At 27.2% G+C, this 46,691-nt stretch carries 46 protein-coding genes, 2 rRNA genes and 1 pseudogene; 42 read left to right on the plus strand and 7 right to left on the minus strand.

Translation table 11 applies throughout. The annotated features are described in order from the left end of the window. Positions 1–109: ribosomal RNA gene (locus CLPUN_RS15980) — 23S ribosomal RNA — on the plus strand; the annotation flags it as partial. Between the two features lie 176 nt (positions 110–285). Beyond that, a 5S ribosomal RNA gene (gene rrf, locus CLPUN_RS15985) occupies positions 286–402 on the plus strand. A gap of 396 nt (positions 403–798) precedes the next feature. Here the strand turns inward: rrf and CLPUN_RS27700 are convergent. After that, complete coding sequence (locus tag CLPUN_RS27700; protein WP_158078784.1) at positions 799–960, minus strand: hypothetical protein; 162 nt, start codon at positions 958–960, stop codon at positions 799–801. Positions 961–1,204: 244 nt separating this feature from the next. Here CLPUN_RS27700 and CLPUN_RS15990 point away from each other — a divergent pair, with 244 nt between their 5' ends. The 6 genes from CLPUN_RS15990 (at position 1,205) to CLPUN_RS16015 (ending at position 5,968) form a co-directional block, all read left to right on the plus strand. After that, positions 1,205–1,903, plus strand: coding sequence for a response regulator transcription factor (locus CLPUN_RS15990; protein ID WP_077848248.1), 699 nt, complete (start codon positions 1,205–1,207; stop codon positions 1,901–1,903). After that, a complete protein-coding gene (locus tag CLPUN_RS15995) occupies positions 1,904–2,842 on the plus strand; it encodes a sensor histidine kinase (RefSeq protein ID WP_077848249.1) in 939 nt (312 codons plus the stop codon). Positions 2,843–2,977: 135 nt separating this feature from the next. Next, positions 2,978–3,682, plus strand: coding sequence for a flavodoxin family protein (locus CLPUN_RS16000; RefSeq protein ID WP_077848250.1), 705 nt, complete (start codon positions 2,978–2,980; stop codon positions 3,680–3,682). Positions 3,683–3,695: 13 nt separating this feature from the next. Beyond that, complete coding sequence (locus CLPUN_RS16005) at positions 3,696–4,307, plus strand: VC0807 family protein (protein ID WP_077848251.1); 612 nt, start codon at positions 3,696–3,698, stop codon at positions 4,305–4,307. A gap of 46 nt (positions 4,308–4,353) precedes the next feature. Continuing rightward, the gene (locus CLPUN_RS16010; RefSeq protein ID WP_077848252.1) at positions 4,354–5,268 is read left to right on the plus strand and encodes an ABC transporter ATP-binding protein; all 915 of its coding nucleotides are present in this window, start codon (positions 4,354–4,356) and stop codon (positions 5,266–5,268) included. A gap of 1 nt (position 5,269) precedes the next feature. Then, positions 5,270–5,968, plus strand: coding sequence for an ABC transporter permease (locus tag CLPUN_RS16015; RefSeq protein WP_077848253.1), 699 nt, complete (start codon positions 5,270–5,272; stop codon positions 5,966–5,968). A 224-nt stretch (positions 5,969–6,192) separates the two neighbouring features. Here CLPUN_RS16015 and CLPUN_RS28145 read toward each other — a convergent pair whose 3' ends face one another. Next, on the minus strand, positions 6,193–6,366 hold the full coding sequence (locus CLPUN_RS28145) for a hypothetical protein (RefSeq protein ID WP_198944353.1): 174 nt from the start codon (positions 6,364–6,366) through the stop codon (positions 6,193–6,195). Positions 6,367–6,849: 483 nt separating this feature from the next. Here CLPUN_RS28145 and CLPUN_RS16020 point away from each other — a divergent pair, with 483 nt between their 5' ends. The 28 genes from CLPUN_RS16020 (at position 6,850) to CLPUN_RS16140 (ending at position 33,407) form a co-directional block, all read left to right on the plus strand. Further along, complete coding sequence (locus CLPUN_RS16020; RefSeq protein WP_077848254.1) at positions 6,850–7,254, plus strand: VOC family protein; 405 nt, start codon at positions 6,850–6,852, stop codon at positions 7,252–7,254. Then, positions 7,241–7,630 (plus strand): SnoaL-like polyketide cyclase, encoded by a 390-nt coding sequence (locus CLPUN_RS16025; RefSeq protein ID WP_077848255.1) that lies wholly within the window; start codon positions 7,241–7,243, stop codon positions 7,628–7,630. Before CLPUN_RS16020 ends, CLPUN_RS16025 begins: the two co-directional genes overlap by 14 nt. A 46-nt stretch (positions 7,631–7,676) precedes the next feature. Next, the gene (locus CLPUN_RS28150; protein WP_198944354.1) at positions 7,677–7,835 is read left to right on the plus strand and encodes a hypothetical protein; all 159 of its coding nucleotides are present in this window, start codon (positions 7,677–7,679) and stop codon (positions 7,833–7,835) included. Between the two features lie 143 nt (positions 7,836–7,978). Continuing rightward, positions 7,979–8,476, plus strand: coding sequence for a prolyl-tRNA synthetase associated domain-containing protein (locus CLPUN_RS16030; protein WP_077848256.1), 498 nt, complete (start codon positions 7,979–7,981; stop codon positions 8,474–8,476). Between the two features lie 69 nt (positions 8,477–8,545). Next, entirely contained in the window at positions 8,546–8,785 is a 240-nt protein-coding gene (locus tag CLPUN_RS27705) for a hypothetical protein (protein ID WP_077848257.1), read from the plus strand. A gap of 194 nt (positions 8,786–8,979) precedes the next feature. Beyond that, positions 8,980–9,207, plus strand: coding sequence for a GNAT family N-acetyltransferase (locus CLPUN_RS16040; RefSeq protein WP_242954159.1), 228 nt, complete (start codon positions 8,980–8,982; stop codon positions 9,205–9,207). 137 nt (positions 9,208–9,344) lie between these two features. Next, a complete protein-coding gene (locus CLPUN_RS16045; protein WP_242954157.1) occupies positions 9,345–10,058 on the plus strand; it encodes an FIST N-terminal domain-containing protein in 714 nt (237 codons plus the stop codon). Continuing rightward, on the plus strand, positions 10,039–10,194 hold the full coding sequence (locus CLPUN_RS27710) for a hypothetical protein (RefSeq protein ID WP_158078785.1): 156 nt from the start codon (positions 10,039–10,041) through the stop codon (positions 10,192–10,194). Before CLPUN_RS16045 ends, CLPUN_RS27710 begins: the two co-directional genes overlap by 20 nt. A gap of 67 nt (positions 10,195–10,261) precedes the next feature. Beyond that, positions 10,262–10,402: a hypothetical protein gene (locus CLPUN_RS28155; protein ID WP_198944355.1), complete on the plus strand. Its 141-nt coding sequence runs from the start codon at positions 10,262–10,264 to the stop codon at positions 10,400–10,402. Positions 10,403–10,723: 321 nt separating this feature from the next. Then, a complete protein-coding gene (locus CLPUN_RS16050) occupies positions 10,724–12,541 on the plus strand; it encodes an urease accessory protein UreH domain-containing protein (RefSeq protein WP_077848258.1) in 1,818 nt (605 codons plus the stop codon). A 180-nt stretch (positions 12,542–12,721) separates the two neighbouring features. Further along, on the plus strand, positions 12,722–13,405 hold the full coding sequence (locus CLPUN_RS16055; RefSeq protein ID WP_077848259.1) for a response regulator transcription factor: 684 nt from the start codon (positions 12,722–12,724) through the stop codon (positions 13,403–13,405). After that, positions 13,402–14,784, plus strand: coding sequence for a HAMP domain-containing sensor histidine kinase (locus CLPUN_RS16060; protein WP_077848260.1), 1,383 nt, complete (start codon positions 13,402–13,404; stop codon positions 14,782–14,784). The genes CLPUN_RS16055 and CLPUN_RS16060 overlap by 4 nt, the downstream gene beginning before the upstream one ends. Positions 14,785–15,002: 218 nt before the next feature. Beyond that, positions 15,003–15,626 carry a DUF2318 domain-containing protein gene (locus CLPUN_RS16065; protein WP_143329072.1) on the plus strand — a complete coding sequence of 208 codons (624 nt, stop codon included), beginning with the start codon at positions 15,003–15,005 and terminating at the stop codon, positions 15,624–15,626. Between the two features lie 154 nt (positions 15,627–15,780). After that, the gene (locus CLPUN_RS16070; protein ID WP_077848261.1) at positions 15,781–16,344 is read left to right on the plus strand and encodes a TetR/AcrR family transcriptional regulator; all 564 of its coding nucleotides are present in this window, start codon (positions 15,781–15,783) and stop codon (positions 16,342–16,344) included. A 111-nt stretch (positions 16,345–16,455) separates the two neighbouring features. Further along, positions 16,456–18,846 (plus strand): endopeptidase La, encoded by a 2,391-nt coding sequence (gene lon, locus CLPUN_RS16075; protein ID WP_077848262.1) that lies wholly within the window; start codon positions 16,456–16,458, stop codon positions 18,844–18,846. A gap of 296 nt (positions 18,847–19,142) precedes the next feature. Then, positions 19,143–20,453 (plus strand): hemolysin family protein, encoded by a 1,311-nt coding sequence (locus CLPUN_RS16080; protein WP_077848263.1) that lies wholly within the window; start codon positions 19,143–19,145, stop codon positions 20,451–20,453. A 267-nt stretch (positions 20,454–20,720) separates the two neighbouring features. Further along, a complete protein-coding gene (locus tag CLPUN_RS16085) occupies positions 20,721–21,635 on the plus strand; it encodes an AEC family transporter (RefSeq protein ID WP_077848264.1) in 915 nt (304 codons plus the stop codon). Positions 21,636–22,001: 366 nt separating this feature from the next. After that, positions 22,002–22,208 carry a hypothetical protein gene (locus CLPUN_RS16090; protein WP_077848265.1) on the plus strand — a complete coding sequence of 69 codons (207 nt, stop codon included), beginning with the start codon at positions 22,002–22,004 and terminating at the stop codon, positions 22,206–22,208. Between the two features lie 115 nt (positions 22,209–22,323). Next, positions 22,324–23,136, plus strand: coding sequence for a hypothetical protein (locus CLPUN_RS16095; protein ID WP_077848266.1), 813 nt, complete (start codon positions 22,324–22,326; stop codon positions 23,134–23,136). Between the two features lie 100 nt (positions 23,137–23,236). Continuing rightward, positions 23,237–24,520 (plus strand): trigger factor, encoded by a 1,284-nt coding sequence (tig, locus tag CLPUN_RS16100; protein ID WP_077848267.1) that lies wholly within the window; start codon positions 23,237–23,239, stop codon positions 24,518–24,520. A 155-nt stretch (positions 24,521–24,675) separates the two neighbouring features. Beyond that, positions 24,676–25,275 (plus strand): ATP-dependent Clp endopeptidase proteolytic subunit ClpP, encoded by a 600-nt coding sequence (gene clpP / locus CLPUN_RS16105; protein WP_077848268.1) that lies wholly within the window; start codon positions 24,676–24,678, stop codon positions 25,273–25,275. 39 nt (positions 25,276–25,314) lie between these two features. After that, a complete protein-coding gene (gene clpX, locus CLPUN_RS16110; RefSeq protein WP_077848269.1) occupies positions 25,315–26,604 on the plus strand; it encodes an ATP-dependent Clp protease ATP-binding subunit ClpX in 1,290 nt (429 codons plus the stop codon). A gap of 246 nt (positions 26,605–26,850) precedes the next feature. Beyond that, entirely contained in the window at positions 26,851–28,530 is a 1,680-nt protein-coding gene (gene lonB / locus CLPUN_RS16115; RefSeq protein ID WP_077848287.1) for an ATP-dependent protease LonB, read from the plus strand. Positions 28,531–28,928: 398 nt separating this feature from the next. Continuing rightward, positions 28,929–31,259, plus strand: a complete 2,331-nt coding sequence (gene lon, locus CLPUN_RS16120) for an endopeptidase La (protein WP_077848270.1) — start codon at positions 28,929–28,931, stop codon at positions 31,257–31,259. Next, positions 31,249–31,845, plus strand: a complete 597-nt coding sequence (gene yihA / locus CLPUN_RS16125; protein WP_077848271.1) for a ribosome biogenesis GTP-binding protein YihA/YsxC — start codon at positions 31,249–31,251, stop codon at positions 31,843–31,845. The genes lon (CLPUN_RS16120) and yihA overlap by 11 nt, the downstream gene beginning before the upstream one ends. Before the next feature lie 211 nt (positions 31,846–32,056). After that, positions 32,057–32,479: a hypothetical protein gene (locus CLPUN_RS16130; RefSeq protein ID WP_077848272.1), complete on the plus strand. Its 423-nt coding sequence runs from the start codon at positions 32,057–32,059 to the stop codon at positions 32,477–32,479. Between the two features lie 31 nt (positions 32,480–32,510). Continuing rightward, on the plus strand, positions 32,511–32,759 hold the full coding sequence (locus CLPUN_RS16135) for a hypothetical protein (protein WP_077848273.1): 249 nt from the start codon (positions 32,511–32,513) through the stop codon (positions 32,757–32,759). A 117-nt stretch (positions 32,760–32,876) separates the two neighbouring features. Then, positions 32,877–33,407, plus strand: coding sequence for a hypothetical protein (locus tag CLPUN_RS16140; protein ID WP_077848274.1), 531 nt, complete (start codon positions 32,877–32,879; stop codon positions 33,405–33,407). Positions 33,408–33,686: 279 nt separating this feature from the next. Here the strand turns inward: CLPUN_RS16140 and CLPUN_RS16145 are convergent, their stop codons facing one another. Then, on the minus strand, positions 33,687–34,613 hold the full coding sequence (locus CLPUN_RS16145) for a hypothetical protein (protein WP_077848275.1): 927 nt from the start codon (positions 34,611–34,613) through the stop codon (positions 33,687–33,689). 122 nt (positions 34,614–34,735) lie between these two features. Beyond that, positions 34,736–35,143 carry a transcriptional regulator PerR gene (gene perR / locus CLPUN_RS16150; protein WP_077848276.1) on the minus strand — a complete coding sequence of 136 codons (408 nt, stop codon included), beginning with the start codon at positions 35,141–35,143 and terminating at the stop codon, positions 34,736–34,738. Positions 35,144–35,555: 412 nt separating this feature from the next. Here perR and CLPUN_RS16155 point away from each other — a divergent pair, with 412 nt between their 5' ends. Then, positions 35,556–35,882 carry a hypothetical protein gene (locus tag CLPUN_RS16155; protein WP_077848277.1) on the plus strand — a complete coding sequence of 109 codons (327 nt, stop codon included), beginning with the start codon at positions 35,556–35,558 and terminating at the stop codon, positions 35,880–35,882. 152 nt (positions 35,883–36,034) lie between these two features. Next, positions 36,035–36,262, plus strand: coding sequence for a hypothetical protein (locus tag CLPUN_RS16160; protein WP_077848278.1), 228 nt, complete (start codon positions 36,035–36,037; stop codon positions 36,260–36,262). A gap of 94 nt (positions 36,263–36,356) precedes the next feature. Here the strand turns inward: CLPUN_RS16160 and CLPUN_RS16165 are convergent, their stop codons facing one another. Next, positions 36,357–37,841 carry a nicotinate phosphoribosyltransferase gene (locus tag CLPUN_RS16165; protein ID WP_077848279.1) on the minus strand — a complete coding sequence of 495 codons (1,485 nt, stop codon included), beginning with the start codon at positions 37,839–37,841 and terminating at the stop codon, positions 36,357–36,359. A 278-nt stretch (positions 37,842–38,119) separates the two neighbouring features. On the opposite strand from CLPUN_RS16165, the gene CLPUN_RS16170 reads away from it, so the two are divergent. The 4 genes from CLPUN_RS16170 to CLPUN_RS16185 all read left to right on the plus strand — a co-directional run bounded on the left by CLPUN_RS16170 (position 38,120) and on the right by CLPUN_RS16185 (position 41,955). Next, the gene (locus CLPUN_RS16170) at positions 38,120–40,126 is read left to right on the plus strand and encodes an ATP-dependent helicase (RefSeq protein WP_077848280.1); all 2,007 of its coding nucleotides are present in this window, start codon (positions 38,120–38,122) and stop codon (positions 40,124–40,126) included. Between the two features lie 195 nt (positions 40,127–40,321). After that, on the plus strand, positions 40,322–40,972 hold the full coding sequence (locus CLPUN_RS16175; RefSeq protein ID WP_278281663.1) for a tyrosine-type recombinase/integrase: 651 nt from the start codon (positions 40,322–40,324) through the stop codon (positions 40,970–40,972). 74 nt (positions 40,973–41,046) lie between these two features. After that, a complete protein-coding gene (locus tag CLPUN_RS16180) occupies positions 41,047–41,319 on the plus strand; it encodes a hypothetical protein (RefSeq protein ID WP_077848282.1) in 273 nt (90 codons plus the stop codon). 93 nt (positions 41,320–41,412) lie between these two features. Beyond that, complete coding sequence (locus tag CLPUN_RS16185; RefSeq protein WP_077848283.1) at positions 41,413–41,955, plus strand: hypothetical protein; 543 nt, start codon at positions 41,413–41,415, stop codon at positions 41,953–41,955. Between the two features lie 224 nt (positions 41,956–42,179). On the opposite strand, the pseudogene CLPUN_RS16190 reads toward CLPUN_RS16185, so the two are convergent. Continuing rightward, positions 42,180–43,383 (minus strand): annotated as a pseudogene (locus tag CLPUN_RS16190) (IS256 family transposase). A gap of 117 nt (positions 43,384–43,500) precedes the next feature. Then, complete coding sequence (locus tag CLPUN_RS16195; protein ID WP_077848284.1) at positions 43,501–46,422, minus strand: ABC transporter substrate binding protein; 2,922 nt, start codon at positions 46,420–46,422, stop codon at positions 43,501–43,503. Between the last annotated feature and the right edge of the window lie 269 nt (positions 46,423–46,691).

The following is a 46,691-nucleotide window of genomic DNA, read 5'->3' on the forward strand; positions in this document are numbered from 1 at the left end:
TAGCGTAAGCTAGTAAGACCCCTTGAAGACTACAAGGTTGATAGGTCAGAGGTGTAAGTATGGTAACATATTTAGCTGACTGATACTAATAGGTCGAGGGCTTGACCAATATATAATCAAGTTGTAAGTATACATTAAAAGTTATGTGCAATTTTCAGAGAACAAAGTTTGTTTGATGAAAAAATAGTATAAGCGATGAACTAGAGTTTTTAAGGAAATTCGACTTATATTCGTTCGCTGAATATAGTTCATTTAGCTAAATCAGAAATTTAGATTGAACTAGCATCTCGTGATGATGGCATAGAGGTAACACTCCTCCCCATTCCGAACAGGACAGTTAAGGTCTATAGCGCCGATGGTACTGCACGGGTGACTGTGTGGCAGAGTAGGACGTTGCGAGGTAAACAAAAAAGATAGTTATAATGACTATCTTTTTTCATGTTTAAGAAAGTATAAAAATTTAAGCAACTTTATATAAATCAGTTATATTAAGATAATAATAAAGATAAGTTGAAAACTAAATTAGTGTTCACAAGAATTAGCTTCTTTGAAATACTAATTATTATATATAAAAGATATATCTTATTTTTATTCTTAAAATGTGAAGATTATTAACAATTTCAATTAATACTTTAGAATCAATTTATTAGACTTTAATTATTAACTAGAAAAGGGTTAAATTTGATTGCACTGTTATATTAATACGGATAAAAATGTTTTAAATGAGAAATACACTGTTGAGGCCTTGTACACTCTTATAAAATCGCCCTTAATATGAATACAGTCATCATGAATGAGTTATTTGTGTTGTATAAATAGTATTTCATCTCTTAAATGCATTAATGCCATAAGCAAATCTGCAAAAATTTGATGTTCTAATATATTTTCATTAACAATAAGATTGGATAAAATATCTCTACCACCAATAACAAGTTCTTTAATTTTACGATAATCAAGCATTTCAAACTGAATTTCATGGTCATGGGCAACAAATTTATCATTACATGATTTTAAATCATTAAAATCTAAATCTAAGCAATGAATTTTATTATTTCCAGCGGCTATTAATTTTACTAAAGTAAAACCAATATCACTTTAGTAAGAAAGGTCACTATGAATTATAATTTGATACTCCATTTCATAACTTTTATATGGTAAAATTGGATGTGATATTATGAATTTATAAATAGGAGTACTTATAATTATGAACAATAAAATTTTAATTATTGAAGATGATATAGCTATTAGTGAAATGGTTAAGAATTACTTAACAAAGGATGGGTTTTTAGTCGTGACGGCATTTGATGGTGAAGAGGGAATTGTTAAATATTTAAATGATAATTTTGACTTAATAGTTCTTGATTTAATGATGCCTAAGCTGGATGGAATGGAAACTATTAAATTAATTAGGGAAAAAAGTTCAATTCCTATTTTAATTATGTCTGCAAAAGACAATGATGTTTATAAGGCTATAGGTCTAGGGCTAGGTGCTGATGATTATATTACTAAGCCTTTTTCTATGATTGAAATTTCTGCTAGGATTAAGGCCGGAATTAGGAGATCAACTAAATATTTAGGAAATCAAAAAACTGAAAAAAATGTACCTATAAAAATTGGCAATCTTACTATTGATTTAGATAATTTCTTGGTTATTAAAAATGGACATCCTGTACGGCTGACATCTAAGGAATTTGAAATATTGAAATTATTTATAAATAATTTCAATAGAGTATTTACTAAAGCACAAATTTATAGTTTTGTTTGGAAAGAAGAGTATTATGGAGATGAAAATGTAATCAATGTTCATATGCGAAGATTAAGAGAAAAGATAGAGGATGATCCATCAAATCCACAATATATAAAGACTCTATGGGGTATTGGCTATAAGTTGGAGGGAAATTAAATGACTATTTTATTATTATTGATGGTTATTATTATTTTAATTATCATAATAATTATACAGTATATGTCTAGAAGAGAAAGAAGTAATAATTTAAAATATATACAAAATAAATTAAAGACAATTATAAGCGAAGCTAATTCCGAAAAACTCTTAGTTGTTACTGATGATAAAGAGCTTAGAGAATTACTTGTGGTTATTAACAATCTTTTAGATTTTAGTCAAAAGGTATTTGCAGATTATAAAAAAAAAGAAATGTCTATGAATAAAATGCTTTCTAATATTTCTCATGATTTAAAAACTCCACTTACAGTGGTACTTGGATATATTGAAACCATGAAATTAGATGAGGATATCTCAAAAGAAGACGGAAAGATGTTGATTTCTAAGGTTCATAAGAAAACACATGAAGTAATTGATCTTATAAATAAGTTTTTTGATTTGGCCAAGCTAGAATCTGGAGATAAAGAAGTTTCTTTAACAAGGGTTAATATGAATGAAGTTTGTAGAAAAAATATATTGGATTTCTATGATAATTTAACAATTAAAGGATTTCAAGTAGATATTCAAATTCCAGATGTGACTATTTATGCCCTTGGTAATTTGGAAGCTTTAGATAGAATAATGAATAATTTAATTTCTAATGCTATTAAGTATGGAAATGATGGTAAGTATATAGGTTTGAATTTAAGTTATGATGATAATTTTACATATGTAGAGATTTGTGATAAAGGCAAAGGAATAGATGAAATTAATATTGAAAAAGTATTTGAACGTATGTATACCCTTGAAGATTCAAGGAACAGGTTATATCAAGGAAGTGGATTAGGACTTACAATAACTAAAAGGCTTGTTAATAAATTAAGCGGAGAAATTTTTCTTGAGAGTAAACCTTATGAAAAAACTAGTTTTACTTATAAATTAAAGCGAATTAAATACTAAATTATATAAGATGCTTAAATTTAAAAAGCATCTTATTTTTTTACTTAAGAAATAAGTAAGATTTGATTAATGAAAAAGAGAGATTGGTATTATAGTATAAAAATATAATTAATAATGAAAAGAGGAGATTATTAGATGAAAGTTTTAGCTATTAATGGCAGTCCAAGAGGAGAAAATGGAAATACGGAGGTTCTTTTAAAACCGTTCCTTAAAGGTTGCGAGGAAGAAGGAGCAGAAATAGAAACAATTTATCTTAAAGACAAAAATATAAAGCATTGTAGTGGATGTTTTACTTGTTGGATAAAAACTCCAGGAAAATGCATTCATAAGGATGATATGGAGGAATTACTTGAAAAAGTAACAGAAGCAGAAATAGTGGTCTATGCTACACCGTTATATATTTATACTGTTACTGGACTTATGAAAGATTTTATGGATCGTAAGCTTCCACTAGCCACAAAAGACATAATTAAAGTTGGTGATCAATATTCTCATACTAAACGTTATGAAAAAAAGTCACCTGCCAAGACTGTATTAATCTCTAATTGTGGTTTTCCTGGAAAGTATAATTTTTCAGGAATTTTAGAGACTTTTAAGGTTATGACAAAAGGAAATTTAGCAGCAGCTATTTTATGTGGACAAGGTGGCGTGCTTGGTGCTATTAAATTTAATGATGATCTAAAGACAATGTATGAACCATTTTTCCATGCATTAAGAAGTGCAGGAAATGAAATTATAAATTTAGGATATATAAAGACTGAAACTCAGGAGATACTTGATAAAGAGGTAATTGATCCTGAGATTTATATGAAGAATGCCAATGAAAATTGGGGAGAATAGGAGAAATTATATTATGGAAAAATTAGTAAATAAAAAATATTCAGTATTAAAAAATATATTTAATAAGGATTTTATTGTAAGTGCCATTATACCTATAATAATATTTTATATATTTAATGACCATGGAATGACTATAGATGGAATAATATTATCTGGGGTATGGAGCATAGGTGTAGTTTTAGTTAATTTTATAAAAGAACGTAAAATTAACGCACTTGCTTTGATCAGTGTTATTTTTTCTGGAATAGGGTTAATTGGGACTGTTATTTCACAAAATGCTACATTTTATTTAATATCTCCTATAATACAAGATATTTTAGTGGCTTTAATTTTTTTTGGATCTTTGTTTTTTAAGAAAAGCTTAATCCAAGTAGTAGTTGAACAAAGTTATTTAAAAAATGCTTCAGAAGAATTAAAAAAACGTCCAAAATATAAATCAGCTTGGAAGATACTAACTGTATTATGGGGATTTGTGAATATAAGTCATGCAGTTTTGAAAATTATATTATTTTATTCAGTTTCTACAAGTGCTTATTATGCTATAAGTACTGCTTATGGAACCATTTCTTGTCCAATTTTTATAGCATTGTCTATTATGTTTCCTAAATGGTATTGGAAGAAATAAATTTATAATATAAAATTACAGTTAATAAAGAAAAGAGGGCTTTCAGATGGAGTATATATTAAGAACGACAAATCTATCAAAAAAATATAAGGATAAAGAAGTTATAGCAAATGTAAATATGAATGTAAAAAAAGGAGAAATATATGGTTTCTTAGGGCCAAATGGGGCAGGTAAAACTACAATTATGAAGATGACAGTAAATCTTATTAAGCCAAGTATAGGAGAAATCGAGATTTTTGGTGAAAAACTTAATAATAAATCGTATGAAACTTTAAAAAGAATTGGAAGTATTATTGAATATCCTGTATTTTATGATAAATTAACTGGCAGAGAAAATTTGGAAATTCATTGTGAATATATGGGGTATTATGATAAAAGTGCTATTGATAACGCATTAGACTTGGTTAATTTAAAGGGGATAGACAATAAACAAGTTAAAGATTTTTCACTAGGAATGAAACAAAGGCTTGGAATTGCAAGGGCAATTATAACTAAACCAGAGTTATTAATACTTGATGAACCAATAAATGGTCTTGATCCACTTGGAATTAAGGAAATGAGGGATATATTAAAAATGTTAAATAAAGAATACAATATAACAATTTTAATATCCAGTCATATTTTAGGCGAAATAGAACAAGTAGTTGATACTATAGGGATAATAAATAATGGAAGTTTAATAAAAGAAGTTTCTATGGAAAGCATTAGGAAAAACAATACAGAGTATATAGAAATAGTTACAAAAGATTGTATAAAAGCAGCCTTTATTTTAGAAAATGATTTGCATATTTCTAATTTTAAAATTATAGATAATGCTTTAATAAGAATATATGATTTAAAGTTCTCTCAAAAGGATATTTCGAAAGTTTTAATTTTGAAGGAGATTGAAATTGAAGCCATAAGTAGGAAAAATAATACACTAGAAGATTATTTCTTGAATCTTTTAAATGGAGGGAAATAAAATGTTTAAATTAATTCAATTAGAAATTAAGAAGTTTAAAATAAAAGGTAATTTAAAAGGTGCTATAATTGCTAATTTGATTATTCTTGCAAGTTTATTATTGTCTATCTTTGTAACAAAAGCTAATAATGAAATAATTTTTAGCAGATGGGATGATATATTTGGGAGTATTGGTACTTTTGTAAGAATTACTTTTTTGATTTTTTCATCAGTTTTAATTTCAAAATTAATAATTAGTGAATATAAAAATAAAACAATAAACATCTTATTTATTTATCCTGTAAATAGAAAGAAACTTATGATAGCAAAGTTATTTCTTGTAGTAATGTTTACTTTTATAGCTATGATAATATCAAACATTTTTATCACTTTTAGTTTGCTCATTTTAAATGTTTTTATAAATTTTATTAGTGAGTCCTTAACTATGGATATTTTATTGCCCAATTTAATTAATATTGCTTTATATTCTTTTATTTATTCATTTATAAGTTTAATTCCTGTATATGTAGGAATCTTAAGAAAATCTAGATCTTCTACAATCTTAACATCCGTTATATTAATAAGTGTATTAAACAATGGTAATAAAGGACATAACTTAAGCAGCATTATTATAATTCCAATTATTTTTGCAATTATAGGAGTAATTAGTTCTTATTTATTTATAAAAGATGTAGAAAAAGTCGATGTTGTGAATTTCTAAATAAGACCTACTGCTGTCATATTTAATTTGATATACTTTAAATAGAACAAGAGATAAGAAGTAATGAAATTTGAATGGAGAAAGAAAGCCTAAGGAATTTATATGTCAAAAGAAAAAGTAGAATTATTAACAATTTCAGAATTTTAATTTTTTATGTAAAATAGCAAAAGTCCCTCAAAAATTTCTTTGAAATTCCGAGGGACTTTCTATTTATATTAAATATATTATAAAAATGTTCTTCTTGATGATATTAATCTTAGTTCAGTAGTGTCTGTTATATCATAATTATCATGAACTGCAGAATTACCACGGTTTGCATCATATACATAGTCTATATTGGAAAATAATGCACTAGAAATAAATCTCAATACGTTAGTAAAATGTGACTTGTTATTCATAATAATCCCTCCAATTTGTTATTGTTAAATATTCTTTAACAACTTCTTCTTAACTTTAATTACTATACTTATAATATAAATGAATATTCTGAAAATTTCATCTCTATAATATTTCTTGTTTAGCAAAAAAATAGCCAAATATCTAAAAAAATATATATAAATAAATTTAGAATTATATATATAATAACAAGGTGTTAAAAATAATTAATAATTCATAAAAATAATAGAAAAATATTATATTTATAGCTGTATAGAAAGTATGTAGATATAAATAAAAAAAGAAAATATGGTATGTATAAAGTGAATTAATAAAAGTATGTGCAATAAACCTAGAAGATATGTTATAATTTTTCATAATTAATTAATATAAAAAATTATATACTGCTAAATTTAATCAAGTGACAGAGGAGCATATTTTTAAAGAAGGTGATGAAAATATGAGAATTGTTTGTGAAGAATTTGAAGTAGTCTGGAGATGAAATTATGGGAATAAAGATGATGCATCATGTATGCATTCAAACTAATAATTATAAGCAATCTTTAGAATTTTATACTAAAATTTTAGGCTTTGAAGTTGTACAAGAAACTAAAAACTTTCATAATAGAGATTTTAATACTTGGTTAAAATTAGATACATTCATGATTGAGTTGCAAACGGCTAAGAAAGAAGAAAAGTTAAATAAGTGGAATAAATCAAATGAAGGAATAGTACATATGTGTTTTTTAGTAGAAAATGTACAAGAAGAATTTAATAGTATAATAGAATTAGGATATAACAAGTTTAAGATAAAAAATGGGAAAACAATTTATAAAGTTGAAAATGGTTATTTATTCAAAATTAAAGCTCCAGAAGGTACAGAAATTGAAATAAGAGATGGAGATATATAATGAAATATCGAGAGATAATTATAAAAGAATACTTGATTCATGGATTAATAAAGATGGTTCTATTTTAGAAAAGGTATTTGCTATAAATGCAAAATACATAGAATGTTATGGTCCTGCTTATGACGGATTAGTTCAAATTCAAAAATGGTTTAAAGAGTGGCAAGACTATGGTAGTGTTTTAATTTGGAATATAAATAAATTTTTACATAACGGAGAAAATTGTGTATGTGACTGGTATTTTGAATGTGAATATGATGGTAAAATTAATGGGTTTAATGGAGTTTCATGGATTAAATTCAATGATGAAAATAAAATTATTGAGCTTAGAGAATATCAATCTAAAGTTCTCAACTATTTTGCATACAATAAAAAATAGAAAAGATGGTATAAGTGATTAATCTCAATTATTGGTCTTATAGAATATGAATTTTGGACGTACTGAATCAATGACACGTTTACCATATGGCGCTTTAGCAGAAATTGACTGTAATAAAAAGAAATTTAGTATTTTAGAATCAGAGTTAAATGATTATATAGTTAAAGTTAATAGATTATTTATATTTATTAAACAAGTTAATTAATATAATAGATCGTTTAACAAATATAAATAATGGATAATTGATAAACATAGAAAAATATAAAGAATTGTAAAGTATAAGAAATCCATATAATATAAAATCAGAATTAATCAGATGTTAGTTTTATAAATGGAGTTGAAATGAAAATGATTCAAAAAGAAGAACAAGAAGTATACGATACTTTAAATTCATTAAAAATTAAATATGTCAGATATGAACATAAACCAATACATACTGTTAATGAAGGAAAGGAATTAGATATATCAATTTTAGGAAAGAAGTGCAAAAATCTTTTCCTTAAAAATGGCAAGGGAGATATTAATTATATTGTAATCTTAGATGAGGATAAAAGTATAAATCTAAAATCTCTAGCTAAAGGAATTGGAAGTACACGTTTATCATTTGCACTAGAGGAAAAGTTATTTGAAAAGCTAAAACTTGCATCTGGTTCAGTTACACCTTTTGGTATAATTAATGATGTTAATAGAGAAGTAGTAGTTTTAATTGATAGTGAATTGGTAAATGAGAAGATATTGAATTTTCATCCTAATATTAATACAGTAACAATTGGAATATCATATATAGATTTGGAAAAATTCATTAGATGGCATGATAATGAATTTTTCCATGTACAAATAAAGTAGTATTTTCTATGTATAATCGTTTAGGGAAAGAAATAGGAGTGTATTAAAACATCAGCGATAATAGATTATTTGAGAGAAAGAGAAAAATATTTAAAATTATTCTTTAAGACATATATTTATAAAAAGGATGGAAATTTAGCAATGATTATTCAAAGAGGAAAAGGTGAAGATGTTCAGGCAATAATAGATATAATTAGAGAATCTATTATTGATATGGAATCACAAGAGATATTTCAAGGAGATAATATTTATCCAAATGAAGATGTAATAAATAAAGATATTTTTGAAGGAAATATATATATGTTCTAAAAAATTTTGTTCATTAAGATTTAATTTCTATATTAGAGTGATTGGACAAGCGACTAAATTATGAACTTTCTTAATTGGAACTTATATACATATTATGAAGAAAATATTATAAAGGCCTTATTGTTTTAAATGACTTTCAAGAGAAGGAATATGAAACAATAAAATGGAAGTATGATACAAATAAAAATTTAATTATAAATAGATTATGCGTTAATCCAAAATATAAAGGTAAAGGAATTGCGACAACACTTATAAAATATGCTGAAGAATTTGGCAAAGTTAACAAATATGAATCTATACGTTTAGATGTATTTACTAATAATTCTAATGCATGTAGATTATATTTGAAAAATAGCTATGAGCAAAGAGGTATTATAACTTTTAGAAAAGGCCAGTTTTGGTGTATGGAAAAGAAATTATAGAAGAGTTTGTAACAATAACATAGTTATGAAATTTCATCAACTTATTTATGTAAGTAAATGTTTATAATAGCATTATATAGTAATATAATTAATGTATGGGTAGTGCAAATTGTATAAATTTATGAGAGGGTCATAATATGTATTTAAGCACATTAAATGATTTAAAGTATTATGTTGATGATCTATCTATAGGTAGTGATGAAAGATTAATGATTTATGTTGGAGATGGCTGTGAAAAAGAAGTACAAGATATGATGAATTTCTTAAATTCAAAAAATATATTATTTTTTGGTGGGATTTATTCCAAACTATTAGTAGGTGATAGAAGCCTATCAAAGGGATATATTGTAAATAAGGTTAAACCAGTTTATTGTTCAATAGTATTGCCAAATTTAATGAGATTTAATAAAGAATTAGATAAGAATGAAAATTATATAGCTTTAGTAATTGCAGATGGCCTTTCAAGTAGATTTAAGGAATTAATAGATACAGTATATGATAAGTTAGGTAATAAAGTTAAATATTTAGGCGGAGGCGCTGGATTTTATAATTTAAATCATAAGCCGTGTATATTTGATAATGATGGAATATATGTTGATAGTTTATATTTATGCATTATTAATTCGGAAAATAAAATAGTAGTTGAGCATGGATGGAATATATTAAAGGGACCTTTTAATGTTACAGAAGCTAACGAAAATATACTTTCAGAATTAGATGGAGAGAATGCATTTGAAAAATATAGTGAAATATTAGAGGATGAAACAGGACTAGCAATATATAAAGAAGATTTCTTTACATATGCAAAGGAATACCCATTTGGAATAATGAATGGTGCTAATAGCTATTAAAAAAGCAGGAGGAAATTCAGTAAAATATACTGAATACGAAGCTGGAACTATAAAACCAATAGGACATTTTGCATGGGTTAATACTTATGAAAATACAAAAGTAATTGATTGGTTATTCAAACAATCAATTAAGTAATTAATTTTTCAGTTATGCATTAATTCGATATATATGGAAATCCTAAAATATAGAAGGAGTGATATTTATGGCGAATAAACGTAAGAATACTAAAAAACAAATGGCTTCACTTGGATTGAAAAAAACTCCAAATGGTGATTATGCTTATATTGATCCCGAAGATAAAACGGGATCATATAAGCCTGTAAGAAATAAGAATGATAAGTAAATTAATGAGCTGCTTTATAATGAATTTAAAATTCTGTTAAGGCAGCTTTAATCATAGATATAAATGATTATCTTATTTTTATGTTGTAAAATACTTCTTTTATTAAATTTGTATAGGTAAGTTTTAATAGTTATATTAATTAAAACACATAGATTAGTTTTTTAAAAGAATAGAATGAAAAGTTTAGTGTTGCTATTTTAATCTTTTATATCCTCATAAAATCTTCATAACTTTTTATTATAATGACTATATGATAGAAGTGAATTATAATATAAAATATATATTACTAGAATAAAATCGAGTAATTAGGTGGAGGGAACTATGAGCATTAAGAGAGAGATTATTAAAGTTTATGACATGACATGTACTTCTTGTGAAGAAAGAGTAGAAAAAGCACTAAAGAAAGTTTCTGGAGTTATAAATGCAATGGCCAGTTATAGTGCTCAAAACGTAATTGTTGAATATGACGATAATATTTGCACTAAGGAACAGTTAACGGAAACTATTAATAAAGCTGGCTATAGCACTAAGAATTCAAACAACATTAAATTTGCTGGATTTTTTCTTTTAGTTTCAGCTATTTTATTAATTGGTAACTCTACGTCTGGATTTGATATGAGTGCTCAGCTAAATAATGCATCTTACTTTGTATTATTTGTTGTAGGCATGCTTACATCTATTCATTGTGTTGGTATGTGTGGGGGAATTATGCTTACACAAAGTGTATCTAAAAACAATATTGTAATAGAAAAGCAAAATGAAGTTAAGAATTTAATGCCTGCAATTTTATATAATGCTGGAAGAGTAACTTCGTACACAATTATTGGTGGTATTGTTGGAGCTTTAGGTTCTGTACTATCACTATCCCTTAATGTAAAAGCAGGACTTCAAATATTCGCAGGATTATTTATGGTAATAATGGGACTAAATATGTCTGGATTTTCTCTGTTTAGAAAATTTAATATTAAATTGCCTTGGTCTTCATGCAAAGTAAAGAATAAACCTAAGGCTCCTTTCTTAGTGGGAATATTAAATGGATTAATGCCATGTGGACCTTTGCAAACAATGCAGCTTTATGCATTAGGTACAGGTAGTGCAATATCGGGAGCAATATCAATGTTTTTATTTTCACTCGGAACAGTTCCTTTAATGCTATTATTTGGGGCTATATCAGGTATTTTAAGCAAGGGTTATACAAAGCAGCTTTTAAAGTTTAGTGGATTTTTAGTAATAATACTTGGAATAATAATGGGAAATAGAGGATTTGCTCTTGCTGGGATTGGAGTTCCGAATTTGAATACATTAGCTCAAAGTATTTCAGGAAGCGAAGCTCAGGCATCTACAGCTAATGTAGGAAAACCAACTATAGAAAATGGAGTACAAGTAATAAGAATGACTGCAGATAACAAGGGTTATACTCCTAATGCATTTTATGTTGAAAAAAATAAGCCTGTTAAATGGATAATTACAGGAAGTCAGCTTAATTCTTGTAACAATGCAGTAGTAGTACCTTCTTTGAATATACAAAAGACTTTAAAAGCTGGAGAAAATATAATAGAATTTACGCCAGAAGACAAAGATATAAATTTTAGCTGTTGGATGGGCATGATAAGAGGTGTAATAAAAGTTACAGATAATATTGATTCTGTTGATACATCTAAAGCAGATTCATCTATTCCAGCACCAAGTAGTGGAATGAGCTGCTGCACAGGTGGAAGTGCAAGTAGTGAGCCTCAAACTCCAAGTATATACGGAGACGATTTAAGTAAAGTCCCTACTGATAGATTAGTGAAGAGAGCTGAAATTTCTGGGAATACTCAAAGTTTAAATATAAAAGGAACAGGTTATGAATTTGAGCCACTTGTAATAGTTTTGCAAAAAGGCATAGATACAAAGCTTTCTATAGATCTTAATGAGTTTGGTAATCTAAGCCAAAGTTTTTCAATAATAAATGCAGACATTGGAGCTCAAGTGACTAGTTTTAAAGGTGAAAAAGGCATTGTAAATGTTGAATTTAATATAGTTAATAGTGGAACATATCTTATAGTTCAAAATAATGTAGCTGTTGCTGGAATAGAAGTTACAGATTCATTAAAAAATGTGAGTTTAGAAGAGGTTCGTAAAAGATTTATAAGTTAATAAAGGTATGCCATAAAAATTAAAAGTCGATATCCATTAAATTGATGGGATATCGACTTTTTGCATTTATTAATGTAAAAGTCTTTCATTAACTTCCTATTTATTTTTTACATATAAAATTCATAAGTTTATGTTAAAATACTAAATATATTAATATAAAAATTATATGGAGTGTATATTATGGGTAATATTTTAATAATTGAAGATGAAAAAAGTGTATCAGAAGTTTTAAAGGCATATCTAGAAAAAGAGGGATATAGGGTTTATTCTACTGAAAATGGATTAAATGGAATTGAAATTTTTAGAAAAGAAAAATTTGATCTTGTAATTTTAGATTTAATGCTTCCAGATATTGATGGTGAGGAAGTATGTAATATACTTAGAAGAATATCAGATGTATATATATTTATGCTAACTGCTAAAAGTACGTTAAATGATAAAATTGAAGGATTAAAGATTGGTGCTGATGAATATCTGACAAAACCATTAAGTCCAAGGGAACTTACTGCTCGAGTTAATGCTCTCTTTAGAAGAGTTGGTGTAAGCAATAATAATGTTCTGTCAATTGATAAGTGTAAATTAACAATTGATAGTGATAAAAGAGCGGTTAAGTTAAATGGAGAGGAAATAAATTTAACTTCCAATGAGTTTGATATATTATATGTTTTAGCCTCAAATAAAGGAAAAGTATTCACAAGAGAGGCCATAATAGAGAGAGTTTTTGGCATTGATTTTGATGGTTCTGATAGAATTATTGATGTTCATATTAAGAATTTACGTAAGAAGATTGAAGAAGACAGCAGGTCTCCAAGATACATAATTACTGTTACCAAAGTTGGTTATAAATTTGGTGATGAAATATGAAGCAAAATATTAGAGAGCGCTTAAGTTTTATTTTAATTTTTTGTTCTGTAGTTTCAGTATTGTTATCAGTCTTGATTATAAATATGACAATAACAAATACTTTTAATAAATATATGGAGAATATACAAACTAAAAGAAACACAAGATTGATAGAGTATTTTCAACAAATTTATAGAAGTGATGGTAGATGGACTTCGACTTCAGGTGAAGAAATGAAGCATGAAGCGTATATGAGCAATTATTGCTTAACACTTTTAGATGAAAACAAAAAAGTTGTTTGGGAAATGAATCATGAGGATATAAAATATAAAAATCATATGATGGTAAATGGTAAAGAAGAAACTGGAGTTTATAATACTAATACTTTTGATATAAATGCAAATGGAAAAACTGTAGGATATATTATAATAGGTCAATATTCACCTGTTTTATTTTCTCAAGAAGATATAAGCTTCAAGTCTCAGATTAATAAGAGTATTATATTTAGTGGTGTATTAACGTTAGCAATAGTAGCAGTAATAAGCTTGTTTTTATCAAAACAATTTTCCGAGCCTATAAAAGCAGTTTCAAAAACTTCTGTAAGTTTATCTAAGGGAAATTATAATTCTAGATCAGATATTAAAAGTAACATTGAAGAAATAAAAAATTTAACAGAGAGCATAAATTCTTTAGGTGATAAATTAAATAGCCAGGATTTACTACGAAAGCGACTTATTTCAGATATATCTCATGAAATAAGAACTCCTCTAAATGTACTTCAGAATAATTTGGAAGCAATGATAGATGGAATAATACCTGTAACAACTGATAAGCTTAATAATTTAAATGATGAAGTAATAAGATTTGGTAAGTTATTAAACAACTTAAATATATTAAAACAAATGGAGTCAGATGAAATAGTACTTAATTTAGGATTAGTTAATATAGGAGAACTTCTTTCAACTGTGCTTAGTGACTTTTATATTGCAGCAGATGAAAAAAATATAAAATTAATTATGAATAAGGAATACGATAGAGATTATATGGTTTTAGGTGATTGTGATAAATTAAAACAAGTATTTATAAATCTTATATCTAATGGAATTAAATTCAACAACATAAATGGAAGTATATGGGTTAATGTTAGGAGTGATGTAAATTCTGTTATCATTGAAATTAAAGACAATGGTATGGGTATAAAAAAAGAAGATTTACCTTATGTTTTTGAAAGAATGTATCGTGGAGATAAAAGCAGGCATAAGATTGAGGGAAGTGGAATTGGTCTTACTCTTGTAAAGAAAATATTAACGCTACACTCAGCAATTATAGATGTAGAAAGCAAAGAAAATAAAGGTACTACATTTACTGTATGCATAAATAAAAATAATGAGATTGTATAGAAAATGGCGAATTTTAGTATTAACGCTTGACCGTAGTGGAAAATAGATAGCTAGCATAATCAAGAAGTAAATTAGTAGTATAAAATCGTATATAAATAAACTTCTTTATTAATTTTACAAAAATTATTTTATAAAGATAGTATATAATAACCCTTCATAAAATCTACACAATTTATATTTATAATGTATTAATAAAGCAAATATTAGGAGGAATTTAGATGGGAAAAAATAAAGCAATAAATGAGCAAAAAATTTTGAGAAAGAAGCAGCTTAATAATTGTAAGAAATTAATTATTATAGGAGTAGCTGTAATTAGTATATTTGCTCTAATAGGATGTTCATCTCTAAGTAAGAGCAGTGAAACCAATACTAATAATTCTGATAGTAATAGCAGCAATTCAAGTGTCGATAATAAAGAAAGTAATAGTAACAAGGAAAGTAAGAGTGAAGATACTAATAAAGCTGCATCAAATGTTGTATCAGGAATAGAAATTAATAAATCAGAAATCTTGAGCAAAGTAAAATTTTATCCATATGAATCAAATGGTATTAAAATGGAGGTTCTAGCACTAAAGTCTAGTGATGGGACAATAAGAACTGCTTTAAATACTTGTCAGGTATGTTATAGTTCGGGAAAAGGCTACTATGTGCAAGATGGTAATGAATTGGTGTGCCAAAACTGTGGAAATAGATTCAGTGCTGATATGATAGGTAAAATCAAGGGTGGATGCAATCCAGTACCTATATTAGATACAAGTAAAATTGATGATGGAGCTAAAATAACAATTGATAAAAATTATTTAGATAAAAATAAAGCTTATTTCAGTAATTGGAAAGCTTAGTGGACACAGTTAATAAAAACAAAATTAAAAATAGAAATTATATTGGAAGTATTTATAATTTAGGTATTTCTCTTTTATTTACTGATTATATTAAAATATATATTGACAATAAGTGAATGATCGTTTATTATAAAACATAATAGAGGTGTTAAAAATGAGAAGAAGAGATGATGAAAAAGAAAAAAGTATAAAGGAAGCTGTTATTAAATTAATACTTCAAGAAGGATTTCATGGTACTTCTATTTCAAAGATAGCAAAAGCAGCAGGAGTTTCTCCGGCTACAGTTTATATTTATTATGAAAATAAAGAGGTAATGCTTCAAGATATATATATTGAATATTCTGAAGAGATTTTTGAATATTTACTTAGTAAGCTTAAGAATGTTAACTGTGGAAAAGAGTTTATTGAAATACTCGTAAAAGAATATTATATATATATTAAAGAAAATGGTGAGATTTTTCATTTTGTAGACCAATTTTCAAGTTGTCCTGCACTAGCAAATCAATGTTCACAGCATACAGGCATAAGCAATTTAAATAAATTGCTAGATGAAATGAAAACAAAGAAAATCTTAAAAGACTTTAGAAATGATAATTTAATAGCAATACTACTGTCACCAGTAAAAAAGATTGCTATAAATCAGTGTATAGAGGATGTTCAACAAGTAGAATTATTAAAAGAGATGACAATGATTATGCAGATAGCTTTACTAGTATAATTTAAGCGAGAGGATTTTGTTAAAGGATAATTACAGAAAAATCTCGTTGTTATTTTAAAAATTAATAAATGAACATTCACTTAAAAGAAAGTTAAAGAGAGGATGATTAAAATGATTAATTTAGATGAAAGAATTAAAAAAGGATTAGTAATGCCAATATCAAATATAGTTTTGTTACCAGGAATGATTCACATATTAAGATTGGATAAAGTTGGGATAGAACAAATTGAAGCTTTAAGTAAAGAAGATCAACATAACATTGCATTACCATTAATAAAAAATTTTGACCAAGGTAATTTAAATAAAGAAGATTTTCATAAAGTTGGAGTTTTATTTCAAGTAGATGCACTTGAAAAAACAGAAAAAGGATATAAAGTAACAATTAAAGTATTAGATAGAGTAGAAATTAAGGACATTACTGTAGTAAGCGGTTCCGTTATAGCTGATTTTGAGCTTGCATCAGATTTTATTGATATTACTGAAAAGAGCCAAGAAGAAATGGTGGAATATATAAAAAAGATTACTAGAGAAATTAGTGAAAATTTCAAAGGTTCAGATGAATTTATGAAAAAAGTAGATGAAAAGAAGGACCTAAATAAACTTATAGGTTATCTTGCTCAATTTACTCCACTTTCAAATCAAGAAAAGTATGAATTGATAGAAACTCAATCTATAAAAGATAGAGGACTTAAGTTTATGGATTATATTCTAAAACAAAAAGAAACTTTAAGGTTACAATTTGAAATGACAGAAAAATTATCTGAAACTGCTAATAAAAATTACAGAGAATCAGTATTAAGAGAACAATTAAAGGCTATACAAAGCGAATTAAATGAAGGGAAAAGTAATGGCAGTAAGACAAAAGACTATTTTAATAAAATTGAAGACGTGCAAATGCCAAAAGAAATAAAGGAAGCGGCATTGGAAGAATTAGGAAAACTAGAAAGTCAAAGTCCAAATAGTTCTGAATATAATGTTATACGTAACTATTTAGAATTATTAATTCAACTTCCTTGGAAGCAGGTGGAAGGTAAAATTCCAAACTTAGAAGAAGCACGACAAATTTTAGATGATGAGCATTATGGACTTGAAAAAGTAAAGGATAGAATAATACAACATCTAGCGGTTATGGAACTTAAAAAGAATAAAAAAGGATCAATTTTATTATTGGTTGGCCCTCCAGGAACTGGTAAAACAAGTTTAGGCAAAAGTATTGCTGAAGTTCTTGGTAGAAAATATACAAGGTTAAGTTTAGGTGGTGTACGTGATGAGGCAGAAATTAGAGGCCATAGAAGAACTTATATAGGAGCAATGCCAGGAAGAATTATTCAAGAAATCAAAAAGGCAGCAGAAAAAAATCCAGTTATGGTTCTAGATGAAATAGACAAACTAATGGTAGGTTATAATGGAGACCCAGCTAGTGCATTATTAGAGGTACTAGATCCAGAACAAAATGATACTTTTACTGATCACTATTTAGATTTACCATATGATTTATCAGAAGTATTCTTTATAGCTACAGCGAATTCATTAGATACTATTCCTAGACCTCTATTAGATAGAATGGAAGTAATTAATATATCAAGTTATACTATGAATGAAAAATTCCATATTGGTAAAAATCATCTAATTCCAGCAGTGCTTGAAGAACATGGATTAAATAAAGAACAATTAGTTATAGAAGACGGAGCATTAGAAAAAATTATTAGCGAGTATACGTTAGAAGCTGGAGTAAGAGGACTTAAAAAGCAATTAGCAACAATTGCAAGAGTTGCTTCAGAAAAAATTGTATCTAACAAAGGGGAACTACCATTTAAAGTTACTGCAGAAGAGTTAAATGATTTACTTGGTAGAAAAGTTTCTAGTCATGACAAAGCTCAAGAAGACAATCCACCAGGTGTTATTACAGGACTAGCTTGGACAGCAGTTGGAGGAGAAATATTATTCATTGAAGCTACTGATATGTTTGGAAGTGGACAAGTCACTCTAACAGGCCAACTAGGTGATGTTATGAAAGAATCAGCAAAGATTTCTTTAAGTTTATTAAAATCAAGATTACCTATGAATGTTGTAAATTTTAGGGAACGAGATCTTCATATTCATGTTCCATCAGGTTCTGTACCTAAAGATGGGCCTTCGGCAGGAATTGCATTATTTACTGCACTTGCATCACTTTTTACAGGTATAAAAGTAAATTCAAAACTTGCTATGACAGGAGAAATCACTCTAAGAGGAGCAGTGCTTCCAATTGGAGGACTTAAGGAAAAACTACTTGGAGCTCAAAGAGCTGGAATAACAAAAGTATTAATTCCAAAAGAAAATTTAATTGATTTAAAAGATGTTCCAGAAGAGGTTAAGAATGAATTAACTATCATACCGGTAGAAACAGTAGAAGATGTGCTTCGTGAAACTTTAGGAATATCATTACCTAGAATAGAACATGTATTTAATCCTAATAGTCTTGTTGAAGGAACTTTTAGTGTAAGTCAAATAGGTAATTAATAGTAAAATCACAAATTAAGGCTTCTATCTATTAATTAATGGATAGAGGTCTCTTTGTTGAGTGTAAATATTTATTGAATTTTATTAAATAAACTATGTATTGTGAATTAATAAATATTATTTTCAGATTAGATAATTGCTGAATTAATTGGATTTATTTATACAAAAAATATATTTAACATATATATTTTAAATATATAGTGATTATTTATGGTACAATATTAATTATTATTAAAAATAGTATATAAATAGGAATGTATATTATAGAACAATTTTAGGAAGGAATTTATCAGTATATGATTAGTATAATAAATATTATCATTGTGATTTTACTTGTATTTATGAATGGTTTTTTTGTAGCTACAGAATTTGCAATGGTAAAGGTGAGAAAATCTAGAATAGAAACATTAGCGATTGATGGAAATAGAAATGCAAAGCATACATTGAAAGTTGTTAGAGATTTAAATTCATATTTATCGGCATGCCAGCTAGGAATTACTTTAGCATCTTTAGGTCTTGGTTGGGTTGGAGAGCCAGCAGTTGCAGATCTGTTAATGCCAGTATTTAATTTATTAAATTTGTCAGAAAATACATCACATTCAATTTCATTTATTTTGGGATTTTCGATTATAACTGGACTTCATATTGTTCTTGGAGAATTAGCTCCTAAATCATTAGCAATTATTAGTTCAGAAAAAATAGCTATGCATACAGCATTTCCACTTATAATGTTTTATAAGGTAACTTATCCAATAATGTGGTCTTTTAATCATAGTACTAATTTGGTTTTGAAAATATTTGGAATTTCACAAGTTGAAGAACATGAAGCAGCCCATACCGATGAAGAAATTAAGCTTTTAGTTGAAGACAGCTATAAGCATGGGTTAATAGATCAAACCGAATTAACTTTTGTAGATAATATTTTTGATTTTTCTGAGAAAACAGTAAAAGAAATAATGATACCTCGTACTGATATGGCATGTATTTTCATTGAGGATTCTTTTGATGAAATAATAAATTATGCATTAGAAGAGCAATTAACTCGATATCCAATATGTAGAGATAGCAAAGATAATGTTATTGGCTTTATACATATTAAGGATTTATATCGATTAAAATTTGAAGGCAATGAGAATATACAGGAAATAATTAGAGAAATTAAATTTGTACCAGAATCATTGTCAATAAGTGAGTTATTTAAGACGTTTAAAAATGAAAAATCACAAATGGCAATAATTATTGATGAATTTGGCGGCACATCAGGATTAGTAACTATAGAAGATATTTTAGAAGAAATTGTTGGTGAAATTCAAGATGAATTTGATGATGATGGAGAAGAGGATATAAGGAAAACTGAAAATGGCAGCTATGTTGTAGATGGAAAAGTTATTATTGAAGATATTAATGAATTGTTAGAGATAGATATTGAAGATGAGAATATAGATACTATTGGAGGATGGATTTATTTTCAGCTAAAATCATACCCTAAGGTTAAGCAAAAGATTACTTATAAGAGTTATGAGTTTATTATATTGAAATGCGATAGGAAGAGAATAAGTAAAATTTTAATAAAGAAAATAAGTGATAATGAAGAAAGCGATATTTAGTTTGTAATACAGTAGTTAAGATTAATTATTTTAATATTATAAGAAGAAAATTTGATTATAGAGAAGAATTCAAGAAATACCTTTAAAACAGGTATTTCTATTTTTTATGCAAGAAAATTATAAAACTTTAATTTATATGATAAGTTGATAAAATTCAATAAATATAAAGTGTCGATAAAAATAATCTCATGCTATAATATAAAAGATTATTTCTTTTAATGTATAAATATAGATAAATGAAAAAAATTATAGTGAAAGGATAAAAGAATGGAGATTATTTTTACGATTGTGGAACAAGTAAGTATTATGTATGTACTTATGGTGATAGGCTTTATTGTATACCGCAAAAAATTAATTAATGAAGAAGGAACAAAGCAGTTATCAAATTTGTTAGTTTGGGTTATTAACCCATTAATTATGCTTACACGTTATCAAATGGACTTTTCAATGATTAAATTAAAGGAACTTGGAATTTCTTTTATTATTTCTTTAGGTGCTATGTTAGTTGGATTTCTTATGGGAGAAATTATATTTAAGAAAAATCAAAATATTGATAAATTTGCAATTGGATTTGCAAATGCAGGATTTATAGGAATACCATTAGTCACTAGTATTATGGGGATTGATAAAGTTTTCTTTTTATCTGCATATTTAGTTTGCTTTGGAATATTAAGCTATACTTATGGAATTTATATGGTATCAGGTAATAAAAAATTGATTACAGCAAAAAAAATGATGTTAAATCCTGGAATTATTGCAGTAGTATTTGGATTATTGATTTTTATTTCACCAATAAAATTACCTATAATTTTCTATAATGCTTTTAATCTAGTAGGGGAAACCAACACTCCTATTGCTATGATTCTTTTAGGCACTTACATAGCAAAGTCTAAGTTTATTACACTATTTTCTGATAGACATGCTTATTTTGTGTGTTTTGTAAAACTTATTATAATTCCAATGGTAATAATAGTATTATTTAAGTTTTTACCAGCAGAGCTAATAGAAATTAAAACAGTGGTTTTAATTGCAATGTCTACACCAGTCGGTCTTACGGTACCAATGTTTTCTCAAATGTATGGAGGGAATTATGAATATGGTGCAAAATTAGTTGGATTAAGTACTTTATTATCATTAGCAACAATACCAATAATTTTATATTTAGCAAATATCATTTGGTAAAAGTTTAATGTATTAAAAGAAAGGCATCTCAAAATGATTTTTATCGTATTTGAAACACCTCTTTGTATGTTCATTTGAGAAAGGGATAAATGAACATAATAATTATAAAGTTATAAAACTTTATAGCAATATACTATAAAGTGCATGGGCATTACTATTTAATAAATTTATTATACAATAAACAAGCAAAAAAACAATAATTTTTAATATTCCGACAATTTTATTATAAAGATAATAATAAATATTTTAAGAAGAAAGAACTGTATGGATAAATAGTTTGATTTTAGAAAAGAAATCCTATAGAATCAAATAAGCAAAAGGGTTAAAATGTATATAGTACATAACTAACTATAAGGAGAAAAATATATGATTAAAATTAGTAAGGAAAATTTATTAAAGGATACTATAGATTATGAAGAATATTCAGAAAATGTGTGTACTCTCACATTAGAGGAATTGAAAGAAGCAGGAATGCTTCAATGTGGAGGATGCTGTTTAAAAGGTGAAAATAAGAATAGTAACTGCAATGGCTGCAAAAGTAAAAAAGTTGTAAAAAATAATATGGATTTATAAGAATTTTGGAGAATTATAAAAATATTAAATATATTGTGGATTTAAAGAAAATAATAATATATAATTGATTTGTTTATGATTTAAATAGATTAAAAAGATTTGGAGGGAGCCATCTTTGGGAAAGCCAAGTATTTTTAGTAAAGAATATGAAAAGAAAATGAGAAAAAGAAGAAGAAATACAATAATCATTTCTTTGGGTATATTAGTAGTAATATTGGGGATAATAATTAAAGTTATATATAATCCTATAGATTACACAAACATTAAAAAAAATATACAAGCATGGATTGATAGTGATACTACTAATGTTGCAGAAAAAACAAAAGCTGAAAATAAAGAAGTTACAAATGAAGAAAAAAAGGAACCAGTAAAAGAAGAACCAGCTAAACCGGTAGAACAATCAATAGATGTAGCTTTAATGAGTGGAAATATTGCAAAAGCAATCTATACAAGTGATATTAATGGCGGAAAAGTATTTAAAACTTTGGAAAGCAGCGAAAAAAATATTAGTTTTAATATTAGTCCATCTGGAAAGCAGATGCTTGTAACAGATAATAATGCTTTAATTAATTTGTATAATGTAGAAGGTATTGCTAAAGTATTATCTAAAGACCAATATATTTCTAGTAGTGGTGGAATTTTTACAAGAGCAGATACCCTAAAGGCAAATCCAAAATATTTGTGGAATGTAAATTCAAAATTTATAAATGAAGAAAAAGTAATATTTGTAACTAACAGGCCATATTTTGGAGGCAGTAATCTTAAGCAATATTTATGGATAACTGATATTCAATCTGGTGAAGATAAAGTGCTTTGGGATTTGGCAGGAGCTAATATAGAGATTGCTGAAAAAGAAGATAAAGGTGTAAAAATTAATGTTGATGGAAAAGTTTATTATATAGATGTAAATGGTAATTATATTCAGTAAACATATATTATAATAAATTATTTGATAAAATTTAGAGATTTATGGTATAATGACTTAGTTAAATTTAAGATGTACACTATTTTTAGGAGGAAAGAATAAAATGAAAGCTAACGTGGAAAAAGTAGAAGCAAATGTTATAAAATTAGAAATAAGGGTTGAAGCTGAAAAATTTGATGCAGCATTAACTAAAGCTTATAATAAAAATAAGAGTAGATATAATATACCTGGATTCAGAAAAGGAAAAGTTCCAATGGCAATGGTTAAAAAATTCTATGGAGTTGAAGCATTTTATGATGATGCTGTAAACTTTGCTATTGATGAATCATATCCAACGGCATTAAGTCAAGAAAATATCAGACCTGTAGATTATCCACAAATTGATATTGTAGAACTTGGAGAAGGTAAAGAATTAGTTTACACTGCAACAGTTACTACTTATCCTGAAATAGAACTTGGAGAATATAAGGGATTAGATATAAAGAAACCTGTATATGAAGTAGAAGACAGTGAAATAGAAAAGCAAATTGCTGAAATGCAAGAAAAAAATGCTAGAATTGAAGTTAAAAAAGAGGGGACTGTAGAAAACGGTGATATAGCTGTTATAGATTTTAAAGGATATATAGACGGAACTCCTTTTGAAGGTGGAGAAGGAAATGATTACTCTTTAGAAATAGGATCAGGCACCTTCATAGATAATTTTGAAGATCAATTAATTGGTTTGGCAGTAGGTGATAAAAAAGAAGTTAATGTTTCTTTCCCAGAAGCTTACGGTAAAGATGAATTAAACGGAAAACCAGCAATGTTTGAAGTTGAAATCAAATCAATTAAAGTTAAAGAATTACCAGAATTAGATGATGAATTTGCTAAAGATGTAGCAGCAGTTGATTCATTTGCAGAGTTAAAGGAAAATCTTAAAAATACATTAGTAAAAAATAACGATGAAAAAGCTGAAAGAGAATTTGAAGAAGCTGTTATTACTGCAATAATTGAAAGTTCAAAAATGGATATTCCAGAAGTTATGGTAAGCAAAGAAATTGATGCTATGATGCAAGACCTTGAAGGAAGATTAAAATATCAAGGATTAAGCTTAGAACAATACATGGAGTTTACTGGAAATACAACTGAAAAAATGAGAGAATTCATGAAAGAAAATGCAGAAAGAAAAGTTAAAGCAGATTTAATTCTTGAAGCAATTTCTAAGGCAGAAGAAATTAAAGCTACAGAAGAACAATTAAATGCAAGAGCTCTTGAATTAGGAAAAATTTATGGACCTAAGGATCCAGAAAAAATGGCTAAGATTTTAGTTAAATCTCAAAAGAACATGATTGAAAAAGACATAGTAATCGAAAATACTCTTAAATTTATAAAAGAAAATTGCAAATAATTTATTTTAAGATATAATATAAAATAAGTAATATGGATTATCAAATTGCCAGAAAAAAAAATCTGGCAATTTATTCAAATAATAATTAACAAACTAAGAAAAAGAATATATAATTAGAGTTAGATAGAAATATAATAGTAAAAGGGAGGATTTACATGAGTTTAGTACCAATGGTTGTAGAGCAAACAAGTAGGGGAGAACGTTCCTATGATATATTTTCAAGATTATTAAAAGAAAGAATAATCATGTTAAGTGGCGAAGTAAATGATGATACTGCCAATTTAATAGTGGCACAATTATTATTTTTAGAAAGTGAGGATCCAGATAAAGACATTTATTTATATATAAATAGCCCAGGTGGATCTATAACTTCTGGAATGGCTATTTATGATACTATGCAATATATTAAATGTGATGTATCAACAATATGTATTGGAATGGCAGCTTCAATGGGAGCATTCTTACTTTCATGTGGAGCTAAGGGCAAAAGATATGCACTTCCAAATTCAGAAATAATGATTCATCAACCACTTGGAGGATTCCAAGGCCAAGCAACAGATTTTGAAATACATGCAAAAAGAATATTAAAAATTAAAGATTCTTTAAATAAAATCTTAAGCGAAAATACTGGTAAGTCTTTAGAAACAATTAAGGCAGATGTAGAAAGAGATAATTTCATGAGTGCCGATGAAGCTAAAGCTTATGGATTAGTAGACGATGTAATAACTACACATAAATTAGGGAAAGATAAATAAAAGAAAATTTTAAGTTATAGTTTTAAGTGAGGTGAAAATATGGCTAAATATGATGAAAAGAAACAGTTGAAGTGTTCATTTTGTGGAAAAACTCAAGAACAAGTAAAAAGATTAATTGCAGGTCCAGGAGTATATATTTGTGATGAATGTATTGAATTATGTTCAGAAATAATAGCAGATGAATTCCAAGAAACTGTTGACTTTGATCCTAAAAGTGTCCCAAAGCCAAATGAAATTAAAGAATATTTAGACTCTTACGTTATTGGGCAAGAAAGAGCAAAAAAATCTTTATCAGTAGCAGTTTATAATCATTATAAAAGAATTAATACTAATAAAGAAGATATAGATGTTGAATTATCTAAAAGTAATATTTTACTACTAGGACCAACTGGTTCAGGTAAAACATTACTTGCACAAACTTTAGCGAGATTTTTAAATGTACCTTTTGCAATAGCTGACGCTACAACATTAACAGAAGCAGGGTATGTTGGAGAAGATGTTGAAAATATTCTTCTGAAGTTAATTCAAAATGCAGATTATGATGTAGAAAAAGCTGAAAGAGGAATAATATATATAGATGAAATAGATAAGATTGCAAGAAAATCTGAAAATCCATCTATTACACGTGATGTTTCTGGAGAAGGTGTGCAACAAGCACTATTAAAAATATTAGAAGGAACAGTTGCATCTGTTCCACCTCAAGGCGGAAGAAAACATCCTCATCAAGAATTTATACAAATAAATACTTCTAATATATTATTTATTTGTGGTGGAGCTTTTGATGGAGTTGATAAAATAATTGAAAACAGAACAAGAAAGAGTTCTATGGGATTTGGTGCACAAATTCAAGGTAAGCATGAAAAGGATGTTGGAAGTTTACTTAAGGAAATTATGCCAGCTGATTTATTGAAGTTTGGTTTAATCCCAGAATTTGTAGGAAGACTTCCAATACTTGTTACATTAGAATCTTTGGATAAAAAAGCATTAATCCAAATTTTAACTAAACCTAAAAATGCGCTTGTAAAACAATATAAAAAGTTATTTGAGCTAGATGATGTTAAGTTAGATTTTAATGAAAAATCTTTAGATGCAATTGCAGAAGAAGCTATAACAAGACAAACAGGAGCTAGAGGATTAAGAGCGATTATAGAAGATATAATGAATGAAGTAATGTATGAAATACCTTCAGATAATAGAATTACTAAGGTTACAATAACCGAAGAAGCTATTAAAGATAAGAAAGAACCTACAATTGAAAGACTTGAAGAAGGAAAAACTAGACCTAGTTTAGTTAAAGCTAGAACTAAAAAAGACATAGAATCTGCTTAGATTTTTTCGAATTCCCTCATCGTTTAATTATAAAATTAAGGATGGGGGAATTTTTTAGTTAAGTCCAATGTAATCTTGGATAATTATTGAAAGTATTTTTTTATTTAATTCATAAATTAAGAATATATTTGTTATATTAAGCAAATAATAGTAGATATAAAATTAGAAGGAGGAAAAGTATATTTTTAATAATAAAATACAGCCAATAATGCTGTGTAATATTATTAATAAATATATTTAATGATTATGACAAATATATTTATGATTTTGCAAATTGTAGTTTTAATTCTTATGATTTATGTAATATTCAATTCAATAAATAGGCAGCAAACTAGAAGTAAAAGTATTGTAATTGATAGAGAAAATACAAAGGAACTTAATAATTTAATTAAACTAAGACAGATATCTTTATCAGAGCCTCTAACAGAAAGAAGCAGGCCTTCATCTTTTGATGAAATAGTAGGCCAAGAGAAAGGAATTAGAGCGTTAAAAGCTGCACTATGCGGACCTAATCCACAGCATGTTATTATCTATGGACCGCCAGGAGTAGGTAAAACAGCAGCAGCAAGACTTGTATTAGAAGAAGCTAAAAAATCAAAGGTATCACCTTTTACTGCTAAAGCAAAGTTTGTTGAATTAGATGCTACTACCTTAAGATTTGATGAAAGAGGAATTGCAGATCCTCTTATAGGTTCAGTCCACGATCCTATATATCAAGGAGCCGGCTCATTAGGAATTGCAGGTATTCCACAACCAAAAGCGGGGGCAGTAACTAAAGCTCATGGAGGTGTTTTATTTTTAGATGAAATTGGAGAGCTTCATCCGATTGAATTAAATAAGCTTTTAAAAGTATTAGAAGATAGAAAAGTATTTTTAGATAGCTCCTATTATAATTCTGAGGATACTAATATGCCTAAATATATAAAGGAAGTATTTGATAATGGACTTCCAGCAGATTTTAGATTAATAGGTGCAACTACAAGAGCTCCAGAAGAAATAATTCCAGCTATAAGATCAAGATGTGTTGAAATATTTTTCCGAGCTTTATTGCCAGAAGAAATATCACAAATTGCTATGAATTCTGTTAAGAAAGTTGGACTGGAAATCGAATTAGAAGCAGTTGATGAAGTTAGTAAGTATTGTACGAATGGAAGAGAAGTAATAAATTTAATACAATTATCTTCTGGCATTGCAATTAATGAAGAGAGAAAAGAAATAACATTAGAAGATATTAAATGGGTATTGGAAAATGGCCACTATAATAAGATAATATCTAATAAAATCCCATCCAAATCAAGAATTGGAGTAGTTAATGGATTAGCAGTATATGGAGCTAATATTGGTATGTTAATGCCGCTTGAGGTTAGCTGTAAAAAAGTTAATAATAGGAGAGGCGAACTTAAGGTAACTGGAATTGTAGAAGAAGAAGAAATAACTAATAACAATAAAAAAATCAAGATGAAAAGTACAGCTTATTCATCAGTACAAAATGTACTTACAGTTCTAGATAACTTATTTGATTTGTGTACAGATAAATATGATATACATGTTAATATTCCTGGAGGGATGCCCGTTGACGGTCCTTCAGCAGGAATAAGTATTGCAACAGCTATATATAGTGCAATAACCAATCAAAAAGTAAATAGATTTGTAGCAATGACAGGTGAAATAAGTATATTAGGAGCTGTAAAAGCTATAGGAGGAGCAAAAGCAAAAATATCTGCAGCTTTTAAGGGAGGAGCGAAAAAAGTTATAATTCCTTACGAAAATTATGATACAGCACTAAATGAAATATGTGAAATAGAAGTAATCCCAGTAAAGAATTTTAAAGAGGTAATTAAAATTGCTATAGAGAATTTAGAGATAATTAATGAAAATGATAGAGAAATATTATCTGCAGAAGCCAATAATATTTTAAATAATTAAAAAGATAAAATTCAAATGAAAAAGCTTTAGCTATTGAAAATAAAATTATATTTTCAATAGCTTATTTTTATCTCATAGCTTTTTTCAAAATTTAATATATATGTTCTGAAAAATTTTGTTCATTAAGATTTAATTTCTATATTAGAGTGATTGGATAAGACAACCAACTAAATTATGAACTTTCTTAATTAGAACTTATATATATGTTATAATAAATTAATAGTAATTATATTAAATTACTCATATATGAATAAATGTTATTTTTTTGCTCATTTTGTAAAAACACTAGGATAATAGCAAGTTTTTTATATTAAGAATCATTGAAAAAGTTATCTATTATGTGTATACTAAATAAGTCAAAATAAATAATGTAATATAATATGGGGGGAAATAGTAAAATGAAAAAGTTATATACACTTCCACTAATTCCTTTAAGAGGTTTGACTGTTTTTCCTAATGTGGTTGTACATTTTGATGTGGGAAGAGAAAAATCTACAGCAGCTATTGAACAAGCTATGTTAGATGGGCAAGAAGTTTTTCTTGTAGGTCAAAAAAATTCTGTGGTAGAGGAACCGAATCAAGATGAAATCTATTCAATCGGAACTATATGTAAAATAAAGCAAATCCTAAAAATGTCTGATAACACTATTAGGGTTCTCGTAGAAGGTAAAGAAAGAGCTAAAATAGTTGAGTATATAGAGGGTGAAGATGATTATATAAAGGTTTCAATAGAAAAATTAGGAGATAAAATAGTTAATAGTGAAGATCTAGATGCTTATATTAAATATTTAGATAAAGAATTCCTAAAATTATTAAAACTTAATGAAGAAAATTATGGAGAATTTATTAAAGTAATAAATTCATCTGAAAAACCAAGTGATTTTGTGGATATGGTAGCTTCTTATGCAATTACGGATGAAAAGTTAAAGCAAGAAATACTAGAAACTATAGATTTGAAAAAAAGAGCAGAAAAAGTCCTAGAAAGAGTTAAGATTGAAATTTCTATAGCTAAAATCCAAAGAAAAATTGCTAATAAGGTAAAGAATACTGTCGCAAAAGAGCAAAAGGAATATTACCTAAGAGAACAAATAAAGGCAATTCAAGAAGAATTAGGCGAAGATGATCAAGAAAAGAAAGAAATAGCAAAATATGAAGAAGCTTTTGAAAAAGCAAAGCTTACTAAAGAAGTAAAAGAAAAAGTTACCTATGAATTATCAAGACTTAAAAATATGAGTGCGACATCTTCAGAAGCTAATGTCATTAAAGCATATTTAGATTGGATAATGGACATTCCTTGGGGAAAATATACTAAGGAAAATATTGATATCATTAAGGCAAGAAAAGTTTTAGAAGGTGAACATTATGGATTAGAAGATGTTAAAGATAGAATTATAGAGTATTTGGCTGTAAAACAGTTTAGTAAATCTCAAAAAGGTCCGATTCTTTGTTTGGTTGGCCCTCCGGGGGTTGGGAAAACATCTATTGCAAAATCTATAGCCAATGCGATTAATAGAAAATATACAAGAATCCCACTTGGTGGAATGAAAGATGAAGCTGAAATTAGAGGACATAGAAGAACTTATATAGGTGCTATTCCTGGAAGAATTGCTTATGGATTAAAGGAAGCGAAATCTATAAATCCACTTATGCTTTTTGATGAAATAGATAAAGTGAGCTCAAATTATAAGGGTGACCCATCTGATGCATTATTAGAAATATTAGATAGTGAGCAAAATAAAGATTTTAGAGACAGCTATTTAGAAGTTCCAATTAATTTATCAAAAGTTATGTTTATAGCAACAGCAAACACTTTAGATACTATACCAAGACCTCTTTTGGATAGAATGGAAGTCATTGAAGTATCAGGATACACTTATGAAGAAAAATTTAATATAGCTAAAAACCACTTAATAACTAAGATATTTAAAGAATTAGATATTCCAGATGATAAAATTAAAATAGAAGATGAATCTATTAGAGAAGTTATAGAAGGATATACAAGAGAATCAGGAGTTCGTGGATTAGAAAGAAAATTAGGTTCACTTACAAGAAAGGCTTTAGCGGAAATGCTAAAGCAAAAAAAGAAGGAATATGTAGTAAAGGTTCAAGAAGTTGAAAAACTTTTAGGTAAAAGAATATTTGATTTTGACAAAATTGATAATGTGGACAAAGTTGGTGTGGTAAATGGTATGGCATGGACAGCCTATGGTGGAGATACTCTTCCTATAGAAGCTATGGTTATGTCAGGTTCAGGTAAATTAGAACTTACAGGGAAGCTTGGAACTGTTATGCAGGAATCTGCTAAAACTGCTTATAGTTACGTTAGAGCTAATGCAATTAAGTTTGGAATTAAGGAGTCTTTTTATAAGGAAAAAGACATTCATATACATGCACCAGAAGGAGCAGTTTCTAAAGATGGACCATCGGCAGGTGTTACTATGGTAACTGCACTTGTATCAGCATTGTCAGGCAAGAAAGTTAGACATAATGTAGCAATGACAGGAGAAGTAACATTAACAGGACGAGTTCTTCCTATTGGTGGATTAAAAGAAAAATCTTTAGCTGCATTTAGAGCTGGTGTAGATACTATAATAATTCCAAAAGAAAATGAGAAAGATATAGAGAAGATACCAATTTCAATTAGGAATAATTTGAATATTATTTCGGCAAGAGAAGTAAATGAGGTATTAAAAAATGCGTTAATTGGAGAGGATACAAATGAGAATTAAACAATCAGAGTTTATTACTTCAGCAGTAAAAAGAGAACAATATCCTATAGATAATAGAGTTGAAGTTGCTTTTGTTGGAAGATCAAATGTAGGAAAAAGTTCTATAATAAATTCATTAACAAATAGAAAAAAGTTAGCAAAGGTTAGTCAAACTCCAGGAAAAACAAGATTAGTAAATTTTTTTCTTATAAATAATGATTTTTATTTAGTTGATTTACCAGGGTATGGATATGCAAAAGTATCAAAGGCAGAAAAAGATAGCTGGGGAAAAACAATCGAGTTGTATTTAACAGGTAGAGAGCAATTAAAAAGAGTTGTTTTACTTGTAGATTCAAGACATAAACCAACAGGTGACGATATTATGATGATTGAATGGTTTAAACATTTTGGATATGATGTTGTAGTTATTGGAACAAAAAGTGATAAACTTACAAGAAATGAATTAAAAAAGAATGAAAAAGTAATAAGAGATACATTGAAATTGGGTGCTGAGGATAAATTATATTTCTTTTCATCTTTAAATAAAGACGGAAGAGATGAACTGATTGATAATCTTTTCTTAGAATTTGCAACTGACTTAGATTAAATGTACTTGTGATAAGTTCTGGAAGTTGAGGATGTTTATGAAAACACTCCATTACAAATTTTAAATTTGTAATGGAGTGTTTTTATATTTATTTAAATTTATATTATTAAGTATGATTTTAAAATTATATTTAGAATAAATGTGTCAAAAATTCTGAGTAAGAATAATATATAGTATAAAAAAGAAAAAATATTTCCAAGGAGGAATATGTATGGAAATGAATGATATCCTAAATGGTTTAAATTCATGCGATGATGATTGTAGCGATTCAAGAACTGACAATTGTAGTTGTGGACCAAGCTTTGGAGGACCAGGATTTGGAGGTTTCCCAGGTGGTTGTGGTCAAGGAATTACTGGCTGTGGATTTGGTAGCTGGATTTGGATTTTATTAATATTATTTTATTGTGGTTGTGGAAGAAATAGGATGTTCGGTGGAGGAAGAAGTTGTTGTTGTGAAAGAGAAGATGATTGCTGCTGTAACAAAGGAAACTTTGGTGGTGGAATATTAGGTAATTGCTCATCATTTTTGTTCTTATTAGTAATATTATTCCTTTGCAATAGTAATAATAATAACAACCTTGGTTTTTGTGGAGGATTAAATCCTTGCAATACTAATATTGGTTGTGGTTGTTAAAATTCTAAATTTTTAGGAAGGAGAGATAAATATGTCTAGAAAGCATAAATGTTGCTGTAAAAAGAAACGCCATCACGACTGCTGCTGTGATTCAAGATCTGGTCTATTAGGAGGCGGAAGTAGTTGTACACCAATCTTATTTCTGTTAATAGCCTGTGGGTCAGGATTATTAAATTCTAATAAGTCATTTTTAATTATTTTACTATTCTTATTATGTGGTGGATGTTTTTCTAATCTTTTAGGTTCTGGAAGCTGCTGCGAAGAATCTAAGTGTTGCTAGTAGGATAGTGGATAGAGGGCTTTTTTAGCCCTCTAAAAAAATGTTCAAAAACATAAGCATTTTAGCTTGTAAATACATATATTAAAAAGAGGCAATTAGAATTGAGAGGATTAAAAAATGGCTAAGCACAAACATAGAGACCAAAGTGCAAGAATAAATGATGCTAATAATACTACTAATAATAATAGTAATAGTAATGTTAACAATAAAAGTATACCTTTTGGTATAGATCCTATGCAGCTTATGGGCCTATTAGGGGGGAATTTTGATATTAACAACATGGGTAGTATGTTATCTTCAATGAATACCAATGGATTTAACTTGGGCAATTTAGGTTCAATAGCTCAAATGATGGGGTTAAACTTAGATAATAGCTTTTCACAAGGAAATATGTCTAATCAAAATAATGATTTCAATAAAAACATTCATACGAATGTTAATCAAAACAAACAATATAGTAACATGAATCAAAAAGGAACTGTAAACCAAAATATGGATAGAAGTAATAAGAAAGAGACAGACGGTAAAGAAAATGATATAAATTTAATGTTTTTAACTGCATTAAAAAGCTATGCTCATCCCGATAGAATAAAATTTATAGATAAAATTATAGAAGCATATAAAAATGGAGAATTTAAAGATATTTAAAAATAAAAATATTTGAAATAGTGTATACAAAAGAAAAATGTGTCAATAATATAAATGTAATAGAAAAATTATTCTCTTACGTACTTAATGAAATTTTAGTTTTACTTCATTAAGTAACCCCTCATCCCCCTTTAGGCCGCATTATGCGGCCTTTAATTTTTGGCGAATAATAGGTTAGCATTCTAGTCCATTTTGTGTGACAAGAAGGTTCGATTTTGTATGCACTCACTGAGTAAGTGACTAAAATAAAATCTTATTATTATTTTCTTTGAATATGACTTATTTTATTTTTTGTATGGAATTTATCTTGTAAGAAGTATTATATTTTTCTAAATCTAATAATAAAATAAGTTCATTTTTATCGTTTTGAGAGCCTTTAAAACTACTTTTTTCGAAGGATAATCTCCAACGTAAACTAGAAGGTTCCTGGGACTCGGTCCATTTATAATCGTAAAAGAATCCGTTTTGAAAAGAGTAAGAATAATTATCTTTATCTAAATTCCAAAGCAAAGACAAATCTTTTTTATCAATAGTAGAAGCAAAAATATCAGGAAGATCATCAAATACATAAGGCAGTTGAACTAAATCTATGAATTTTGTTACAGAATCAAGTGATGGAATATTTAAATTATCTTTTGTAGTATCTAAGGTAGCGTCATTAATGAGCATAAAACTGTTTAATGAAGCTAAACCTTCTGAAGATGATACAGAATAACATTGAGGCGTTTTGGAATTTTTTGAATCTAATATTCCTAAAATATTATTAGCACTTGAATAAAGTAAATCAAAATTCCGTTTATTCCAATGAAACACATAAGAAATAGGCTTATCATTTTTTGCCCCCTGTATTATAAGCTCAGGAATATTATCTCTGGAAATATCATTAAGAAAAACTTTAGGCTCCCAATGACTATTATTAGTAAAAAGTATTTTATCGTTAATTGAATCTGAAAGATAAAAATTATTACTAGAAGAAATTATATTAAAATCGATTTTATTTTGCGAATTTAATAGTTGTAAATGTTCCTTTCTACCATCTCCGGTTAAATCTACTTGTATAGTTTGATTAATATTTATTGGAGAAATAGTTTGTCTTGAATCAGTGTTGCTATAGAAAAAATGTATGAGTATTATAAAAAAAACTATGAGCTCTATATAAAATACTGTATTAATTAAAAAATTTTTCTTTAATATTAAGATTTTCATTATGTATCACCTCAATAGATTATATGTTAATATTTAAGTTCATATTAATAATATAGAAGTGATAAAATAAAAAAAGATTATAACTTTAAATAAAATATCTAAAGTTATAATCTAAACAATGTTTATTGGCAGTTAGTGCAATAACCATAAAAATAAACTTTGTTAGAAACAATCTTATAAGTAGTATGATTTTCTGCCAAGGAATTAAGATTATCAAGTGTCAAATCTTTAAAATCATCAACTTTACCACAACCTAAACATTGTAAATGAGGATGAGGAAAAGAATTTCCATCATACCTAAAGTTACCTTCGCCAACATTTATTTCTTGAATTAAGCCAACTTCAACTAATGTTTTAAGAGCCTTGTAAACAGTGGCTAAACTCATAGTAGGATATTGAATATGAATATCTGTATATATAACATCAGCAGAAGGATGAGAAGTTGTATTAATTAGGTAATTATATACTGCAAGCCTCTGAGGAGTTAATTTTAGCTTTTTTTCCTTAAAAATTGAAGCTATATGATCCATTTTGTGATACCTCACTTATAATATATTTATGCTAAAATTATAGCATAAATATTTATAAATATCAATTGAAATTATTTGTAGACAATAATTATTAATTGGCTTCTTTGTGAAATTATATACTAAAAAATATTTAATAGAAGCGATATCTAGTTTGTAAAAGAAAGTGAATGAACCAGATTGGAATAATTAACAAAAACTATATAGAAATTTAATATAAAATGTGAAAAAATTATTGTATAGTAAGAAAAAATTTGCTAAAATATAACTGAGGGGTGAATGTTAAAATATTAACATACTTTTCGAAGTAATAGGAAATATTCCACAGAATAGACACAAATTTTATTACAGACTTTTGAATAGATAGCCTATGATAAAAGATGCAAATATATGAATTAAAAGGAGGCGTATTTTTGTGGGAAAGTATAAAGTTGGGGATGAATTAATAGTAGTTAATGATCCAAGTAAAGATAATGAAAAGTTAAAAGAATTAACAAAATTAACAGTTGATGGTGATTTTGCTAATATATCTTGGGGAATCAAGATATTAGAAGTAGAATACGATAAGCCAAACGTAACATTAACTTATAAAAATGTTAAAGGTGAAAAAAATAAAGTTTTTTCAGAATGTAAGGATATAGCAAATTTTGATAAAGAAAAAGTTTTAGAAAAAGCACTACTTAGAGCTTTTCAAAATGAACTTATAAATATTTCTGTTGTTAAAAACACTTGTGAAATTTAAATAAGATATTTGCGGAGGAGTAGCTTTCATTTGAAAGCTGCTTTTTTCAATATATCATTGTAAAATCTTTACTTCTTCAATTATATGTAATATAATTGACTCATAAATTGTGAGAGTTTATGAAATGCGATAAAAAAAGGGTGGCGGGTTTTATGAGTAAATGTCCATTTTGGTCAACTAAAAAAGAAAAAGTTGAATGTTACAGTGAATGTCCTATATTAGTTGGAAATTCATCAGAAAGGCAAGAGCGTGAACACTGCATTTTTAATGAGTGTACAGAATCAAGCAATGTAAACTTTAGAGACATAATGAAGGAAGAGTATAGTTTCTTAAATTTATCTATATATGATGATGATAAAAATATTAATATTAATTACTAAAATAAACAGAGATTAGAATATTTTAAAGTACTCTAATCTCTGTTTGCTTATGTATCTTGAATACAACCGAATAATGGTCAGAGTGATTTTGAGGTTAATCTTGAGGTTCATAAGAAGCTGTAAACTTATGAAGTAAAGACTGCTTTAAAGACCATAAATTTTGTGATAAATCAACATAATAAGTATGAGGATTTTCAAATCTAAGAACTTCTGACCATAATTTATCAGTTTCAATTTTTGAAAATTGTTTAATATCTAAAACCGTAGGTGATTCATAGATACATTTACCTTTTTCAAAGATTTGAACTTGAAGCTCTTTAGTATAGTAGTTTTTAAATTTCTTTCTTTTCCAAGTATGAATAGGATCAAACAATACTAAAGGTTCTTTTTCATTAACAGTTTCATCTCTTAAAGTAATTAAATCAGCTAAAGCTTTATGAGAATTTTTATCAAAAATTCTTATTATCTTTTTAAAACCAGGATTGGTTATTTTTTCATCATTTTCACTTATTTTAATTTTAGGAATTAATTCATCATTATTTTCTAATGCAACCAATTTATAAACACCACCAAATACTGGTTCAGATTTTGCAGTTATAAGTCTTTCACCAACTCCAAAAGAATCAATAGAAGCACCTTGATCTAATACATCCTTTATAATATGTTCATCAAGTGAGTTAGAAATCACTATTTTACAATCTTCATAACCAGCAGCATTTAGCATTTCTCTGCACTTAGTTGTTAAATAAGTAATATCACCAGAATCTATTCTAATTCCCTTAGGTTGCTTGCCAAGAGGTTTTAAAACTTCATTAAATATTTTTATTGCATTCGGAATACCAGATTTTATAACATTATATGTATCAATTAATAATACGCAGTCATCAGGATAAATTTCAGCCCAAGCCTTAAAGGCATCATATTCGGTATCATATAATTGAACCCAGCTGTGGGCCATAGTTCCTATTGCAGGAATGTTAAACATTCTATCTGATAAAGTACAAGCTGTTGAACTACAACCACCAATAATAGCAGCTCTAGCGCCATAAATTGCACCATCATATCCCTGAGCACGTCTAGAACCAAATTCCATTACAGGGCGGCCTTCGGAAGCTCTGCAAATTCTATTAGCTTTTGTGGCAATTAAAGTTTGATGATTGATAGTTAAAAGAATCATTGTCTCAAGAAATTGTGCTTGAATTACAGGGCCGCGAACAGTTACAAGTGGTTCATTAGGAAATACAGGATTTCCTTCTGGAACGGCCCAGACATCACAAGTAAATTTAAAGTTTTTTAGATATTCAAGAAAATCTTCTGAAAAGGTATTTTTACCTCTTAAATAAGTAATATCGTCGTCCGTGAATTTTAAGGCTTTTAGATATTCAATTAATTGCTCAACACCAGCCATTATGCAATATCCACCTTCATCAGGAATTCTTCTGAAAAACATGTCAAAATAAGCTATTTTGTCTTTAAGTCCTTTATCAAAATAACCATTGCCCATAGTTAATTCGTAAAAATCAACCAGCATTGTTAAATTTCTTTCATCTTTTACATTGAAATTAGATTTATTATTCATAATAATCTCCTTTAAAAAAATATATAAAATAATTACTTTTTAATAATTGCTATATTATTACATTATAAATAAAAATATATAAAACTATTGTACATCTATAAGTCTTTTATTACAATATTAGTTGCTGTTTGTTCTAAAAATAGTAATTATGGCTAAAATTAAAATTGGTATAGATAATAAATAGAAATAAGAACGAGATATTATGAAAATTATAATATATAATTGAAATATAATATTTGAAAGTAAATATTAAGTCAAAAGAAAGAAGGATTTAAATAGTGGGGTACAACCTTGATAAATATCAAATGAGTGCAGTAAATGCAGAAGATAAAAATGCGCTGATAGTTGCAGCACCAGGGTCGGGTAAGACAACGGTTATAATAAACAAAGTTAATTATTTAGTAGAAAATAAAAAGATTGCTAATGGAAATATAATTGTAATAACATTTACAAAAGCAGCAGCTCAAAATATGAAAAATAGATATGAGAAGGCTTTTAATAAAAATATATCTCCGTTTTTTGGGACTTTTCATGGATTGTTCTACAAGATGCTTTTAAAAGGTGGAGAGAAGATAGATATAATAGATGGAGGTATTGCTCATAAAATAGTTAGTAATGTGCTAGGAAAATATTTTGATGAAGTTAATGAAGATAAGATAAAAGAAGCAATAAATAATATTTCACTATATAAAACTTCTAGGATAGCTTTAAGTGAATTTAAACCATCTGTTGCAAAGGAAATTTTTTCAGAAGCACTAGAAAAATATGAGGAATATAAGAATGAACATAATAAAAAAGATTTTGATGATTTAGCTATAGAGGTATTGGAATTACTTAAGAATGATAAGAGTATGCTTTTAGCATATAGAAAATTATTTAAATATGTATTGGTAGATGAATTTCAAGATTGTGATGAAATGCAAATTGACTTTCTAAAATTAATAAATGAAGGAGAGGATAACAGCCTTTTTGCTGTTGGAGATGAGGATCAATGCATTTATTCATTTAGAGGTTCAAAGCCTGAATATATGGTTAGCTTTGATAAGATATTCAAAGAGGGAAAAAAATATTATCTATCAATTAATTATAGAAGTAAAATGAATATAGTCGATAAATCAAAGGATGTAATAAGTTTTAATAAGCAAAGAAATAATAAAGAAATTAAATGGAATAAAGATAGCACAGGGATTATTAAATGGTTTAGTCCATATAATGAAAAAATGGAAGCTGAAAGCTTAACTGATATAATTTTAGAAAATAAAAAACTAGGCATTCCATATGAAGATAATGCAGTATTATATAGAACAAATATAGAATCAATGACAATGATAGATGTTTTAACAAAAAGAAAGATTCCATTTACATTATTAGATAGAGAATATAATTTTTTTGAGCATTTTATATGCAAAGATTTAATTGCATATTTGAAATTATCAATTAATCAATTTGATACAAATAGCTTTTTGCAAATAATAAATAGACCTTTTAGATATGTAAGTAAGGGAAATCTTGCTTATATAAAAAGTTATATCCAGGAAGAAGATCCATTTACCATATTAATGAATAAAACAGACACACCGCCTTTTCAAAAGAAAAAGCTTGATGACTTAAGAAAAGATATACACTATTTAAATAAAGTATCATTATCATCTGCTATTGCATATATAGTTATGGATTTAGGCTATATAGATCATATAAAAGGATATGCTCAAAAGCTTAACCAAAGCTCAGAGGATTTAGAAGATATAATAGAAGAATTTAAATTAGCAGCTGAAGGCTTTAAAACCATATTTGAATTTTTGCAACATATAGAAGAAATAAAACAAACCATAGAAGAAAGTAAAAAAAAGACAAAAAGAGAAGGAGTTATTTTAAGTACTATACATGGAGTAAAAGGAATGGAATTTAAAAATGTATATGTAATTAATGTTAGCGAAGAAACAATTCCTCATAGTTCAAGTATAAAAGATAATATAGAAGAGGAGAGAAGATTATTCTATGTTGGAATAACAAGAGCAATAGATAACCTTTATTTGTTTTCACCAAGAAGCAGAAGGGGGCAGTTTAAGGAAGTTTCAAGGTTCATTGTTGAAGGTAAGTTAAATGATATGATTGTGGAGACTTATGGTTATGAAGAGGGAGATAAAGTAGCTCATAAGACTTATGGTATTGGGGAGATTGAAGAACTGAAGGAAGACAAAATAACATTAAGCTTTGGTAATACTATTAGGAGTTTTTCTTTTAAGATTTTGATTGATAATGGTTTGATACAGAAGGTTGAATAGAATGTTTTTTTGGAGAGTGTTTTGGAGTAGAGAGTAATACAAAGAACAAATGAAATGATTGATAAAGGACATAAACGCAACTATTATAAAACTTTTATGATAAAAATAAAGGCATTTATTTCATACTGTTTTAAAAGAGAATATTTAGTTAAGTTTTAAGTTAAAATACCTAATGTATTATTAGAGAAAAAAGCTATATACACAGAAGCTGAGGTTGAAATTTTATTAAAAAAACCGAATCTAGAAGAATGTTTAGTGGGTAATTACAGGTCATGGGTTTGCATAAATTTCTTTATAGCAACTGGATGTAGAAGTGAGACTTTATTAAATGTGAGAGTAAAAGATATTAATTTTGATAATGAGAATATTTTATTTAGGCATATGAAAACTAAGCGACAAATTAATGTTCCATTACCAGACGCACTTAAAGTTGTATTACAAGAATATATATCAAATTTACAATTAAAAGATGATGATATATTATTTTCTAAATTAAATGGTGAAAAGATGTGTTACAGTACGTTGTATCAAAATATTACTAGTTGTTTTAAGTATTGTAAGGTGAAAATGAGAGGGGTAAACACTTTTACGAATACATTAAGTACACTTTTTATCAGAAACGGCGGAGATATTTACAGGCTTAAAGCTCAGTTGGCTCATACTCAAATAACAACTACTGAGAGATATATTAACTTATTACCAGTTGAATTAAAAGATAATTTATTAAGGTACAATCCTTTGGATGTAATAAGCAAGAAGAATAGAAAAGTGAAGTTGGATAGAAAAAATGATATATATTATAAAAGGCATATACAATTTTGTATGTGTCTTTTTCGCATGTATTAAAATAAGTATAACATCACTTATATTTTTGTGATATAATAATTTTACTCGATAATATTATGTGAGGTGATAAAAGAGTGGATAATGAAATATTAGAAATGTTGAAAGAACTTAAAGAAGGTCAAACTAGGTTAGAAAATAAGATTGATGATAATACAAAGGGTATTAAAGAAATTAAATTTGATATAAAAGAATTTAAAGATCAATTTACAGACTATGAAGGTAAAAGTTCAGCTAACCATGTTGAGGTAATAAATAAAATTAATGATATTCAAAAAGATTTAAATAAAGTTGAACTTGTGACTGCAAGTAATTGGGTTGAAGTTACTAAATTAAAATCAGTTAAGTAATATTTTAGATAGGCTAGGAGAAATCTTAGTCTTATTTTTTATGCAAAATTACAATAACCAAGAGGATATTACAATTATTTAGAAAAAGAATCTATGTGCATAAATGACTTTGTTATTCAAAAATATCATATTAATAAAGAAATATTATCAATATTTCAAAAAGAATTTTATAGCTATAATCAAAAAATAGAAAATATAAATTTTAATGAACCAATAAGTTTAAGAATTTATTGTATGTATCAAGATATGATGTTGACTGTAGAGAAATTTGATTATTATTATATAGAACAAGAACTTTGTTCTCCAGAAGAGATGTGCAGATCGATAATTTTAAATTATGAAGAAGAAATAAAGCAACAAGATAATAAAATTTGGGAAAATATTCAACAAGAAAGAAAAAAGTTAAAAGAAATGATATTAAGTGATGAGGAATTTCACAGATGTACAAATAAGACTTTAAGAAAAACATATGGTAATAAAATAATTAAGAACAATTCTAAATATAAAAAATTATTCTTAAATAATGGACATGGTTGGTATGATGTACCAATTGATGATTATATAGAATTGCTTTGGAGAGAATATAAAGAAATATGTAATAAATCTACGGTAACTGAGTATAGGATTAAAAGATAATAAGACTGTAAATATTTTTGTGTATTCTGATTTTCTTCTTAGAAATAATCTATAACTTAAGCACTTAGACTAATCTTTAATTTTGTCTAATAATAGATATTTATAGTGAAGGAATTATTTATCCACTAAGTATATTATCTCCAATTAGTGGCAATAATATACTTAGGACAAATAATTTAAGAGAACTTTAATTTTAGGAATATCCTAATTTAAGGTTCTTTTTCTTATGATTTTTTATCTAATATATCACTAAATACTATATTAAAGCTGATTAATAACTAAATCTCAATCCGGATAATTTCTAGTCCATTTCTTGGCTACGCGTTCAACGGCTAAATAGAGCATCTTTAATAAGCTATCATCATTCGGAAATATTAGTTTGGTCTTTGTTACTTTTCTGAATTGGCTATTTAAGCTTTCTATAACATTAGTAGTATATATTATCCTTCTTATATTATCTGGAAATGCAAAGAATGTGCTCAAGTTATCCCAATTATCTTCCCAACTCTTAACTACATTAGTATATTTATTAGACCATTTATCTTTCAATAATAGCAAATTTTCCATTGCAGCTTCTTCATTAACAGCTTTGTAAATTCCTTTCAAATCAGTTGCAAAGATCTTTCTGTCTTTGTAAGGAATATATTTCATACTAGATCTTATTTGATGTATTATGCATCTTTGTATTTTTGCAAATGGAAATGTAGCGCCGATAGCTTCTTTGAAGCCATTTAACCCATCAACGCAGAATATAAGGACATTTTGAACTCCTCTATTCTTAAGGTAGTTTAACACAGATAGCCAGAATTTGCTGCTTTCATTAGCTCCTATCCATATTTCTAAAACTTCTTTTTCACCATCTAAATTAACACATATTACAATATAAGCAGCTTTAACTATAATTTGTTTATCTTATCTTACTTTATAATGTATAGCATTCATAAAAACAAATGAATATGAATTTTCCAATGGTGTATTTTGCCATTCTGAAACTAGCGGTAATATTCTATTGGTTATATTTGATACAGTTTCAGCACTTATATCTACGCAATATAGCTCTTTTATTTGCTCCGATATATCTCTAGTTGTCATTCCAGTTGCATAAAGTCCTAAAATCTTATCTTTGATACCGTTAACGGATCTTTGGTGGTTAGGAACTATTTTAGGTTCAAAATCACCTTTTCTATCTCTTGGTATATCAATTTGTATAGGTTCTAGCTCTGTTTTAACAGTCTTTTTCGAATACCCATTTCGGCTATTCGCATTAGTTTTCTTTCCATAGCCTAATGCTTCGTCCATTTCAGCGTCCAAAGACTCTTGTAAAACATCTCTAAACATTTCCTTTAATGCACTTAATATATCATTGGCATTGGTGAAATTTTGTTTCTTTATGTATTCTCTTAATAATTCTTTCGACACATTTTCCATATAAAAAAACTCCTTCTTGTAATAATTTGTTATCTCAATTATTGCCAAGAAGAAGTTCATTTTATTCAGCTTACACAAAATTATTTACAGAACCAATTATGAATAATAATATTTTAATTACTTTATGTTATTAAAAAGTTTTAATATTTGTTCTTTTGGAATTGGTTTACTAACTAAATAACCTTGAAATAAATCGCACTTATATTCATTTATATAATCTAGCTGTTCTTTCGTCTCAATACCTTCAGCTATAACTTTAAATTCAAGCTGTTTCATAAGTGTTATTATCAAACCTACAATACAATTTTTTTCATCAGCACTTAAAATATCATCAATAAAGGATTTATCAATTTTCAATACATCCATAGGAAGATTCTTTAAATAAGTTAATGAAGAATATCCACAGCCAAAATCATCTAGAGCTATTTTTATGCCTCGTTTCCTAATTTCTGAAAATAACTTTGATATATCTTCAAATGATTCCATAAAAACAGATTCAGTAATTTCTAATAATAAATATTTAGTAGGAATACTAGTTTCATTTATAATATTAAATAATATATCCTTGAAATTTTTCTGCATAAGTTGTGCTGCAGATACATTTATTGAGATATAAAAATTTTCATGCCCTAAGTTTAAAAGCTCCTTAGCAAAATTACACGCACTTCGTATAACCCAAGTTCCTATTTCAATAATGTGGCCTGATTCTTCTGCAGCTTGTATAAATTTATCTGGTGCAATAAAACCTTCTTTAGGGCTAATCCACCTTATTAAAGCCTCCATTCCTACTATTTGACCACTAACTACGTCTGCTATTGGTTGATAATATAAAACAAATTCGTTATTTTCAATGGCGTTATGTAAATCATTATGTAAATTTATTTTCTTTATAGTATTTTCACCCATAAAAGTATTGAAAAAAGTATATTTATTTTTTCCTGATTCTTTTGAATAGTACATTGCAGTATCAGCATTTTTTAGTAATTCATTCACATCAGCACCATTTTCAGGATACAATGCTATGCCAATACTAGAACTAATATGAAAATATCTACCATCTATATTGCATGATTCTGATATTTTGGAGAGAATTGTACTTGCAATATTCTCTATAACTAGTCTATCCTTTGAGCCTTTATAAATGATAATAAATTCATCACCACTAAGTCTAAAAGCAGTGTATTCATCTTTATTCATAGAATTTATACGTTCCGCCACTAATATTAACAATTTATCTCCAACAGGATGTCCAAAAGAATCATTTATTATTTTAAAATTGTCTAGATCTAAGAAAAACATTGTAAAATCTTTTTTCAACTCACTTAATTCTCTAACTGCATTATGTAAAGATATCCTATTGGGAAGTTTGGTAATAGGATCATAAAATGCAAGGTTGTTTATTTCTAATTGATTTTCTTTTAATTGAGTTATATCTTTATAAGCACCATACATCCTTATTAAGTTTCCAGCTTCATTATATTGTAGTTTTACATTTGCAAGAATCCATTTGAATTGACCAGTTTTACACTGTACTCTATAAATAACATTATTATCAATAAATCCATTTTGCATATGCATTGATCTTGTTTTTATTACAATATCTCTATCCATTAGATGAATTATATTATACCAATCATTAAAAGTAGGTAGTTCATCATTTGTATATCCAAGTATTTCAAACAATTTATCAGAGTATTTTCTAATATTAGTTTTCATGTCTTCTTCCCAAATTATGTCCAGTGAAGATTCGGCTATTAATCTATACTTTTCCTCACTTAATAAAAGTTCATTTTGTTTGTCATTCAATTCAATATAATTCATTTGCAAGGATTCTTCAGAGGCAATAAGTTCTTCATATAGAGTGCTAATTTCTTCGTTATTTTCAATGAGTTTTTTTTCAATTTCAATTTTTTTCTTTATATTAATGATAAGATATACAATTAAAATCATGAGAACTATAAATACTGAAGAAATAATATAAATTTGTTTTTTATATGTTTCATAGAATGATGATGGTTTATTAATTATTGTACTATTTTGGGGAAGAACCGCTGAAGTAAAACCATATTTTTTTAATATATTGTAATCATAGATGGAACTCACTGATTTTTTGTCTATAAAAGAAATTGAATTTATATCTTCTCCTCTAAGGTTTCTTAGAGCAAGATTACCTATATCAATGCCATGAACTTTAGCGCTGATTACACTACCACCGATACAGCCTTGACCTATAAGTGGCTCTGATGTAGTAAAAATTGGTACCGGACTGCTAGTGGAAATAATATTTAAAAGTTTATTAACTGGAAGAGGAAGATCTTTTGTATCTATGTTATAAGCATCAAGAAGAACTATACTGTCATCTTTAAGTGTTGAAGTTTTATTATATATTTCATCAATATCATAATTGCTTAAATCATATATAATAAGATTTTTATCAATTAATGATACTGACTTCTTAATTAAATTATAATAACTTGTTCCAGTTTCGGTATTTTCATGAATAACATAAATATTTTTCAATTTAGGTTTCATTTTTAATGCGGCTCTAATAGTGCCCTCTGGATCAATGGATTCATAAATACCAGCTACATTAGAATCACCTTTTAATATTTTATCTGCAGACTCTTTGTGTACTCCACCAAAAATTAAAGGCGCATCTGAAAATAAATCCTTTCTATATTTTATCGCAAAGTTAAAAGCAGCATCATCGGTTGTAATTATCAAATTAATTTTTTTATCAAAGTATTTATATTTATAATATTCATATAGCCTGTTCAAATTATCTTCTGAATTATATCTTTTCCAATCCATATACTCCACATATTTCATAACGTTTTCTTCAGAATTTAAAGTATCAATAATTCCTTCACATTCTCCATCAGTCCAATAGAATCCCGTAGAGTAGGAGTTTATTATTAAAACATTCTTATTAATTTCATCTGCTTTTATCCCCAGTTCTGGAGAAGTTGATATAAGAAATAATAGGGAAATCAAGAGAAAAAAAATTTTTGATATTTTGAATTTTATAATGTTTTTCATATAAGTATTCCCCCTATTTTTATTATAAAAATACAAAATAGCTATATTATAAATTAAATGGTATAAATATAATTATAATTCAAAATATTCTAGTTTTCTACAAAAAAATAACATTGTTTAACTCACATGTATAATTAAATATTTAATTATATAAGTTCTAATTAAGAAAGTTCATAATTTAGTTGGTTGTCTTATCCAATCACTCTAATATAGAAATTAAATCTTAATGAACAAAATTTTTTAGAACATATATATAAAATCATCTATGT

It is taken from the genome of Clostridium puniceum (genome assembly GCF_002006345.1).
Taxonomy (GTDB): Bacteria; Bacillota; Clostridia; order Clostridiales; family Clostridiaceae; genus Clostridium; species Clostridium puniceum.

Bases quoted from the DNA above. Each gene is read 5' to 3' on its own strand.
- lon (WP_077848262.1), top strand. From the start codon at position 16,456: ATGATTAATTTAGATGAAAGAATTAAAAAAGGATTAGTAATGCCAATA.
- CLPUN_RS16165 (WP_077848279.1), bottom strand. From the start codon at position 37,841: ATGAATAATAAATCTAATTTCAATGTAAAAGATGAAAGAAATTTAACA.
- CLPUN_RS16005 (WP_077848251.1), top strand. From the start codon at position 3,696: ATGGAAAAATTAGTAAATAAAAAATATTCAGTATTAAAAAATATATTT.
- CLPUN_RS16010 (WP_077848252.1), top strand. From the start codon at position 4,354: ATGGAGTATATATTAAGAACGACAAATCTATCAAAAAAATATAAGGAT.
- CLPUN_RS16135 (WP_077848273.1), top strand. From the start codon at position 32,511: ATGTCTAGAAAGCATAAATGTTGCTGTAAAAAGAAACGCCATCACGAC.
- perR (WP_077848276.1), bottom strand. From the start codon at position 35,143: ATGGATCATATAGCTTCAATTTTTAAGGAAAAAAAGCTAAAATTAACT.
- lon (WP_077848270.1), top strand. From the start codon at position 28,929: ATGAAAAAGTTATATACACTTCCACTAATTCCTTTAAGAGGTTTGACT.
- yihA (WP_077848271.1), top strand. From the start codon at position 31,249: ATGAGAATTAAACAATCAGAGTTTATTACTTCAGCAGTAAAAAGAGAA.
- CLPUN_RS15990 (WP_077848248.1), top strand. From the start codon at position 1,205: ATGAACAATAAAATTTTAATTATTGAAGATGATATAGCTATTAGTGAA.
- CLPUN_RS15995 (WP_077848249.1), top strand. From the start codon at position 1,904: ATGACTATTTTATTATTATTGATGGTTATTATTATTTTAATTATCATA.
- CLPUN_RS16185 (WP_077848283.1), top strand. From the start codon at position 41,413: ATGTGCATAAATGACTTTGTTATTCAAAAATATCATATTAATAAAGAA.
- tig (WP_077848267.1), top strand. From the start codon at position 23,237: ATGAAAGCTAACGTGGAAAAAGTAGAAGCAAATGTTATAAAATTAGAA.
- CLPUN_RS27710 (WP_158078785.1), top strand. From the start codon at position 10,039: ATGGTGCTAATAGCTATTAAAAAAGCAGGAGGAAATTCAGTAAAATAT.
- CLPUN_RS16195 (WP_077848284.1), bottom strand. From the start codon at position 46,422: ATGAAAAACATTATAAAATTCAAAATATCAAAAATTTTTTTTCTCTTG.
- CLPUN_RS28150 (WP_198944354.1), top strand. From the start codon at position 7,677: ATGAATTTTGGACGTACTGAATCAATGACACGTTTACCATATGGCGCT.
- CLPUN_RS16080 (WP_077848263.1), top strand. From the start codon at position 19,143: ATGATTAGTATAATAAATATTATCATTGTGATTTTACTTGTATTTATG.
- CLPUN_RS16025 (WP_077848255.1), top strand. From the start codon at position 7,241: ATGGAGATATATAATGAAATATCGAGAGATAATTATAAAAGAATACTT.
- CLPUN_RS16050 (WP_077848258.1), top strand. From the start codon at position 10,724: ATGAGCATTAAGAGAGAGATTATTAAAGTTTATGACATGACATGTACT.
- CLPUN_RS28145 (WP_198944353.1), bottom strand. From the start codon at position 6,366: ATGAATAACAAGTCACATTTTACTAACGTATTGAGATTTATTTCTAGT.
- CLPUN_RS16140 (WP_077848274.1), top strand. From the start codon at position 32,877: ATGGCTAAGCACAAACATAGAGACCAAAGTGCAAGAATAAATGATGCT.
- CLPUN_RS16160 (WP_077848278.1), top strand. From the start codon at position 36,035: ATGAGTAAATGTCCATTTTGGTCAACTAAAAAAGAAAAAGTTGAATGT.
- CLPUN_RS27700 (WP_158078784.1), bottom strand. From the start codon at position 960: ATGCTTGATTATCGTAAAATTAAAGAACTTGTTATTGGTGGTAGAGAT.
- CLPUN_RS16055 (WP_077848259.1), top strand. From the start codon at position 12,722: ATGGGTAATATTTTAATAATTGAAGATGAAAAAAGTGTATCAGAAGTT.
- CLPUN_RS16065 (WP_143329072.1), top strand. From the start codon at position 15,003: ATGGGAAAAAATAAAGCAATAAATGAGCAAAAAATTTTGAGAAAGAAG.
- CLPUN_RS28155 (WP_198944355.1), top strand. From the start codon at position 10,262: ATGGCGAATAAACGTAAGAATACTAAAAAACAAATGGCTTCACTTGGA.
- CLPUN_RS16015 (WP_077848253.1), top strand. From the start codon at position 5,270: ATGTTTAAATTAATTCAATTAGAAATTAAGAAGTTTAAAATAAAAGGT.
- CLPUN_RS16030 (WP_077848256.1), top strand. From the start codon at position 7,979: ATGATTCAAAAAGAAGAACAAGAAGTATACGATACTTTAAATTCATTA.
- CLPUN_RS16130 (WP_077848272.1), top strand. From the start codon at position 32,057: ATGGAAATGAATGATATCCTAAATGGTTTAAATTCATGCGATGATGAT.
- CLPUN_RS16085 (WP_077848264.1), top strand. From the start codon at position 20,721: ATGGAGATTATTTTTACGATTGTGGAACAAGTAAGTATTATGTATGTA.
- clpX (WP_077848269.1), top strand. From the start codon at position 25,315: ATGGCTAAATATGATGAAAAGAAACAGTTGAAGTGTTCATTTTGTGGA.
- CLPUN_RS16090 (WP_077848265.1), top strand. From the start codon at position 22,002: ATGATTAAAATTAGTAAGGAAAATTTATTAAAGGATACTATAGATTAT.
- clpP (WP_077848268.1), top strand. From the start codon at position 24,676: ATGAGTTTAGTACCAATGGTTGTAGAGCAAACAAGTAGGGGAGAACGT.
- CLPUN_RS16000 (WP_077848250.1), top strand. From the start codon at position 2,978: ATGAAAGTTTTAGCTATTAATGGCAGTCCAAGAGGAGAAAATGGAAAT.
- lonB (WP_077848287.1), top strand. From the start codon at position 26,851: ATGACAAATATATTTATGATTTTGCAAATTGTAGTTTTAATTCTTATG.
- CLPUN_RS16145 (WP_077848275.1), bottom strand. From the start codon at position 34,613: ATGAAAATCTTAATATTAAAGAAAAATTTTTTAATTAATACAGTATTT.
- CLPUN_RS16070 (WP_077848261.1), top strand. From the start codon at position 15,781: ATGAGAAGAAGAGATGATGAAAAAGAAAAAAGTATAAAGGAAGCTGTT.
- CLPUN_RS16045 (WP_242954157.1), top strand. From the start codon at position 9,345: ATGTATTTAAGCACATTAAATGATTTAAAGTATTATGTTGATGATCTA.
- CLPUN_RS16060 (WP_077848260.1), top strand. From the start codon at position 13,402: ATGAAGCAAAATATTAGAGAGCGCTTAAGTTTTATTTTAATTTTTTGT.
- CLPUN_RS16020 (WP_077848254.1), top strand. From the start codon at position 6,850: ATGGGAATAAAGATGATGCATCATGTATGCATTCAAACTAATAATTAT.